Here is a 52536-nt window from a genome sequence, read left to right on the forward strand (position 1 = left end):
ATCCGGTCGGTGAGGATCTCGGCGTGATTCATCTCCTCGATGGACTCCGCCCGAGTCTTGTCCGCCAGTTTGGTAAAGCCCCAATTGGCCTGCATCTTGGAGTGCAGGAAATACTGGTTGATCGCAGTCAGCTCACTGGTCAACTGTTCGTTGAGAAGAGCAATTACTTCGTCGTCGCCGCGCATGACTTCTCCGTTCGCCCCGGTTGAGGCGAACGTACCACCGGCAATATCCCGCGATGTAGAGAATCGCGGGATTCAGTTGTGCTGCGGTTTCGTCACGCGGCCACGCTGTTCGCGGCCGACCGCTCCAGAATCTCCTTCAACCGATCGACGCAGGTCCCACATCCCCATCCGGCGCCGCAACGCTCACCGATGGCATCCGCGCTGTCAGCTCCGGCGGCGCAGTGCTCGTGCACTTCGTCTTCCGTCACTGCCTTGCAGATGCACACGAACATGTGGAGCTCCTTACCAACTCGATTAGGTAAGGGTTACATCATTTCGTCGTTCGCGCAAGGGTAGCCTTCCCAAAAATCCTGGGCCTGCTTTTATGGCTTCAGGACATCCGTACCGACGAACGGCACGAGGGCCTCGGGCACCCGCACGGTGCCGTCGGACTGCTGGTGGTTCTCCAGGATGGCGACGATCCACCGGGTGGTGGCGAGGGTGCCGTTGAGGGTCGCGGCCGTCTGCGGCTTCCCGTTCTCGTCGCGGTACCGCACACCGAGACGACGCGCCTGGAACGTCGTGCAGTTGGACGTCGAGGTGAGCTCGCGGTACGCCTGCTGCGTGGGCACCCAGGCCTCGCAGTCGAACTTGCGGGCGGCCGACGACCCCAGGTCGCCGCCGGCCACGTCGATCACCCGGTACGGCACGTCGATCGCGGCGAGCATGTCGCGCTCCCACGCGAGCAGGCGCTGGTGCTCCGCGTCGGCGTCCTCGGGCTTGCAGTAGGTGAACATCTCCACCTTGTCGAACTGGTGGACCCGGATGATGCCGCGGGTGTCCTTGCCGTAGCTGCCGGCCTCGCGCCGGAAGCACGTCGACCAGCCCGCGTACCGCTTGGGGCCGTCGGCGAGGTCGAGGATCTCGCCCGAGTGGTACCCGGCGAGCGGGACCTCGGACGTGCCGACGAGGTACAGGTCGTCGTCGGCGAGGTGGTAGATCTCGTCCGCGTGGGCGCCGAGGAACCCGGTTCCCGCCATGATCTCCGGCCGCACCAGCACCGGCGGGATCATCATCTGGAAGCCGTTGGCCATCGCCTTCTGCGCGGCCAGCTGCAGCATTCCCAGCTGCAGCATCGCGCCGAAGCCGGTGAGGAAGTAGAAGCGGGCGCCGGAAACCTTCGCGCCGCGCTCCATGTCGATCAGCCCCAGCGACTCACCCAGCTCGAGGTGGTCCTTGGGTTCGAAGTCGAACGCGGGAATGTCGCCCACCGTCTCGAGGGTGACGAAGTCGTCCTCGCCGCCCGCGGGGGCGCCCTCCTGGACGACGTTGGAGATCGCCCGGTGCGCGGCGTCGAGCGCGGCCTGCGCCTCGTGCTGCTCGGCCTCGGCCTGCTTGACCTTGGCCGCGAGTTCCTTGGAGCCCTCGAGCAGCGCCGGACGCTCCTCCGGGGACGCCTGCCCGACCTTCTTGCCGAACGCCTTCTGCTCGGCACGCAGATTGTCGCCGGCGAGAACGGCGGCGCGCCGGGACGCGTCGGCCTCGAGCAATGCGTCGACCAGGGCGGGATCTTCGCCACGGGTGCGCTGCGACTCGCGGACGGCGTCGGGGTTCTCGCGGAGGAACTTCAGGTCAATCACGGCTTCAAACCCTACCGGGCGCCGCTGAGCGGCTCACTCCGGTTTCGGTTCCAGCAGGCTCAGAAGGTCCTCACGGCCGAACATGCGGGCGGCGTCGACGGCGGTCGGGTGGCCTGCCGTGGCGTCGGCACCGCCGGCGACGAGGGTCCGCACAACGGCGTCCTCACCCTTGAACAGCGCCCCTGCCAGCGGAGACTGTCCCTTGTCGTTGAGGCGGTCGACGTCGGCGCCGCGGTCGATCAGGACCTGAACGGCCACGGCGTGACCGTGGTAGGCGGCCAGCATCACCAGGGTGTCGCCGTTCTGATTGGCCAGGTTCACCGGGACACCCGCGTCGAGGTACGTGGCCAAGGACACGGCGTCACCGGATCGTGCCGTGTCGAACACGCGCCCGGCGAGCTCTTGCAGTTCAGGATCCACCGGCTCGGCGGACTGCTGAGGATCGTCACTCATGGTCGTCGAAGTTACGCCAGGTTCGAGCCGATTGCGGGAGTTGTTCTGCTTCCACGATCGGAACAGGCATTATGGAAATCGATGTCCTCAGATCAGTCGAACGGCGCCGAACCCCAGCCGAAGAATGCCGGGCAACCGGACAAGGCGCCCCGCAGCATGTCCGCGACCACGACGCGTCGCGCGCTCGCGGCCGTCGCGGCAGGTGCCGTGGTGGCGGCGATCGCCACGTTCGCGATCGCCGGCGGTTTCAACCGCAGCGAGAATCTCCCCGCGCACTCCACCGGTTCCGGACCGCAGGCGACGGGTTCGGTGGAGGGTGACGCGTTCGCTTCGGCGGCGGCAGGCGACTGCCTCGACTGGACGCCGTCGAACGATCCGCAGGAGGACCGGAAGGACGTCGCGAAGGTCGACTGCTCGGAGGAACACCGGTTCGAGGTGGCGGCGCCGCTGGATCTCAGCGTGTACCCGGGCGCCGAGTTCGGTCCGGGTTCGCGTTACCCGGGTGCGCTGCGGTTCGCCGCGTTGCGCGACGAACACTGTGTGCCCGCCGTCGACACCTACCTCGGCGCGAAGTTCGATCCGTACGGCAAGTTCAGCGTGGGTCTCATGTTCCCCAGCGAGTCCGGTTGGGCGGCGGGCGAGCGGACACTGCGGTGCGGTCTCCAATTCTCCAGCACCGCAGGGACGTTGCTGCCGTTCACCGGCAAGGTGGCCGAGCAGGACCAATCCAACATCTGGGATCCGGGCACCTGCATCGGCATCAACCAGAACGTGCCCACCGATCCCGTCGACTGCGCGCAACCCCACGCCTTCGAAGTGATCTCCGTCGTCGACCTGGCCACCCAGTTCCCCGCGTCGATGCCGACCGTCGAAGACCAGGACAAGTACCTCGAGGGTGTGTGCACGCAGGCCGCCAACGAGTACCTCGGTTCCGCCGACGCGTTGCGGAACAAGACGCTCACGCTGTTCTGGGACAACCTGGAACTCGACAGCTGGCTCGCGGGCAGCAGGCGGGTGAACTGCTCGGTAGGCAAGGAGACCGACGCCGGCGGCTTCTCGACCATCACCGGTTCGGCGAAGGGCGAGATCCTCATCAACGGCGCGGCACCCGTGCCGCCGCCGCCGATCCCGGAGGGCAGGTCGATACCGACGCCGCTTCCCGGCGCCGCTCCGGTCCCCGGGAACTGATGTGGCGGTGAGCATGACGCCCGACCGATTCGAGGAATTGGTGGGCGACGCACTCGATCTGATCCCACCCCAGCTCGCGGCCGCGATCGACAACGTCGTCGTCCTCGTCGACGACCGCAACGACGAGGACCCGTATCTTCTGGGCCTCTACCACGGGATCGCGCTGACGGAACGGGACAGCCATTACGGCGGATCGCTGCCCGATACGATTACCGTCTATCGCGACGCCCTCCTCGAAATCTGCAGTTCGGAGGAGGAAGTCGTCCACGAGGTAGCCGTCACCGTGATACACGAGGTTGCGCACTACTTCGGGATAGAAGAAGATCGCTTGCACGAGCTCGGCTGGGGATGAACGGTTTTCCCGAGAAGAAATTCTCGGGATCGGGGGGAACCGAAGAGCGCGTTGCAGCGTCCAAGTGTGTAGGGACAGCTGCACATGCAGTTCGTTTGCCGGGGGGCAACTGCCTTCCGCCTGCCTAGGTCAAGAAGGAGTTCGACGCCATGCCAGCTCTGCACGTCGCACCTGAAGCTCTTGTCGCCGCCGCCGTGGAACTCGACGCGCTCGCCGCGCGTCTCGAGACCGCGGTCGCTCTCAACTCCGCGGCCATCCGCGTGCTGCCCTCCGGGAGCGAAGAGGTGTCTCTGCACGCGGCCGGTTACTTCAACACCGTTGCCAACACGTTCACTCCCGCTGTCGCCCAGGGCATTCTCGAGATGCGCGAGACCGCGAACACGCTCCGCACCCAGGCCGCGCTGTACGTCGCCGAGGACCTCGCGCTCGGCGCGTCCCTCGCTGCGGGCATGTGACGGCCGGCGCCTCGAGACCACTAGGAGATCAAGCATGACCATGGGACTGACAGGTGTCATCTGGTTGCCCCGAGGGGCGACCGTCAACTCGACCACCCTCGCCGCCGGCGCGGGCCCGGTGCCGCTGAGCGTGGCGAGCGCGGCGTGGACGGCGCTGTCCACGAGCTTCGTCGACGCCAACCTCACACTGGTCCGCGTGATGGCCGAACTCGCGGCCGGCTGGCAGGGTGTCTCGGCGGTCGCGGCGCTCGCGAAGATCACGCCGTTCACGGTGTGGACGGCCGAATGCGCCGAACTCGCCGCGGACACCGCAGCGAAAGCGGGGCTCGAAGCCGGCGCCTACACCACTGCCGCGCTCATCATGCCCAGCATCCCCGAGATCGTCGCCGTGAAGACCGCGAAGGCCACCGCGTATTCGACGGGTGGCGCGCTCAACGGCACCGCCGCGGCCGCGGAAGCCGCGGACCGCGCGATGGACATTCGCGCCGGTCTCGTGATGGAGGGTTACGAGGCCGCGTCGAACATCCTGGCGCTCAAACGCACGTACAGGCAGCCCCCTCGGATCGTCACGAAGGCCGATTCGAAGGAGGTCGGGACGTTCGACGAAATCCCGTCCGACGGTGAATTCGATCCGACCCGTGCCGCAGCCGCCGCACTGATGGCCGCTGGCCAGAACCCGGCCGTCACCACGGCCGCGTCGCAGGTCGGCAGCATCGCGGGCACCACGGTCTCCACCGCCACGTCGGCGGCGAGCAACATCGGTGGCGCGGCGTTGTCCGCGGTCACCGGTGGCGGCGTCACCCCGATGGTGGGCGGTGCGCCGATGATGTCCGGTGGCGCGTACGGCGGCGGCTCTGCCTCGACCAGCGCTGCGGCAGCCCGCACCTCGGTCGGTGCGATCGGCGCCGGCGCCGTAGGCGGGGCGACCCTGCCGGAAGGCTGGGGTAAGACGGACGGCGGCCAGGGCGCGCGGCCCGGCGCACCGGCAACCGCACCCGGCGGGGTGATCGGAGACGTTCGCGCCGAAGTGAACCCGGCCGCGACGGCGCGCGGCGCCACCGGTAGCGGACCGATGACGGTCGGGCGCGGCGCGGCCGGGGCGGGTTCACAGGACGAGGACGAGCGGGAGACCCCCGACTACCTGAAGAACTTCGAGCACTTCTCCGACGGGCGCACCGTCATACCATCGGTCATCGGTGCGAACCCCGACCACCGGGAGTCCGGACGGTGATCGATCTGGGCACCCAGCCGGGCGTACCGACCCTCCCGGCGGTGACCCTGAGCCTCGACGAAATGGACTATCTCGTCGACACGCTCGCACTCGACGTGCTGCCGGTGGTGCTCGACGCCACCCCGCGGTACGACACGTACGACGCCAGGGACGCAGCGTTCCGCGGCGCCGTCGACACCCTCGCCGCCCGGGATCTGCTCCCGGTCGGCGGGGTTCACCCCGAACTCGCAGACCGCCTCCGGGTTCTCGCCCGACCGCTGTGGGAGATCGCCCTGCGCTGGTACGTCGACGGCAGCATCTCGAGGCTGTGCATCTCCCAGGGCGAAACCCTCTCGGTCCTGGCCCTGCGCGCCGGCGACACGTACGTCGTGCAGGATGCGGGCGCCGACATCTTCGCCCCCGTCATCGGAGCGCTGGGGGCCGCCGACCCGATGATCGTCGGCGTCGTCAACGCACCCACGGTGCAGCTCGGCGAAGCCTTCGATCAGGGCGGGGACGGCAAGTCGCTCGCCGCCGCCCTCACCGCACTCGGGGTGAGCGCGGTCGACGCGACCGTCCTCGGCAACGCGATGGCAGCCTGCACCACCTACGCCGAGATCGTCGGAATCGTCTACGGCGACGGACGGTACGACCCCGTGGGTGGGCCCGTCACAGTCTTCGACACGTCGGCGGGACGCATCGTCGGCACGTCCAGTGTCTCCGCGCACGGGGTGGCGTGGTCGTCGCTCAGCCCCGGCACCCCGCAGCGCCTGCGGCAGGCGCTGGAGTCGCTGGCCGACCGGCTCCACTGACCTACACCGGTTGCCGCTTCCACCACGCGCCGGTCTCGCGGCGCTCCTTCCAGGTGGTGAATTCGTACCGGTACATGCGCGCACGCACGTGTTTCGGCGGTTCCTCCGGGAACGGGTTGTACTGCAACAGCTTCAGGGTGTCGCGATCGTTCCGCAGCAGCCTCTCGACGAAACCCCGGAACCACGGTTCGGCGTAGCCGGGCGAGATCGCCGTGAACCAGAACAACCAGTCGAGCCGCAGGTGATACGGCGCGAACTGCCGCGGTCGCCGGCGAACGTCTCCCGGTTTCCCCTTGAACCCGTACTCCTTCCACTCGGAACGCACACTGGCGTGTGTGTCCGACGTGCCCTCCACGATCACCTCGTAACGCACCCGGGTGATGCTGCCGAACGCGCCGTACGTGTTGACGAAATGCCACTTGTTGAACGACGCATTCATGCGCTGCCCGTGGGAGATCAAGTTGCGGATCGGCCAGTAGCTCAACACGACGACGAGAGCCGTCACCGCGATCTCCAGCACGACGAAGGGCATGGGCGCCGAGTCGCCGGCGGCCGGGACGTCGACGGGCAGCACCTTCTCGTACACGCTGTCCGGGATGACGGACAGTCCCAGCACGATGGTCGTCCAGTTCAGCCACGAGAAGTTACCGCTCCCCACCAGCCACAGCTGGGTGACGATCATGATCGTCGCGGCGACGGCGGCGACCGGTTGCGGCGCGAACAGCCCGAACGGCACCACCAACTGGGCGAAGTGGTTGCCGAGCACCTCCACCTTGTGCAGCGGCTTCGGCAGCTGGTGGAAATACCAGCTGAACGGTCCGGGCATCGGCTGGGTTTCGTGGTGGTAGTACAGGCAGGTGAGGTCCTTCCAGCATCGGTCGCCGCGCATCTTGATCAGCCCGGCGCCGAACTCGAGGCGGAACAGCAACCACCTCAGCACGAGCAGCACGAGAATCGGCGGACCGACCGACGCATTGCCCAGGAAGATCGCGAGGAAACCCGCTTCGAGCAGCAACGACTCCCAGCCGAAGCTGTACCAGATCTGGGAGACGTTGACGATCGAGAGGTACAGCACCCACAGGGCGAACCACACGAGCATGCACGCCGCGAGCGGGATGACCTGCGTCAGACCGAGCAGCGCGGCGAGGGACAGTCCGGCGCCGGTCCAGCAGACCGTCTCGAAGAATCGGTCCGAGTAGTGGAAATGGAAGATGCTCGGTGAACGTCCGAATGTGACGGCGTGGAGGAAGTTCGGGATGGGCAGCATCCCGTTGCTGCCGACGAGCGGCCTGAACTGGTTTCTCGCGGCCACGAACGCGACGAGATAGATCGCGGCGAGCCCCTCGGTGACGAGCAGCCGACCGAGCGAATAGTCATCGCCAACGAACCAATCCACCGCCGTCACTCCTCGAGGACGGTTTCCTCCATGGTCGCGCAACCCCAGGGTGCGCGCAACGACGTCACCCCATCGGGTCGTCGGCGCCGGGGATCACCCGGTGCTCGAACGGTGGTTCGACGGTTCCCCAGCGCACGCACTCCCAGCCACCGTCCGCGAGTGGTGTCAGCTCTACCGACTGCGTGTTGGCCAGATGATTGTTGGCGGCGAACAACCCGGGCACCCCGGCGAGTTGCGCTGCCACGAGCCGGATGGCGGCGCCGTGGCTGACCAGCACGACGTCTCCCGATTCCGCCGGGTCGTCGAGGTATTGCTCACGCAGGGAGTCCACGACCGGCACATACCGCTCGAGGATGTCGTGGGCGGATTCCCCGCCGGGGACCCGGGCGTCCAGTTCGCCGGTGTGCCACAGGTGGAACGTCTTCATGAACAGCTTGTGCGACTCCTCGTCGCTGCGGTCCTCGAGTTCACCGGCCTGTGCCTCGTGCAGGCCCTCCCGCACCTGGACGGCGATGCCCGACGCGAGTTCGACGAAGCGCGCCGTCTGCCGGGCGCGCAGAGCCTGCGAGGACACGAGGGCGGCCGTCGTCGCCTTCGCGGCGAGGTCGGTGCCCAGCCGTTCGGCCTGGGAGAGCCCTTCGGGTGTCAGCCGGGCACCGGGCAGCCGGGTGTCGAGCCTGCGCTCGACGTTGGCCTCGGTCTGCCCGTGCCGGACCAGGATCAGCTTGCCGCTCACGATTCCCTCTCTCCCTGACGGATTCGTTCGATCCAGTCCGCTGCGTCTCCGTCGGACGGCGGCGGCGGGCCGCTGGGGTTCGCCGCGGGCCAGGACCCGAGGAACCGCACGTGCGACTTGCGGTGCAGCGCACGGAACGCCTCGGCGACGAGCGGGTCGTCGATGTGCCCGATGCAGTCGACGAAGAAGCGGTACAAGCCGGGGGTGGTGCGCACCGGGCGCGATTCGATCCGGATGAGATCGATTCCGCGGGTCGCGAACTCGGAGAGCACACCGACGAGGGAGCCGGGGGTGTTGTGGGGTTCGAGCACGGCCGAGGTGCGGTCGCCGCCGGTGCGTGCGGGCACCTGGGTCGGCGCGGTGATGAGAACGAACCGGGTGCGGGCGCTCTTCTCGTCCGCCACCCCGTCGGCGAGGCTGCGCAGCCCGAGCCGTTCGCCGGCGAGGGCGGTGGACACGGCGGCGTCGGCGAGGCCGTTCGCCACGTCCTCGGCGGCGCCCGCGTTGGAGGACGCCGTCTGGAGTTCGGCGCCGGGGCAGTTCTCCTCCAGCCAGATTCGCACCTGGCCGGCCGCCACCGGGTACGCCCGCACGGTGCGCACCTGATCGAGCCGCTCGATGCCGGCCCCGCCGAGGATCGTGAACGCCACGTCGAGCTCGGTCTCGGCCACGATCTGCAGGCGGTCGCCCAGCGCGAGCGAGTCGAGGGTGGGCACCACGGCCCCCTCCACGGAGCTCTCGATGGGAACGACGGCGCCGTCGACGACGCCGTCGCGCACCTTGGCCAGGCTGGCGGGCGGACTCGTCGCGGCTACCCGCTCGACCGGGCCGTCGAAGGCACCCGCGGCCTCGAGCTGGGCGAGCGCCATCTCCGTGAAGGTTCCCGAGGGTCCGAAATACGCGATCTTTGGCACGCCTACGAGATTACGCACCGAGCGTTGACGGACCGGCGCATTGGCGGTGAATGTTTTACCGCAGACCCGCGTCCGCCAGCTCACGGGCGACGAGCGCCGGGTCGTGTACCTCGACCCCCAGCAGGACCTCGCGGACGGCCTCCGCGGCCTCGGGGATCAGAGAGGTGAGCCTCGTCGGATCCGGTGCCGCGAGCGCCGCCCGCACATCGTCGCCGCGAAGGGACGCGACCGTCCCGGACAGGAGCGCGAGCACCTCGGCCGTGCCGCGTGCCCTCGCCACATACCCGACGTCCGCATGCGCGAGGACGGCCAGGAAGTCGGCGACCTCGCCGATGCCGCGCCCGCTCGCGAGGCCCGGGATGCGGCCGGCGTCCGCGAGTTGCTGCGCAGTCTCGGCGAGACCGGGGTCGTCGCTGCCGTCGGCGGTGACGAACACCGCGAGCGGAGACGGCAGCCGGAGCGCGACCGCGTCGCCGAGCTGGCCCGCGGGGCAGTCGAGGTGGAACCGGACCGCCTCGTAGGAGGCCTGCTCGCTGGTGCGGAGAACGGCGGGGTCGACGTCGAGACCCACGATGATGCGGCCGGCGTCGGTCCCGGCGGCGTCGAGCAGTGCGGACGCCGGAACGACCCGCGGTCCGAGCGCGCCGCCTGCGGCCGGGCCGGTGTCCTGGGATCCGCTGAGAAGTTCGGCGAGCAACGACTGCGGTCCACGGGAGCGCGGGACACCGAGGGAGAGAGGTATAGCCACCTCCCCACCGTAATGCCCACCTCGTGGACCGGATTCGTCTCGGGGTCTTGCCATCGCCGACCGGCTGACATTAGGTTAGGGTTACCTCAGTATCGCGGAACCCTGAAGGAGGCTCCATGCCCGTCACGACCACCGGTCCGTCCACCGCCGAGCGTGTGCGTAGCTCGTGCGCACGGACCCAGGACGCGGTACTCGCCGTCGAAGGCAGCGCACCGACCGTCACGTCGGTACACCACCTGCGGTCCAGCGGCGACGTCGTGGTCGCCGTGCCCACCGAATCGGCGGCCGCCACGCTGTCCTGGCTCGCCGGTGGCGGCGGGATCCCCGCTGTGCTCGAGCTGACCGACAACTCACCACTCGCGCTGCGTGAGCCCGTGCGGTCACTCGTCTGGCTGCGCGGCAACCTCCACGCGCTCTGCGAGGCACACACCCGGACGCTGGCCGACGAGGTGGCCTCCGAGTACCCGCACCCCGGACTTCTCGACGTCGGGCACGATGCGACGCTGCTGCAACTCCGCCTCGAATCGGCGGTGGTCGCCGATTCCAGTGGCGCCGAACCCGTCGCCCTCGACGACCTACTCGCCGCCCGGCCCGACCCGTTCTGGGAAATGGAGACCGCCTGGCTCCAGCACCTCGACGAGGACCACCGAGACCTCATCGACATGCTGTCCCGCAAACTGCCGCCCCACATGCGACGCGGACGCGTCCGCCCGCTGGGCATCGACCGGTACGGACTGCGACTGCGCGTCGAGAACGATCACGGCGACCGCGACATCTGGATGCCGTTCTCCGCGCCGGTCGACGACGCCGTCGCGCTGAGCAGGGCGATCCGGCTGCTGGTGGGATGCCCGTTCGTGAACGGACTCCGCGCGCGCGGCTGATCGGCATTCCGGTTCGGCGCGCGCTAGCGTGTGCCGCGTGATCTCGCGTGCAACGCTCGCCTCCTGGATACGGCCCGCCTCACCCGAACCGGCCGCTCCGCCGGCCACCAGGAGTGAGCGGCGGGCCCTGTGGATCGAGATCACGATCGTCCTGCTCGTCACGTTCGGGACGAGCGGACTGTCGGGACTCCTGTCGCTGTCCGAATCGCTGCTGACCCCGGGCAACCTTGCCGATCAGGCCGTCGCCCTCAATGTCTCCCGCGCGGAGAACCAGATCATCGACGTCGCCCGGCAATTGCTCGGCGTCGTGAAACTTCTCGCCTGGGGTGCGCTGGGTCTGTACCTCCTGTGGCGCAGCGGCCTCGGCCCGCGCGCCGTCGGGCTCGGCCGGCCCCGGTGGCGTCCCGACGCGACGCAGGGTGTCGGGCTCGCCGCACTGATCGGTCTGCCCGGGCTCGGCTTCTACCTGCTAGCCCGCGCAATCGGCGCCAACCTCACCGTCGTGCCCAGCACGATCGGGGATCACTGGTGGCGGCTGCCGGCCCTGATCCTGTGGGCGATCGCGAACTCCGGCGCGGAGGAAGTGCTCGTCGTCGCATATCTGATCACCCGACTGCGGCAACTCGGGTGGAGCGAGAACTCGTCGCTGCTCGCGTCGGCGGTGCTCCGCGGGACGTACCACCTCTACCAGGGTTTCGGTGGCGGGCTGGGAAACGTCGCCATGGGTCTGGTGTTCGGCCGGTACTGGCAGAAGACTGGACGGTTGTGGCCTCTCGTGATCGCCCACGCCACCATCGATTCGGTCGCGTTCGTCGGCTACGCCGCCCTGCGCGGGCACGTCGGCTGGATTCCGTAATCCGGCGGGACCAGTAAAGTCGCGTGGGTGACCGGCGACGCCCCCTATCCTCCGCTGCCGCCCCGTCCGCCCCGGCGGACGCAGGGCGGGCAGCAGGTGCCGCCGCCCCCGAACCGCCGAATGCCGCCGCCTGACCAGCGGATTCCTCCGCAGACGCGGCGGGTGCCACCGCAAGGTCCCCCGCAACAGGGACCTCCTGCGCCCCGCCCGCGCCACCCCGCTCCCCGGCAGGGCCCCCCGGCGCCGCCGCCGGAGGGCACCCAGGTGATCCGCCGCGACGGTCGGGGCGCCCCGCCGCCGCCCCAGCAGGCGTGGTCGCAGGCCCCCGAACCGCAGTTGTCCCGGTCGGCACCGCCGCAGGGACCGCGCGGCTACGCGCCCACCCAGACGCCGCAGCCGTACCGGGACGCGCCGCCCCCGCCGCCTCGGGTGCCCGACCGGCGTCCCCCTCGCACGCCACCACCACCCCCGCCGCTCGCACCGCCACGGACCCCGGAGCCCCCGGGGCAGCGACGTCCCAAGCGCACGCGGAACTGGGGCCGGCRCATCGGCATCCTGTTCCTGGTGCTGGTCCTGGCGCTCGCGGGCATGACGTACTACCTCGACAGTTCGCTGAACCGGATCGACGCCGTGGCCGACTACCCCGGCCGGATCGACGACACCCCCGGCACGAACTGGCTGCTCGTCGGTTCGGACAGCCGCACCGGGCTGACCCCCGAGCAGGAACAGGAGTTGTCGACCGGCGGCAACAGCGGCCCCGACCGCACCGACACCATCATCGTGGTGCACGTCCCCAGCGGCGGCGGCCCGGCGACGATGGTGAGCATCCCGCGCGACTCGTACGTGTCGATCCCCGGCTACGGCGAGGACAAGATCAACGCGTCGTTCGCGTTCGGCGGTCCGCAACTGCTGACCCAGACGGTCGAGGAGGCGTCCGGTCTGCACATCGACCACTACGCCGAGATCGGATTCGGTGGTTTCGCCGGCATCGTCGACGCGATCGGCGGCGTCGACATGTGCCTGGACACCGCCATCGACGATCCGCTCGCGGGGATCAACCTCGCACCCGGCTGCCAGGAACTGACGGGGGCGCAGGCCCTCGGCTTCGTCCGCAGCCGCGCGACCGCGCTCGCCGACATCGACCGGATGAACCATCAGCGGATGTTCATGGCGGCGTTGATGTCGAAGGCCACCAGCCCCGCGACGTGGCTCAACCCGTTCCGCGTCTGGCCGCTCGTCACCGACACCGCCGCATCGCTGCGTGTCGACGAGAGCGACCACATCTGGCACCTCGCCGCACTCGCCTGGGCGGTACGCGGCGACATGGTCACCACCACCGTCCCCGTGGGCGGTTTCGAGGACGTCGACGGTGCCGGGAACGTGCTGCTCTGGGATCACGACCGGGCGTCGCAGTTCTTCGACGCGCTGGCGAACGACCGTCAGGTCCCGGCCGAACTGGTCACCACCGGACCGTGACCGACGCCCGTAAACTGACACTCATGTCTCAATCGGCGACGAAGACCCCCACCGAGTTCCACGCCCTCCTGCTGCAGCAGATCCGCAACGAGTTCACCGCGTCCCAGCAGTACATCGCGGTAGCCGTCTATTTCGACTCGCACGATCTGCCGCAACTGGCTCGCCGGTTCTATTCGCAGGCCGCCGAGGAGCGCGGCCACGCGCTGATGATGATCCAGTACCTGATCGACAACAACCTCCACGTGACCGTCCCCGGCATCGACGACGTGGTCACCGATTTCGATTCGGTGCGCGCCCCCGTCGCTCTGGCGGTGGAACGGGAACGCGTCGTCACGGAACAGATCACGAAGCTCGCCCGTACGGCCCGCGACACCGGCGACTACCTCGGCGAGCGGTTCATCCAGTGGTTCCTGGAGGAACAGGTCGAGGAGGTCGCGAGCATGCACACCCTGCTCACCATCGTCGAGCGTGCCGGCGACAACCTGTTCGACATCGAGGATTTCATCGCCCGCGAGATGAGCGGGAACTCACCGATCCGGCCGGGTGCGCCGAAGCGGGCGGGCGGCGGCGTCTGACCCTGTCGGGTCAGCAGCGGGTGGGCGCCGGTTCGCCGCGGAACCGCGCGGCCACGTATTCGTACGCGTCCGGAAAGCCCACCACTGCCGTCGTCATGTGCTCGGATATCTCGTACGGGACGAACGTCAGTCTGGCACCGGCGGCGCAGTAGCGGTGCGCGGTCTCGGCAATCGAATCGAACGGCGTCAGCCCGTCGAGGGTGCCGTGCCACAGGTAGAGGGGTGCGGTCGGGACACCTTCGAAGTACCGCAGACTGTTGTCGCGCAGCACCTGATGCGCGCCCGAACTCGCCATGAGGCTGGTCGATGCGGCCAGCTGTCCGGCGCTGCGGAAGGCGCCGTGAAACAGGAGGAACCGGCGGCATTCGTTCGACATCCACTCGCGCAGCCACAGTCCGGTCGCGTTCAGCTGCGACGAAATCGGTAGCTGTTCCGGGTATTCCCTTTCCAAGCCGATCGCGGCAGCGAACGCGAGCCCGAACCCCGGGTGCGGATTGAATCCCAGGCCCTGGGCCATCTGCTCGAGGTCCGCGGGAATCCCACCCGCCACCACCGCGTCGAGTTTCAGCTCCGGCGCATAACTCGGGGCCAGCGCCGCGGCCCACGCGCTGGCCATTCCCCCACCCGAATACCCGGCCAGCGCCACCGGGCTGTGCGACAACCCCAGTTCGGCCACCCGCTGCACCGCCCGGACACTGTCGAGGGTGATCATGCCGCCGAGTTTCGCGGCACCGTAGGCGCCGGTCGGGCCGAGATGGTCGGGCACCGAGACCGCCCAGCCGCGTTGCAGGCCCAGATACAGGCCCGGCGACTCCTGCAGTTCCAGATTGAACAACGACCGCGACGGGGCGCACTTGGTTCCGAGCGAATTCACGATCGCCTGATACGACACGAGCGGAGGATTCGCAACACCGCGAGGAAGCAGAACCGTGGTGACGGCCAGGATCGGATGTCCCGTCGAGTTCGTCGACCGGAACGCGATCTGCCACCCGTCCGAGTTCGCGTACATCCAGGTGTCGATTCGCCGCGTCCGCACGACGTCGCCGGGACGAAGGACCCCGAGGTCGGCCGGAGCGAGATAGAACGGGTCGGGATCCGGCCACGGATACAACGGTTCGGCCTGCGCCGGGGCCGGAATCGCCGCCCCCAGGAAAAGGGCACCGAGAATCAACGCTAGCCACGCACCGGATCGACTCACCATGTGTCTGCCCCTCCGGGCCGCGCCGTCAGAACGCTGTGAATTTTATACACGGGCGAGGCCCCGCCGACGTGGTTTGCCTCGTTCCCGTCGGGGATCCGCCGCCAGCTGAGGTTAGGAAAATGACATCAGAATGGTCCCGAAATTAGGTTGACTTTAGTTTGGGCAAGCTTCCCAAAATTAGGTTCAACTTGGATGACACCCGGTCTGACCAGCGATATTATCCATTTCATGACTTCGACTGACGCGCACAAGACGAAATTCCACGCTCTGCTCCACGACCAGATTCGCAACGAATTCAACGCGTCACACCAGTACATCGCGACTGCCGTCTATTTCGACAATGCGGACCTGCCGCAGTTGGCCAAGCACTTCTACAAGCAGGCCGTCGAAGAGCGCAACCACGCCATGATGATCGTCCAGTACTTCCTCGACCGCGACATCTCCGTGGAACTGTCGGGTGTCGACGCGGCGAAGGGCCAGTTCGAGAACGCACGCGAGCCGATCGCCCTCGCCCTGACGCAGGAGCAGACGGTCACCGAGCAGATCGTGCAGCTGGCCAGCACCGCCCGCGAGGAGGGCGACTACCTCGGCGAGCAGTTCATGCAGTGGTTCCTCAAGGAGCAGGTCGAGGAGGTCGCGAGCATGACGACGCTGCTGACCATCGCCGACCGCGCGGGCAGCAACCTGTTCGACCTGGAGGAGTTCGTCGCACGTGAGATGAGCGGCCCCGCAGACACGTCCGGGGCACCGCACGCAGCCGGCGGTTCCATCTAGGCGGCTCCGCCACCCGTGCGCCTTTCTGGTTGTGGTTGCTACCAGAAAGGCGCACGGGCCCGAAGGGCCTATCGCAACGTGACCTGACGGCCGCGCAGTCCGTCGCGGGCGCGACGCTCCTCGGTGGTGAGCGGCGCGTCGACGGCGAGCGCTTCGGCCAGTCGCTGGCCGAGTTCGACGGTCGCGGCGGCCCACTCGTTCGCGTGCTTTTCGCGGTCCAGGTCGAACACCGGGACCAGCAGTCCGTGTGTCCGGAACGACCCGGCGTAGCGCGAACCCTCACCGAGGTGGAGGCCGCCGGTCGCGTGCACGCGCGCCAGGGCCAGCATCAGATCGTCCTCGTTCTCCGGGCGCACCCAGCGGATGTGCGCCTTCTCGCCCGCATCGACCCACCACGCCGCGACGACACCCTCGGCCTCGACGCGCGCAGACGGCATGATCGCCGCATTCGCGTGCTGCACGGTGGTCGCGACCTCGGGGGCCGGCTCCACGCCTTCGGGAATCCACCAGTTGAAATCCTGGTGCACGGTGATGTCGAGCGGTGCGTCCGCGTCGATCACGTCGGCCAGTGCCGGGGTGTCGGATCCGGGGTTGGCGGAGGCCAGCGATTCACCGGCCGCGGCGTCACGGACCCAGGCGACGGACGCGGCCAGATCGGCGCCGAGATCCGCGGAATGCGCCTGGACCTGCACACCGACGAACCCGGTTGCACTGTCGCCCTCGTCGCGGACCAGCGCCGCGACAGCACCGGGCAGCACGGTCGCGAGGGTCACCGGGCGGGACGAATCCTTGACGGGCAGCGGGGCGGTCGCCGACGGGACGAACTCGCGCAGCGCCACCAGATCGCATTCGGCGGCGAGGCCTTCGAACGGCCGGGTCACGGCCGCTGCGGCGCTCTCCCGTTCCGCCTGCCGCTGCGCGAGCTTCTCGGCGCGGGCACTACCGGGCTTCGGACCACTGTTTCTCTTGCTCTTCTTTGCCACGACGCCAAAACCTACACGCCGACGCCGGTCCGGTCAGGACGCCAGCCACTTCTTGGTGCGGCCGGGGTGGTTTGTGGCCACCCAGCTGACCCCGAGTTCGCGGCACAGTTCGACGTCGCTGCGGTTGTCGACGGTCCAGCAGTAGGTGGCTCGTCCTGCGGCGGCGGCCTTGTCGACGATGTCCGGGTGTTCGTGCAGCGTCTTCACCGACGGACCGACCGCGGTGGCGCCGACGGTGGTCGCGGCTCCCCCGCCGAGGTACCGGGCGGATTCGCCGAGCAGGACGGTCGGGAGCATCGGCGCCGACCGGCGGATCCGCCACACCGCTCCGGCGGAAAACGACATCACGACGGCTCGGGAGTGGTCGGCGGACGGCGGCGCGGCGATGCCGAAGCGTTGCAGTTCGGCGAGCACCTTGCTCTCGACGAGGCCGCCGAAACGCACGGGGTGCTTGGTTTCGATGAAGAGTTTCACCGGGCGCGCCGACCAGTCCAGGGTGAGTGCGATCAGCGCACTCAGCTCGAGGAGTTCAGCCGGCTCGTCTTCCGTGCCGTAATTGAATTCCGCGAGCTCTTCGAGGGTCATCTCGCTGACGACGCCGGTTCCGGTGGACGTCCGGTCGACGGTGCGGTCGTGGACGCACACGAGGTGGCCGTCGCGGGTGAGCCGCACGTCGCATTCCAGTCCGTCCGCGCCCTCTTCCAGCGCCAGCTCGTACGCGGCGAGCGTGTGTTCCGGCATGGCCGCGGATGCGCCGCGGTGCGCCACGACCAGGGGTCCGCGCCGGTCGGGGCTCACGACGCGACGGCTTCCCGGTCGCCGGCCGCGGGAGTCTTCTCGGCGGCCTTCTCGGCAGCCTTCTCCGCGTCCTTCTGCGGCGGCGGGTCGGTGGCGATCACCCAGCGGGTGACGGGTTCCTTCGCCCCCTTCAGCGTCCGGCCCTCGAGTCGTCGGAGCACCATCAGTGCGAGTACGGCCGTCGCGGAGGCGACCAGCGCCGTGAAGGCGGCCAGCAGGACACCGTCCGCCATGGCCTGCAGTCCGGGCCTGGACCGCCAGAACCAGTTGAAGACGACGAGCACGGCCCCGAAAATCCACAGACTCCACCAGGCCCGGACCAGCAGGACGGCGCGGGGATCGCGGCGAATCACCTCGAGCAGGTACACACCAGGCATCACCAGGTTCAGGCCCGGCACCGCGCAACCGAYGATCACCTCGGTGGGGGTGCGCGGGTCGGACGTCTTGGCACGGGCGAACGTGCGGCGACGCATCCGCAGCAACCAGCACACACCGCCGATGCCCGACAGCAGCGCGAGGAGCATCCCGCCGGCCTGGCCGAGGAACACCGCGATGTCGGACACGACGAGCAGGGTGGGATCGATCAGCCGGGTCCGGTTGCGAAGGAGCACGGCGTATCGGCCCAGTTCGGCGAACACGGCGAACGCGTACAGACCGGCGGTGAGGGTGAGGAAGAAGGCCGCCTTGCCGGCGAGCAGTTCCGGCCAGTCGCGGCGCGCGGAGGGTGATTCGACGTGATCGTGGAGTCCCCAGCGGGGGATCTCGGTGTAGTGCGGGGTGGAGCTCGGCGCCGACGGCTCGGCCGCGAGGCCGCTCCGCCGCAGCGGGGATCGCGCGATCCAGCGGAATCCCCGGCTCGCGGGTGGCTGGTGCTGGTCGGTGCGGACGGGGGCGAGCAGCACACCGTGGCAGCGGGGGCACCACTGCGCCGGGGAGCCGAGGACCGGCCACCGAGCCGCGCATCGCGCGCACACCTGAACGACGACGCTCATCCCCTCCGCACCCACTTCACATTGCCGATTCTGTCACGACCCGCGAATGCGGGCAGCCCACGACCGAATCGTCCTTTTTGGGGAGAATGTGTGAGCTGCACCACGGAAAATGCCGAGTTATCCACAGTTTCCACAGGTTCATACACAGTTATGGACAGTGTGAGGAGTGCTCATACACAGGTCAGAGCGCATGCGAATCCGTGATTGTTGACAGCTTCGGATGAACGGTCCACAACGGTGGATGAATTTGACATCGCAGCTCGGTGAACAATCACCACTCGGTGGCCGACGGCTCGGCCCGGAATTACCCCTCCAGTTCGGATCGCCCGCGAAGCGACCCGAGAACTCCGGACCGGCCGTCGTCTCCCCCACCTGTGCCGGGGCGAAAATGCCCCGACACTTGATCTGACGCAGCCCGGCGCGGTTTGGTTCCACCTGATCTGTAATCTCGGAAAACGATGACGGACGACGTCGGATCGCGGTGGCACCTCGGGCCCGCCCGTGTCCTCCAGGTGGCCGCCGCCCTTGTCGTGGTGCAACTTCTCGTGCGGACGTGGGTGGCCGCGAACAGCGACTTCTACTGGGACGATCTGATCCTCGCCGGGCGCGGCGGAAGCCTCCCGCTGCTCTCCGCCGACCTGCTGCTCTACGACCACGACGGTCACCTCATGCCCGGGGCCTTCCTGGTGGCGGGTATCGCGACGCGGTTGGCGCCGTACGAGTGGATCCTGCCGATGCTGACGACGATCGCGCTGCAGGCGGTGGCGTCGTATGCGGTCTTCCGGCTGCTTCGCACGATCCTCGGGCCACGTCCGGTCCTGCTGGTTCCGCTGGCGATCTATCTGTTCTCTCCGCTGACCGTGCCGGCGTTCGCGTGGTGGGCGGCGGCGCTCAACGCACTGCCGCTGCAGATCGCGCTGGCGTGGGTGGCGCGCGACGCCCTCGAGTTGTGCCGCACCGGGCGGCGGCGGTACGCGGTGTCGGGCACGCTCGTGCTGATCGCGTCGCTGCTGTTCTTCGAGAAGTCGGTCGTGGTCCCGTTCGTCGCGTTCGCGACCGTGGCGCTGCTCGCGTACGTCGGGGAGCGGGAGCGGCCGGTGCGGTCGACGCTGCGGCGAGGTGCGGCCCTCTGGGTCTCGTCGGCGGCGGTGCTGGCGGTGTGGGCGGCGTTCTATTTCTCGACCGTCGCGTCGCAGTGGGAATGGGCGGGCGCGTCGCGTGCGTTCGAACTGTTCCACCACGGCACGTCGCTCGGGTTGTTGCCCACGTTCGTGGGTGGGCCGTGGACGTGGGACCGGTGGATTCCGAGTCCCCCGTGGGCGTCCCCGTCGACGGCGCTGGAGGTGGTCGGCTGGGTGGTCCTCGTCGCGGCGGTGGTCACGACGGTCCGGCTGAAGCGCCGCATCGGCTGGGTGTGGATCCTCACGGCCGCGTACTTTCTGCTGTCGGTGACGGCGATGGTCGTCACCCGGTGGGGCGCGGACACCACCTACGAACTCGCGCAGACGCTGCGCTACTTCACGGACACCGCCGTGATCCTCGCGATCGCCGTCGCGCTGATCGCCCGCGCACCCCGCCGACGCGCCGACCCTGTCCGGGTGCGGCCGCTGGTGGCCGTCACCGCCGTGGTCGCGTTCGTCGCGAGCAGCCTGTGGTCGACGTACACGTTCACCCGCAGCTGGGAGGAGAACCCGACCACGGCCTACCTCGCGACCGCGCGTGCGTCGCTCGCCGAACGGGACGACGCGCCGATCCTCCAGCAGCCCGCGTCCATCTGGGTGCTGTTGCCGGTGGCGTACCCGAACAATCTGGTGAGCCGGGTGTTCGCCCCGCTGCGGGACCGCCCCGAGTTCTCCGACAGCACCCCCGACCTCCGGATGATCGACGACGACGGTTCGGTGGTCGACGCCCAGGTCACGTGGGTGCGCGCGATCGAGCCCGGACCCGTCCCGGACTGCGGGAACCTGGTGGATCAGCGCAGTTTCGTGTCCCTCCCCCTCGACGGACCGCTGACCGGCTGGGAGTGGACTGCGCAGCTCAACTACATGGCCACCGCGGACGGTGAGATCGCCGTCGCGATGGAGGTCGGCAGCCCGGTGCGGGTGCCGGTGCAGCGCGGCCCGAATTCGGTGTTCGTGCGGCTCACCGGTGGCGGTCAGAGCGTGCGGGTGAGCACCCTGACCCCGGACCTGTCGCTGTGCATCGGCGCGGGCCCGGTCGGGGTCGTCGTGCCGAAGTAGTTACCGCCCGTACCGCGACCACGCGACGCGGGCGCTGGCCGCACCGACGATCGCGGCGGCCACCTCGTCCCAGCTCGCGGCGGGCAGCCCGAGCTTCGCGAACAACGAGCGGCGCGGCCCGGTCATCTCGAGGGTGGCGTCGGGGAACCGCTTCTCCACCACCTCGCGCAGCGTGCCGATCCCGTCGACGATGCCGAGCTCGACGGCGCGGCGCCCCAGCCAGACGTCGCCGTTGAACAGCTCGGCCCCGTCCGCCTTCAGCTTGTCCCCACGGCGGCCGACCACCCAGTCGCGGAATTCGTCGTGGATACCTTCCTGGATCTGTTCGAGCCACTGCACGTCCTCGGACTTCTCCGCGAAGAACGGGTCGAGGCGGGCCTTCGCCTCGCCGGCCGAGTGCAGCCGCCGTTCGATGCCCAGGCGGTCGATCAGTTCGGAGAACCCGAAGCCCGCCGAGATGACACCGACGGAGCCGACCACCGACGTGGCGGTCGCGTAGATCTCGTCGGCCGCGCAGGCCAGCCAGTAGCCGCCGGACGCGACGACGTCTTCGCAGAACGCGAGCACGGGCAGTTCGTGTTCGGTGGCGAGCTGACGGATGCGGGCGGCGATGTATTCGCTCTGCGTCGGCGACCCGCCGGGACTGTTGATCAGCAGCGCCACCGCTTTCGCACCGTGCGTGGTGAACGCGCGGCGCAGCGGTTCCTCGACGGATTCCGCGCTCAGCACGCGCCCGAAACCTGCTCCGCCGGACGCGATCATGCCCTGCAGCCGGACCACCGGCACCACGCCGGCGCTGCTGCCCCCGAACGCGTCGGGCAGCTTGTCGGCCAGCGGTTTCGGCAGGTTCAGTGGGATCTTGGCCATGAAATCAGCGTACCGATCACGGATCGGGCAGAGTGGTTCACATGGAGTTGCGAATCTTTACCGAACCCCAGCAGGGTGCCACCTACGACGATCTTCTGGCGGTGGCGCAGGCCGCCGAACGTTTCGGATACGGCGCGTTCTTCCGGTCGGATCACTACCTGGCCATGAACACCGAGGGCCTTCCCGGACCGACCGATGCGTGGATCACGCTGGCGGGTCTCGCACGCGAGACGTCCACGATCCGTCTCGGCACCCTCGTCACGTCCGCGACGTTCCGGCATCCCGGACCGCTGGCGATCTCGGTGGCGCAGGTCGATCAGATGAGCGGCGGCCGCGTCGACCTCGGTATCGGCGCCGGCTGGTACGAGGAGGAGCACCAGGCGTACGGCATCCCGTTCCCGCCGCTGAAGGAGCGGTTCGAGCGGCTCGAGGAATCCCTCGCCGTGATCACGGGGCTGTGGCGCACTCCGCTCGGTGAGACCTTCTCCTACGACGGGACGCACCTGACGGTCAAGGATTCGCCCGCGCTCCCGAAGCCGCGGCAGCCGCAGGGTCCGCCCGTCCTGATCGGCGGCACCGGCAAGAAGAAGACGCCCGCCCTGGCCGCGAAGTACGCGGACGAATTCAACGTCCCGTTCCAGTCCGTCGACGAGACGCGGGACGTGTTCGAACGGGTCCGGCTCGCGTGCAAGTCCATCGATCGCGACCCCACCGAGTTGGTGTATTCCAACGCGCTCGTCCTGTGCTGCGGGCGCACCGAGGAGGAGATCGCGACACGCGCCATGAACATCGGACGCGAAGTGAGCGAGCTGCGGGAGAACGGACTCGCCGGGTCGCCCGCCGAGCTCGTCGACAAGATCGGCCGCTACGCCGAGGCCGGGTCACAGCGGATCTACCTGCAGACCCTCGATCTCAGCGACCTCGACCACCTGGAACTGGTCGCCAGTGAGGTCGTTCCGCAACTGAGCTAGGCGAGCTCGAGTTCGGCGGCCACGACGACGGGAAGATTCAGGGGCAGCGCGGCCACCCCGATCGCCGTCCGGGCGTGGTCGCCGACGTCCGGGCCGAATACGTCGAGCACTACCTCGGAGAACCCGTTGAGCACCGCGGTCGTCTGGTCGTAGCCCGGTTCGGCGTTGACGAACCCCGTGACGGTGAGCCACGCACCGATGCGGTCGAGATCGCCCACCGCGCGGCGAACCCCTGCCAGCACCGCGAGGGCGGTGAGCCGGGCGGAGTGCGTGGCGTCGGCGGCCGACACGTCGGCGGGAACGGAGCCGAACGGTCCGGCGGGTGTGCCGTCCTCGGCGAGCGGCCCGTGTCCGGACACGAGCACTCTGCGGCCGTGCACGCGTACCCAGCTGAACGGCAACTCCACCCCCGGCGGCAGCTGGACGGCGCGGGGCAGCACCAGCCCCAGATCACGTAGTCGGGACTCCGCGCCCATCACCCCTCCGCTCGACGACTGCCCGGGTCATTCGGCGTGCTCAGCAACGTTCCGTTCCCTTTCCACCGGTGGAAAGCTCGAAGTACGGCCGGAACGGCCGTGTCACTCGAGTGCTCCGGAGGTTGTCATGGGTTCTGCGGAAGAAGCGGTAGTGCGTCGATTCTACGAGGAGATGAACGCGATCTCGATCCATCGTCTGGCCGACGGCAAGATCGCCGAGACCTGGCAGGTGTGGGACACACTCGGATTCCTTCAGCAGCTCGGCGCGGTCCCTGCGAGCTGAACCCGGCACGCCCTCGGGAGGGTGCAATGAAGTACGTGATTACCTGGACGCTGCGTGACGGTGGGTCCGCTGCCGAGAACGAGGCAGCTGCGCGGCGGAGCCTGGAAGTGTTCGCAAGATGGACGCCGGCGGAAGGGGCGACCTTCCATCATTTCCTCGGTCGCCTGGACGGAACCGGGGGATTCGCCTTCGTCGAGGCGGATGACCCGAACGACATCTTGGACGGTCCGACGAAATTCGGACCTTTCTTCGAGTTCCACGTCTACCCGGTCGCCGACATCGCCGTCACCACGCAGGCTGCGCAGCAGGCGGTCGAGTTCAGGGGCTCGATCAGCTGAGCGGGCTCAGTGCCGGGTGGTCGAATCCAAGAACTGTCGGAGGTCGCGGTCCCACTGCGCGTCGCGGGCGCGGTTCAGGGAGGCGCGGCAGATGAGGAAGCCGGACAGCGCGATCATCATCACCGCGAACCAGGTGAACAGGCCGGCGATCACACCGGCGACTCGTGCCGCGGACGGCGACATCGGTTCGGTGGTGAGGTTGCCGTCGGCGTTGACCCAGATGTCTTCCTTCGTTCCCGAAGGCGTGGCGGGGTCGACGGTGATGTCGGCGTGGCGGGTTTCGTTGCCCCACGTCCACTTGGCGGGGGCGGTGTCGACGCCCGACGGTGCGACGTCGGAGGTGACGGACACGCCGGTGGAGTCGGCGAGCAAGGTGGCGGAGACGGTGCGGTAGTCCGCGACCTGCTTCTCCGCCAGCGTCAGCTGACTGTCGATGGTCCGGGCACCCACGAGGATGGCCAGGGGGAGCATCGCGAACGCGAGCACCACGACCGCGAGGGTGAGCATGTTCTCGATCCGGTCCGAGCGCCGGAGTAGCGGGTTGTGCCGCTGAYGGGCCGACCGCTTACGCAGCCCCCGTGCTTGAGAGTTGTTCCACATTCCGGATCCGGTCCTCTCGCCRACAATTCCCTACCATCCAGGGTCGTACGCAAGGCAAACAAGATCAAGTCAATCCGGTGTGTCTTTCGGCACTGTGCCGTAATACACTCATCTGCTCCCCGCCATCTCACGATGCTCCTTGGGGCTCACTCCGCGCACGCGTTTGAACGCCGCACTCAGCGCGAATCCGCTCCCGTACCCCACGCGCTGGGCCACGGACGCCACCGTGGCGTCCGGTTCGCGGAGCAGATCCGCGGCCAGGGACAGCCGCCAGCCGGCGAGGAATGTCATGGGCGGTTCGCCGACGAGGTCCGTGAATCGTCGCGCGAGGGCTGCCCGCGACATGCCGGTTTCCGCGGCGAGCGACTCCACCGTCCACTGGCGGGAGGGGTTGTTCTGCAGGATGCGCATCGCCTTGCCCACCACCGGGTCGCTCTGCGCCCGCACCCACGACGGCGCCTCGCCCGCCGGCCGCGCGAACCAGGCGCGCAGCACCGCGATCAGCAGCAGGTCGAGCAGACGGTCGAGCACCGCTTCCTGTCCGGGTTCGTCCCGCACCACTTCGTCGTGCATGAGGGTGACCAGCCGCGAGTCCCAGTCGGCGCGGCGCTGCACGACGAGTTCCGGGAGCGCGGTCAGCAGTCGCATGCTGATCTCGCCCGGGGTCTGGTACGTCCCGGTCAGCATGACCGTGCGGCCGTCCGCACTGTTTCCCCAGGTGCGCACGCCGAGGTCCATGGCCTCGGCGAGCGGTTCCCCGCGGAGCGTCGTGCAGCTCTGGTCGGGGTTGATGATCACGTGCGGCGGGGTGTCCGGATGGTCGGCGACGACGTAGCGCTCGGGTCCGCGAACGATCGCGACGTCACCCTCGGTGAGCTGCACCGGGTCGCCGGTGTGCGGCAGGATCCACGCCTCGCCCCGGCCCATCGCGACGAGGCTGAGCGGCGCGTGGTCGTCGATCTGCAGCGACCACGGCGGTTCCATGATCGAGCGGAGCACGAACGCGCCTGCGGCGCGGGGACCACTGATGAGACCGGCGAGGGGATCCACACATCCACCGTAGACGCTCGCGTATGGATCAGCGGGTTTCAACCATGGAAAGTCTCGGCGTCGCCGTCTTGACTGAAAGACATGACAACGACACCGCACACACTCGTCCTCACCGGCACCGGCAAGATCGGCAGCCGCGTCCTCGCCCGGCTCGCCGCCGCGGAAGTACCTTCCCGGGGCGGTTCCCGCTCCGGCCGTCCCCCGTTCGACTGGGAGAACAGGGACACGTGGCGGCCTGCGCTGGAAGGAACCACCTCGGTGTACATCGCCTACTACCCGGATCTCGCGGTGCCGGGAGCGGCGGAGGTCGTCGAGGAGTTCGCGGGCCTGGCCGTCGCGAACGGCGCCCGGCGACTCGTCCTGCTCTCCGGTCGCGGCGAAGCCGAGGCGGAGCGCAGCGAACTCGCGATCCGCAAGGCGGGAGCCGAGTGGACGATCCTCCGGTCCAGTTGGTTCAGCCAGAATTTCAGCGAGAGCTTCATGCTCGACTCACTGCTTGCGGGCGACCTCGCACTGCCCGTCGACGGGCACGTGCTCGAACCCTTCGTCGACGCGGACGATCTCGCCGAGATCGCCGTCGCCGCTCTGACCGGGGACGGCCACGCCGGCGAACTGTACGAACTGACCGGGCCGCGGTTGTTGTCGTTCGGTGACGCCGTCGCCGAGATCGCGAAGGCAACGGGTCGTGAAATCCGGTACACCCCAGTCACTTCGGAAGAGTATTCGACGGCGCTGGCCGGGCAGGGGGTACCGTCCGACGCGATCGGCCTGCTCACCTACCTGTTCGACGAAGTGCTGGACGGGCGCAACGCATCACTCACCGACGGGGTGGAACGCGCACTGGGGCGCGCGCCCCGCGACTTCACCGACTACGTCCGCGCCGCTGCAGCGGCCGGTGTCTGGAGGGTCTGACCAATGGAGCGTTATCTGACGATCGTCACGGCGGTGGGCGCCGGCGTGGTGGGCGGCGTGATGTTCGCGTTCTCCACGTTCATCATGACCGGGCTCGGTCGCCTGGAACCGGCTCAGGGCATCACGGCGATGCAGGCGATCAACCGCGAGGCGCCGAACTTCTGGTTCATGACGGCGCTGTTCGGCACCGCACTGACGTCGATCGTGCTCGCGGTCGTCAGTGTGGTGCGGCACGACGGTTCGGCCGTCTACGCGGTGATCGCGTGCGCGCTGTATCTCGTCGGGATCATCCTGACCATCGTCTACCACGTGCCGCACAACAACGCGCTGGACGCAATCGACCCCACCGCGGCCGACTCGGCGGCGTACTGGCGCGACTACGTGTCGGGATGGACAGGGTGGAACCACGTGCGCACCGTCAGCGCCATCGCGGCGTCCGCGGTGCTCACATGGTCCGCGACCCGCGGTTGAGACCCGGGGGGGATTACGAGGGCGGCAGGATGTCGGTCTGCGCCGGGACCTCGTCCTGCTTCAGCAGACCGACCGGGCAGCTGACGCCGGTGGCGTGCACGGGGCAGTAACCGCCGGGGTTCTTCGCGAGGTACTGCTGGTGGTAGTCCTCGGCGTAGTAGAACTGCGTGAGCGGGGCGATTTCCGTGGTGATCGCCCCGTATCCAGCGTCGGCGAGCCTCTTCTCGAAGGCCTCACCGGTGGCCTCGGCGATCTCCACCTGCTGTTCGTCGATCGTGTAGATGGCCGAACGGTATTGCGTTCCCTGGTCGTTGCCTTGCCGCATGCCCTGTGTGGGGTCGTGGTTCTCCCAGAACTCCTTGAGGATCTCGGCGTACGAGATCACCTTCGGATCGAAGACCACGAGCACGACCTCGGTGTGACCGGTGCGACCGGAGCAGGTCTCCTCGTAGGTGGGGTTGGGCGTGTAGCCGCCGGCGTATCCCACCGCGGTGGTGTAGACGCCGTCGAGTTGCCAGAACTCCTTCTCGGCGCCCCAGAAACATCCCATGCCCAGCACGGCGGTCTGCATGCCCTCGGGGAACGGGGGTTGCAGGGGGTGACCGTTGACGAAGTGCGTCGCCGGAACGGGAATCGGTTGACTGCGGCCGGGGAGGGCGTCCTCGGCGGTGACCATCACGGACTTAGCGGCTGCTCGACCCAGAAGCTCGTCGTACCAAGACATGATTCGATGCTACGCGCGGTGCCGGAGTGGTCTCCCGCGCGAGCGCCGACTGTCTGCGCATCCGCTCGACGCGAGCGGTCACCCACCCCGTGGCGGGGACCTCCACCCACCGGTACATCGCCTCCGACACCAGTGCCGTCACCACGAGGAATGCGATCACCGCCCCGGTCTCGCCGAACGAGCCGACCGTGTGCTCGTACACGCGGTACAGGATCAGGGTGTGGACGAGGTAGATCGCGTAGCTGCGCGTCGCGGTCCACCGCACGACGGCCCAGTGCGCCGCGGGACCGTCGTACCGGCCCACCAGCACGACGCACGCGGTGACGACAGCGAACGTCCAGAGGTAGTGATCGCCCGCCCAGTACACGCGGAAGTCGGTGGCGAGGCGGATGACCTCGACCTGGGCCAGCCCGGCGACGATGATCCACCGGCAGTCCGCGAGCCGGGCCCAGCCGAGGTAGATGATCTGCCCGAGGAACACGGCAGGCAGCGTCGCGGCGATCTTGGACAGCATCGGGACCGTGTACGGCTGCGGCGCGTACAGGTTGTAGAGCAGGATCAGTGCGCAGACCGCGGCGCCGGCCATCGGCATCGCGATGGGCAGGGTGCGCAGCACGGGGCGCGCGGCCACGCAGGCGAGGTAGACGAAGATCTGCACGGCGAGGGTCCAGGTGACCCCGAGAACCGCCACCTCGGGTTTGAGGAAGAAGCCGCCGAGCACGAAACTCAGGGCCGCGTCGACATTCGACACCCCGTCCTGGCCGCTGAACATGCCGTTGATGCCGAGGCGGACGAGCACGATCGCGGCGAGAACGGCCACCCAGAATGCGGGCAGGATTCGTCCGAGCCGGTTGAACAGAAATTGCCCGGGCTCGTGACGAATGGCCGAACGGGTGATCAACACCCCGGTCAGCATCATGAAGACGGCGACCCCGAGAAAGGACAGATGCTGGTTGAGACCGCCCCTCTCGATGAAGATTTGATAGACGACGTCGATGAACCACCATCCGGTTCCGAGGTCGTCGATCAGATAGAACGAGATGTGCGAGTAGATCACGGCCAGAACTGCGAAGAAGCGGAGCAGATTCGCGCCCGTGAGCTCCACACGCGGCGCGGCCGCATGCGAATCTGCAACAGGTATCAGCGAAGGCATCGCGTCAGCTTAAGGTTCCGTTCACCGGTCGGACGAATTCTCACGACATCCAGTGTCACCTCGTCAGCATTTTTTCGGGTGTCCGAACTTTCCTGTGAGGGAATCGCTCGGTGACCCCAACTGTTGCGCAGGGTGTACCAATGAGATTGGGTATATACCCGAGAACGATTCGCCAAAGGCGGGTGTCAGACGCGTGCCCACGTGTCGTCGGCACCCGGAAACACAAGGGCTCACACGCCCATAGATGAAGGGACCCTCGTGTCTGTTTACACGCTGCCGGAACTCCCGTACGACTACGCAGCTCTCGAGCCGCACATCTCCGGCAAGATCATGGAACTGCATCACGACAAGCATCACGCCGCGTACGTGACCGGTGCCAACACGGCCCTCGACAAGCTGGCCGAGCTCCGCGAGTCGGACACCCTGCCCGCCGTGGTCAACCTGCACGAGAAGAACCTCGCCTTCCACTTGGGCGGCCACACCAACCACACGGTCTTCTGGAACAACCTCTCGCCCGACGGTGGCGACAAGCCGACCGGTGAGCTCGCTGCCGCGATCGACGACCAGTTCGGCGGCTTCGACGCGTTCCGCAACCACTTCTCGGCCAACGCCAACGCCATCCAGGGCTCCGGCTGGTCCATCCTGGCCTGGGACTCCATCGGCCAGCGCCTGCTCATCGTCCAGCTGTACGACCAGCAGGGCAACATCCCGATCGGCCTCACGCCGCTGCTGCTCCTCGACATGTGGGAGCACGCCTTCTACCTCGACTACCAGAACGTCAAGGGCGACTACGTCAAGGCCTTCTGGAACATCGTGAACTGGGCGGACGTTGCCGCTCGTTTCGAGAAGGCACGCACGCAGACCGCGGGCCTGATCGTCTAGTTTCCTCTCCGCAGCCACGGGCGCACGGACCACTCTCGGGTGTGTCCGTGCGCCCGTGCTCGTTTCGGGTCCGGAATTCCTTCCGAGCAGGCCGAGCGTCCAATAGGCTTCGGAAGTGACCGAGTTCAGCAACCCCGCCCGGGACGACACCGTCGTCCACGCCTTCCGCGACGACGCGCTCGGCGACCTCGACGCCACCGGCCTCGCGGCACGGATCGCCGCGGGAGAGGTGTCGATTCGCGAGGTGACGGAGGCGGCGATCGCGCGCGCCGAGTCGGTCGGACCCGCCCTGAACGCCCTGGCATTCGCCGACTTCGACCGTGCACTGACGGAAGCGGACCGCCCACACGAGGGCGCCTTCGCGGGGGTGCCGACCGTCGTCAAGGACAACGTCGACGTCGCGGGCCTGCCCACGCAGCACGGCAGCGTCGCCTTCGCCGCACAGCCCGCCCGGGTCGACAGCGACTTCGTCACGCAATATCTGTCCACAGGTGTGCTCTCGCTGGGGAAGAGCCGGCTCCCCGAGTTCGGGTTCAGCGCGTCCACCGAGTTCATGGACGCCGAGGCCGTGCACAATCCGTGGAATCCCGCCTTCTCGCCGGGAGCGTCCTCGGGTGGTTCGGCCGCACTCGTCGCTGCGGGTGTCGTGCCGATCGCGCACGCCAACGACGGCGGCGGCTCCATCCGCATACCCGCGGCCGCGTGTGGGCTCGTCGGCCTGAAACCGTCCCGCGGGCGGACGGTCCCCGACGCCATGGACAAGACGTTGCCGATCCGGATCATCGCGCAGGGCGCCGTCACCCGCTCGGTGCGGGACACCGCACGGTGGATGGCGTCCGCCGAACGCTACTACCGCAATCCGGCGCTGCCACCCATCCGGTTGGTCGAGGGGCCGAGCAGCACCCGGCTGAAGGTCGGGTTGGTGGTCGATTCGGTCACCGCCTCCCGCACGGACGACGAGACGCGCAAGTCGGTCCACGCGACCGCCGATCTGCTGGCCGACCTCGGGCACCACGTCGAGGAGTGCCCGATGCCGGTGAACTCCTCGTTCGTCGAAGACTTCTGCATCTACTGGGGATTCCTGTCGTTCGTCATCTCCAGCAACGGCAAGCGGATGCTCGGACCGGACTTCGACCGCGACGCCACCGACAACCTGACGCGCGGACTCGCCGCGATGTACCGCAGGAACATCGCGAAGACTCCGCGGGTGCTCTACCGGTTGCGGCGCACGTACCGTGAGTACGCGCAGATCTTCCAGAAGTACGACGTGATCCTGTCGCCCACCTTGGCTCACACGACGCCGGAGCTCGGATACCTCTCGCCGACACAGAGTTTCGAGGAGTTGTTCGACAAGCTGATCGCCTACACGGCGTTCACGCCGCTCAACAACGCGTCGGGCGGACCGGCCATCTCGCTGCCGCTGCACGAGACGTCCCGCGGCCTGCCGCTGGCGTCGCACTTCTCCGCCGACCACGGCGACGAGCGGACACTGCTCGAGTTGGCGTTCGAGCTCGAGCAGGCCACACCGTGGCGTCGTATCCAAGACGCCCGCTGACGGTCAAGCCCTGCGCCGCAGGCCCATCCACACGACGGCACCCGCCAGCAGCACGGTGGTGATCCCGAAGCCGACGGCGAGGTGCTCGGCGGTGAGGATCGGTGACGGCGCGGACAGTGTGCGGGTCACCGCGACCGGTTCGGCGAGCACCGTCGCCAACTGGTTCTGCTGAGCCGCCGTGCGCACCGGCATCGCCGCGACACCGTTGTTGAGGTCGGTGGACAGCTGCCCCGACAACGTCTTCAGCTTCGCGAACCCGTCGACGATCTGCGAGGTGGCACCTTCGAGCATCTCCGGTGCCTGATCGGCGATCGGGACGATACCGTCGTTCAGTTGCCGTGCCCCGCTGCTCAGCTGATTGCTGGCGTCGGTGAGCTGACCCATCGCAACGCGCACGAGTTCGCCCAGGTCCGTGTCGGGACCGACTCCTCCGCCCAGCAGACCGGGCACCGAACCCAGCTGTGCGGAGAACAGATCGAGGTCGGCACTGACCTGCCGGAGCGACGGGACCACGTCCGATGCAACGGGAGTGGCGTCGAGAACGCGGATCGCCTCGTCGATTCCGGTGCGCATCCGGGTGGCGCTGTCGTTCGCTCCGCCCAGCGTCAGCCCCAGCGCGCTCAACCGGTCCGCGAGGTCGTCGGCCGTTCCCGACGTCTGGTCGACCACGCCCGCCACCTGGTCGGCGACGCCCAGCAGTTGCACCGAGCCGGAGCGTGCCTTCTCGAGATATGGGAGCAGAGTGTCGGCGCCCTCTGTGAGCTGTTGTGCCGCATCGTCCGCCGCCGCCGTGCCGGCTGCGAGGAACCCGGCTGTCATTCCCGCCTGCTGGAACCGCGTCCGCGACGAGGACATGTCCGCCAGCAGATCCGTGATGCCGTCCGCGCCGATCTGGGACGACACCACTCCGGAGAGTTCCTCGGAGGCACCGGTGTCGGAACCCGCGACGTCGAGGTCGAGGGTCGCCTGCCGTGGCTTCGCGCCCCACACCGAGGACACCGCCTCGCTGAAGTCTTCGGGCACGGTCACCGTGGCGAACCAGTCGCCGTCCGCCGCCGCGTCCGCGTCGACCACCTTCCAGTCGAAGGCCTCGTTCGCCTCGAGCTTCTCGATGAGGGTGTCGCTCGCACGCACCGGTTTTCCGTCCACGGTGGCGCCGGCGTCGGTGTTGACGATGGCCACGGTCCGGCTGTCTGCCGCGCTGTCACCGAGGAACACGTACCCGAGTCCCCCCGCGGACGCCAGGACCAGACCGGCCATGGTGGCCGCGGCGACGCGCCGCGTAGTGAGGACCTTTCGCGTCGACTCGGTTCGGGCGTGATTCGCGGAATTCCGTGCGCGCTCAGAGGTCATTCCGGTGAGGGTAGGTGGCTTTCGTAGCGGCACATTGTGACCATTCTGAGGATTCTCTGAGATGTTCGCCCGCGTGAAGACCCGTTAGCACTCCCCTGCTCTTGTGTGCCAGGCACTGTCGGGCGCATTCTTCAAGTACCCAACGAGGTGTGCAGAACGAATCATGTTCGAAGCGTGTCATCACACCGAGGAGGCAGAGATGAACAGGGACGGCTACATCGGCATCTCGCCCTTCCAGGCCGCGGGTACTTTGCGGGGATTCGTCATTTCCGGGCGCTGGCCCGACACCACCAAGGAATGGGCCCAGTTGCTCGCGCTCGCCGTGCGGGTGGCGTGCGTTCCGGGGCTGCTCCACACCACGACCGTCTTCGGCGCGCACGAGGACCTGCCCGAGGAGCCCGAACCCGAGACCGTCGGCCTCGTGGTGGCCGAGGGCACAGTTCTCGGGGAGTTCGCGCTCGCTCCCGGCCGCTTCGCGGATCATCAGCCGCCGGCGCTGATGATGCTGCACCCGCCGTCCGAGACGACCCCGTCGCTCCCGGAGTGCGCGGGCGCCGCGTCGGGCTGTGTCCTGCTCCCCGGCCTCCCCCACCTGGGGCTGGAACACCGGGCGGCGTGGGTGGAGGCAGAAGCGGACGGGACGGTGACGTCCATGGTCAGCCGGGTCGGCATCGACCCGATCAGCGATCCCGACACTGCCGTTTTGGCCATGCTGCTGGCCTCGTGAGGGTACCCGAAGTTTCTGCGGTCGGTGCCCCAAACTTATTGCCGCCTTTGCCTTTTCAAATAAGTCACGCTAACGTTACGGACATCGAAGGGGAGTAGCCCCCAATCGCCTGTGTCGACATACCGGCTCGTTGCTTCACCGCACCGGACCCGGCCTGGCGAACCGCCGCCGGATCACTCGGCGCCGGTGGGCGAGACCTTCGGCCGGACAGACGTACCCGCGTCTGCCAGGCCGGAGGAATCCACCCGTCATCCTCCGACCGACCACAGGAGGAGGATGCCCGTGCTGACCGCCGCACTACTGAGCTTCGGCGTGATCTTCGTCGCCGAACTGGGAGACAAATCCCAGCTGATGGCGATGACGTTCGCGCTGCGCTACCGCTGGTGGGTCGTGATCGCCGGCATCACCGTCGCGACCACCGTGGTCCACCTGGTGTCCGTCGCCGTCGGCCACTACCTCGGTGTCGCGCTCCCGACCGCGGCGATCAGCATCGTCGGCGGTGCGGCCTTCCTGATCTTCGGTGCGTGGACGCTGCGCGGCGACGACCTCAGCGAGGACGAGCAGCTCAAGGCAGGGCGGGCCACCCGCTCGGCGTTCCTGGCCGTCACGTCCGCCTTCTTCCTCGCCGAACTCGGCGACAAGACCATGCTCGCCACCATCACCCTCGCCACCGACCACGACACCATCGGCGTATGGATCGGCTCGACCGTCGGCATGGTCGCGGCCGACGCCCTCGCCATCGTCGTCGGCGCCGTGCTGGGTAAGCATCTGCCCGAGAGTGTCATCCGCATCGGCGCGGCCGTTCTGTTCTTCGCGTTCGGCATCTGGTTGCTGCTCGAGGGCCTGCTCCCCGGCAACGTGGCCGGCCCGATCGCCGGCACCGCCGTCGTCGTTCTGGCGCTGGCCGGTGCGGCCGGTCGCGCCGTGTGGTCACGGCGCCGCCGCGGTGCCGCGGCTGAGCCCGAACAGATGCAGCACCAGGACTGAACCCGGTCGACAAAGCCGCGCCCTCGGGCAATACTCGGAAGCCTTGGAGTACCTCGCAGTTCTCACGGACGAGAGGGCGTGTGTGAACCATCCCGTAGCGAGCGGCAAGCCTGCGATTCTCACCGTCGACGACGATCCCGGGGTCTCGCGCGCCGTCGCCCGCGATCTCCGGCGCCGATACGGCGAGAAGTACCGGATCATCCGCGCCGAATCCGGCGAGTCCGCACTCGACGCGATGAAGCAGATGAAGCTGCGCGGGGATCCCGTCGCGGCGATCCTCGCGGACTACCGGATGCCGTCGATGAGCGGGATCGAGTTCCTCGAGAAGGCCATGGACCTGTATCCGGTCGCGCGGCGAGTGCTGCTCACGGCCTACGCCGACACCGACGCGGCCATCGAGGCGATCAACGTCATCGACCTCGACCACTACCTGCTCAAACCGTGGGACCCGCCCGAGGAGAAGCTGTACCCGGTGGTCGACGCCCTGCTCGAGGCGTGGGCGTCGTCGGATCATCACCCCGCCGAGGAGACGAAGGTCGTGGGTCATCGCTGGGCGCCGCGGTCCTCGGAAGTGCGCGAGTTCCTGGCCCGCAACCAGCTGTCGTACCGCTGGTACATGTCGGACGAGCCGGAGGGCGGGCGGCTGCTCACCGCCGCAGGCGAGGACGGCCGGCGCCTGCCCGTGGTGATCTGCTCCGACGGCGAATGCCTGGTGGAGCCGTCGGACACCGAACTGGGACGGCATCTCGGACTCCGGACCGACCCGTCGGAGAACTTCTACGACCTCGTCGTCGTCGGCGGCGGACCGGCCGGCCTGGGCGCCGCCGTCTACGGCGCCTCGGAGGGTCTGCGCACCGCCCTGATCGAACGGACCGCAACCGGCGGGCAGGCGGGTCAGAGTTCCCGCATCGAGAACTACCTCGGTTTCCCCGACGGCGTGTCCGGCGCGCAGCTCGCCGAACGGGCCCGCAGGCAGGCCACCCGATTCGGGGCCGAACTGATCACCACCCGCGACGTGGTGGCGCTCGAGGTCAACGGATCGGCGCGGACCGTCCGGTTCGCGGACGGCGACACCATCGACGCGCACACGGTGATCCTGGCGACCGGCGTCTCCTACCGGCGTCACCCCGCTCCCGGAGTCGACGACCTCACCGGTCGCGGCGTCTACTACGGATCCGCCGTCACCGAGGCCGCCCGCTGCACCGACCAGGACGTCTACATCGTCGGCGGGGCCAACTCCGCCGGACAGGCGGCGGTCTACCTGTCGCGGGGTGCCCGGTCGGTCACCATCGTCGTCCGGGCGCAGTCGCTCGAGGATTCGATGTCGTACTACCTCGTCCAGCAGATCGAACGGAACCCGCGCATCCGCGTCCGGCCGTGCACGGAGGTGATCGGCGTCGAGGGCGAGGGTCACCTCGAGAAGGTCCGGCTGCGCAACAACGCGACCGGCGACGAGGAGACCGTCGACGCCGGGTTCCTGTTCCTGTTCATCGGCGCCGCCCCGCGGACCGAATGGCTCGAGGGTGTCGTCGCGCGGGACGAGAACGGGTTCGTCGTGTCCGGACCCGACCTCGTCGTCGACGGGAAACCACCGAGCGGCTGGCCCCTCGACCGTCTCCCCCATCACCTCGAGACGAGCGTCCCGGGGATCTTCGCGGCGGGCGACGTGCGCTCCGAATCGGCGAAGCGGGTGGCGTCGGCGGTCGGGGAAGGCGCCATGGCCGTGATGCTCGTCCACCGCTACATCGGCCAACCGTGACCAGGGGCAGACCATGACCCAACTCCCGTGCAATCCCCCCGAGCTGAGGACGTTGTTCCTCTTCGAGAAGCTCACCGACCACCAGCTCGAGCAGCTCTGCGAGAAAGGGCACGTCGAACTGATCGAACCCGGCCCCGTGTTCGCGGAGGGTGAGGTCGCGACGTGCTTCTACGTGCTGATCGAAGGCGAGCTCGTGCTGAGCAAACTGTCGGGCGGCGAGGAGATCGAGTTCAGCCGGACGTCCCAGCGCGGCGTGTACTCCGGGGCGTGGCAGTCGTATCTCGGTGACCGTGCACCCCAGACGTACACCGCGTCGATGCGCGTCACCGCCCCGTCGAAGTTCTTCGTCCTCGACGCCGACCGCTTCGGGCAGCTGATGCGCGAATGGTTCCCGATGGCCGTGCACCTGCTGGAGGGGCTGTTCTTCGGCAACCAGAACGCGAAGCAGGTCGTCGATCAGCGGGAACGCCTCCTCGCGCTGGGGTCGCTGTCGGCGGGGCTCACGCACGAGCTCAACAACCCGGCGGCCGCCGCGGTCCGGGCGACGGCGTCGCTGCGCGACCGGGTGTCGCACATGCGGCAGAAACTGAGCGTGATCGCCTCGGGCGTGTACGACCGGCAGGCGCTGGCCACGTTGATCCGGTTGCAGGAGGAAACAGCCGAACTGGTCGCGAAGGCGCCGACGCTGACCCCGCTCGAAGCGTCCGACCGCGAGGACGAACTCGGCGACTGGTTCGACGACCACGGCGTCTCCGGGGGCTGGGACCTGGCGCCCACGTTCGTGCAGGCAGGTCTCGACGTGCCGTGGCTCGAGCGGATCGTCGCCAGCGTCGACGACGAATCGATGGTCGAGAGCGCGATCCGCTGGCTCAACTACACCATCGAGACCGAACTGCTGATGAACGAGATCGCCGACTCGACCGCCCGGGTCTCCACCCTGGTGAACGCAGCGAAACAGTACTCGCAGATGGACCGTGCCCCCTACCAGCGCGTCGATCTGCGGGAACTGCTCGACAGCTCGCTGGTGATGCTCGGCCGCAAGATCGGCGACTCCGTCACGGTGGTGAAGGAGTACGACCCGACGCTGCCGCAGATCCCGGCGTACGCCGCGGAACTCAACCAGGTGTGGACGAACCTCATCGACAACGCCGTCGCCGCCATGGACGGCCACGGCACCCTCACCGTCCGCACCCGCCGCGACGGCGACATGGCCCTCATCGAGATCGGCGACACCGGACCGGGTGTGCCCGAGGAGATCCGGTCGCGCATCTTCGAACCGTTCTTCACGACGAAACCCGTGGGTGAGGGAACCGGACTCGGCCTCGACATCTCGTGGCGGATCGTCGTGAAGAAACATCGCGGCGACCTGCGCGTGGAGTCCGAACCGGGCGACACCCGGTTTCAGGTCCGCATTCCGATCGAACCCGAAGTCGCAGCAGCGGAAGGAGCCTCAGATGGGTGAGCTGGAGGGAATCGACCCGAGCGTGCCGCCGAGCGGAGAGGGGTGCGCGGAGTGCGACAGCGACGGCGGGTGGTGGGTGCACCTGCGCCGGTGCGCGCAGTGCGGCCATGTCGGTTGCTGCGACTCCTCCCCGGAACAGCACGCCACCAAGCACGCCGCCGGCACCGGGCACCCCGTCGTGCGGAGTTTCGAACCGGGCGAGAACTGGTTCTGGAACTACGCCACCGAGATTGCCTTCGAAGGCCCCGATCTTGCTCCGCCGCAACATCATCCGATCGACCAGACCGTCCCCGGTCCCGCCCCTCGGGTTCCGACGGACTGGCAGGAGCACATTCACTGACGCGAGTGGTCAGAGTTGCTCGAGGCGGTGTGCCGTCGCCGCATCCTGCTCGTCGTACCGGGCGAGCGCCGCTTCGAACGTCGCCTTCAGATCCAGCGCGTAACGCTCGTGCGCCGCGAACGTCCCGACCGCCGAGTTCTCGACAGCGACGCCCGGGCCGCCGATCGCCGTCGCCCGGAACCGGGCTGCCAGGTCTGCCGCCGACCGCAGGTGGGTTTCGCCGAGACCGAAGCTCTCGGGCGCGAGTTCGCGATGCGCTCGMTCTCGCAGGTCCTGCATGTCGGCAGCCAACACCTCGCACGCGGCGATGCACCGCACCAACGCGTCGCGATCCACTTCGAGCCGGTCCTCGCTCATCCGTCCCCCTACGGTCCTGCGCGTGCCCTGATCCGCGCGAGAAGACAAACTACCCGGTCCCCCGCCCACCACGTTTCCCTCGCTGCTGCCGTCACACCGAGCGGGCGTTATGGTGCAGGTCACCAGGGTCGGCCAACGGAGGCCGCCGGGAAAGTAAGGATGCGAACTGTGGAAATTCAGGGAACCGCCGCACTGGTCACCGGAGCRGCCTCGGGCCTCGGCGCCGCCACCGCCAAGCGTCTCGCCGACGCCGGAGCCACCGTGTTCGGACTCGACCTGCAGCAGTCSATCGAGCGCGCCGGCGACAACGTCCCCGACGGCGTGACCCTCCTCGCCACCGACGTCACCAGCGGTGACGAGGTCCAGGCCGCGATCGAGAAGATCGTCGAATCGGGTCTGCCGCTGCGCATCGTCGTCAACTGTGCCGGCGTCGGCTGGGCCGGGCGCATCCTGTCGAAGAAGGGCCCCCACGACCTCGAACTGTTCCGCACCGTCATCACGGTCAACCTGCTCGGCACGTTCAACGTCATGCGSCTCGCCGCCGACGCCATCGCCAAGACCGACACCGTCGACGAGTCCGGGCAGCGCGGCGTCATCATCAACACCGCCTCCGTCGCCGCGTTCGAGGGCCAGATCGGGCAGATCGCGTACTCCGCGTCCAAGGGYGGCGTGCACGGCATGACCGTCCCCGCCGCCCGCGACCTCGCGCAGTTCGGCATCCGCGTCAACACCATCGCCCCCGGCATCATCGACACCCCGATGCTCGCCGGCGTCACCGACGAATACCGCAAGGGCCTCGAAGCGGGCGTCCCGTTCCCCTCCCGCCTCGGTCAGCCCGCCGAATACGCCCAGCTCGCCCAGATGATCGTCGAACACGACTACCTCAACGGTGAGACCTTCCGTATGGACGGCGCCCTTCGCATGTCGCCGCGCTAATTCGTCAAGACATTTCTCGTTGTGGAAAGGGAGCATTCGTGAGAAGAGGGGTCGCAAGCGCTGTGCGCCCGGATGCCGATCTCCAAGAGATTCGTCGCCGTCTGATTGAGTCAGGTGATCTTGACGAATGTGCCACCCTAAGCCTACGAAGCACGATGGATTCTCGGCTCGGTCGGGGTTACTCGGTAGACGGTGGAGGACGGCACTGGGTCCTCCACCGGGCTGTCGACGATCACGACGGCATCGAGACAGAGCTCGCAGTACAAGCAGCACTCGGTGGTGCGGCGGTCGTACCAGTACCGGACATCGTTCAGCGTGGTACAGGAGCATCTCGCTACTACCTTGCTCGGAGAGTCGCCGGGACAGTACTTCGAACGGACATTGATCTGGATGCGGTTCCAGTACCACTACGGAACGCACTGGGGTATCAATTCGTTGACTCATTGACCTCGGTTCACGGTGTCGACCTAACCGGGACCGGCCTTGATCGACTACGCGCTGACGAATCGAGTCTGGAAGTTCACTTGGCGCAGGTGCACGAAAGCCTTGAAAGAGCAGGTATTACTGCTCGCCCCGATCTCCGGGAACTGTTCGACTCCCTCGCGGCGACCATCCCAAGATCTGGCCGATCCGTCCTTCGCCATGGCGACTACCAACTCCGTAATGTCGTCTGGCAGCTCGCGGATGCCGTTCGAGTTTCCGCCGTTTTAGATTGGAGATATGCGACGGTGGGCGACCCGTTCGTCGACCTTGGTGTCGCGCAGGTCTTCTGGTCAGGCCTACATGGCGTGAGAAATCGGCTGTTCGGGTGCCCCAGCGCTCACCGCGGTTATCCGTCGTTCGAGCAGCTTGTTGAGCGATACAGCGAACGAAGCGGTTTCCGGATTAGTTCCACTGAGATGTCGTGGTACTACGCTTTCGGATTCCTCGTGGTGGCCGCTCGAATCTGCGGCTCCGGTAGGCCATCGTCACCCACTGGCACACTTGGTCACGTGGGGATGGAAGCAGTGATCACACCATTGGTGACACGTGGAATCGCAGCAATCGAGGGAAACATTCTCTCCACTGCGAGCTGTAGGTGAAGCACGCCGGGCATGAGAAAGTACAGGTTGACGCGATGAACGCAATGGATCAAAGGCCAAGCGCGGATGGCCGGAAACTGCTCCGCATCGAGGTCCGCAATGCGGAGACTCCGATCGAACGCAAACCGAACTGGATCAAGACGAGAGCGAAGATGGGCACGGAATACTCCGAGCTCGAGAGCCTCGTCAAGCGCGAGGGTTTGCACACCGTCTGCGAAGAAGCCGGCTGCCCCAACATCTACGAATGCTGGGAAGACCGCGAAGCGACCTTCCTCATCGGCGGTGAACAATGCACCCGCCGCTGCGACTTCTGCCAGATCGACACCGGCAAACCCGACGACCTCGACCGCGACGAACCCCGCCGCGTCGCCGARTCCGTCCAGGCGATGGGACTGCGCTACTCCACCATCACCGGCGTCGCCCGCGACGACCTCCCCGACGGCGGCGCCTGGCTCTACGCCGAAACCGTCCGCCTGATCCACCAGCTCAAYCCCGGCACCGGCGTCGAACTGCTCATCCCCGACTTCAACGCCAAGCCCGATCAGCTCGCCGAGGTGTTCTCCACCCGCCCCGAGGTGCTCGCCCACAACGTCGAAACCGTCCCSCGCATCTTCAAGCGGATCCGGCCCGCGTTCCGCTACCAGCGCAGCCTCGACGTGATCACCGCCGCCCGCGAAGACAACCTCGTCACCAAGTCCAACCTCATCCTCGGGATGGGCGAAACCCCCGACGAGGTCACCCAGGCGTTGCACGACCTGCACGACGCCGGCTGCGACATCATCACCATCACGCAGTACCTGCGCCCGTCGCCCCGCCACCACCCCGTCGAGCGGTGGGTCAAGCCCGAGGAATTCGTCGAGCACTCCAAGACCGCCGAGGAGATCGGCTTCGCCGGCGTCATGACCGGACCGCTCGTCCGATCCTCCTACCGCGCCGGCCGTCTCTACGCGCAAGCGAAAGAAATTCGTACAAAGCTAATTTCGCCAGTCAGGGAGGCCTCCCAATGATGAACGATTCCATCATCGAGGACGCCCAGATCCTTGAATTCGCCCGCCGATGGCTTCCCTACGGGGGAGGAAACAGCGGGGATCTCCTGGTCGAGTTCGGGATGACGCCCGCATGCTACGTGGCTAGACTCGGCAAGATTCTCGACGGACCGACGGCACGCCACCTGGAGCCCCACGTCCGCGTCCGGCTGCGTGAATTCATTACGAACCACGCACGCCGCGCACGCTGACGAGAATGCCTGCTCACGGCACCCAGGAAGGCCTGCGTGGACTCCACGCAGGAGCTGAGTGAAGTGGCAGGGGCTGGAAGGCCGTGCGGTCCCGGCGGCAACCGCACGGCCTTTCCGCCTAATGCCCCTACATCTGTTGTTGCACTCTCCTCCACGTCTCTGACAGACAAAATGATCTCGTGGTGCTGCACTCGTGGACCCAGCGGTACACATCTGGCGAACGATTCTCTCTACGCAATGCCTCGTGCTGATGTTGTCGCGCAACTGCAAACGTGGCTGAGTGGCCGAAGCGAGTGACATCAGTCCTGCGCTCGGTAACACGAACTCCGAGAGGCTGGAAAGGGTGCGAGGAGAGTGGCAATTTCGGTCAGTGCACCGTTGTTGAACCCTCGACCACCCGACCGCGTCTGACGCCGACCGAAATTGCAGCTCCAAGCAGCGAGATGATCGCACCGACCCACATGGTTGTGTGCATGCCGTGCATAAATGTCGTCTCCGTCGCGTTGTGCAGGGCTGCGAGTATCTCGGGAGTGACGTGTGTTGGCAGGGGAGTGGCGCCTTGCGCCACCGAACGCACGGCTTCGCCCGACAGTTCTTCGGAGATCGTGGATGGAATGCCATTGTCGCCCATGGCGGGTCCGAATTTGGCCCCGACTGCGGATGCCATCACTGCGCCGAGGACGGCCGTTCCTAGGATGCCGCCGATTTGGAGCGATGTTTGGTGCACCCCGGCTGCGGGGCCGGCATCAGTGACGTCGGCGTTGCCGAGGATGGCCTGCACAGATGAAGTCATGACCAGTCCGACTCCGAGCCCGAGGACGGTGAAGGGAATGGCAAGTGCGAGGTACCCAGTACGCGGTTCAACGCCGGTGAAGAGCGCAAACCCTATTGCACTGAACAGCATTCCCACAAATAGTGGAGGGCGGGGACCATAGTTCTTGATGACCCAACCGCAGCTGCTCGACGCGACGACATTCGCGATGCTCATCGGCAAGATATGCAGGCCGGCGGCCATCGGTGAGTCTCCGTTGATCTGCTGCAGAAACAGGAGCACGAAGAATAGTGAACCCACAAGGGAGAAGAACGAGATGACGGTCAGCAGGACACCGAGGGATATCGAGCGATCGGCGAACAACCGCATCGGGATAAGCGGATCGACAGCTCGACGTTCAGCGAAGACGAATGCGACTCCCGAGAAGATGCCCGCAAGCAAGAGTCCGATGACCAGCCAGTTGGTCCAGCCGATCTCCGGTGCCTGGATCAGGCCATAAGTGATCGGAAGCAACGCCGCCGCGAGTAGCGCAGTACCCGCCAGGTCGAAGGGAGCGGAGTTGGCGCCTGTCGAGTCCCGAGCGGGAAGCACCCTCAACCCGACAGCGAGAGAGACCACCGCGATGGGAACATTGATCAGAAAGGCCCACCGCCAACTTGTGTGCTCGATGAGCAAGCCGCCAATGAGAGGGCCTGCAGCGGAGGAAGCGCCGATCAACGACGCAAACAACGCTAAAGCTTTCGGCAGAGATTCCGCGCGGAAAAGTGTGCGAAGGAGGGCGAGCGCGTTGGTGACGATCAAGGCGCCGAAGAGTCCCTGCCCCAGCCGTGACGTGATCACCATTCCGACGCTTTGTGACACCGCAATGCCCGCGGATGCGATTCCGAATCCCACAATGCCGGTCAGGAAGACGGTGCGTCGGCCGAAACGATCGCCGAGCTTTCCGGAGAGGACCAGAGTTGCTGCCATCGCCAGTAGGTAGATGTTGGTGATCCACTGTAGGCCAGACAGGCTGGCACCCAGGTCGAGTGCCAGAATGGGGTTCGCGACCGCAGTAATGGTGCCGTCGAGTGAGACGATGAGGACTCCGAGTGCGATGGCAACCATGGCGATCCATGGATTCGATCGCGCAGACAGCTCGGAGACGGCTGGCGATGGGAGCTTACTTCCCGTGGTAGTCACGCGGGGCGTTTCCTTCTGAGGGTGGTTGGTTAGCGCACGTGTGGGGGCTCGCCCGCAGACTGCAGTGCCGGCAGCAGCGAGGCGATGCACGTGTCGAGGGTGTTGATCAACATTGGGACGGTGCCGGCGGTCCGGCGCCACGTCGTGACCGCGACTCGCGAGGCGCCGGCGAAGGCTGCAACGACCAATCGCGGCCCGAGGTCGCCGCTGGACCGGAAGACCGGCCTCGTTTCTAGGGTTGCGACCAGGAGTTCTTCTTGGCTGTAGCCGCGCTGGAGGTTCGCGGCCATCAGTCCTGGGTGGGACTCGACGAAAGCCTGCAGTGCAAGATAAGTCTCGGATTGGCCGGACGATTCCAGCCATGCCCAGGCTTCGGCCAACGCATGCCGAAGACTCTCCAGAGGCGCTTCGTCGTGGGGCCGGGCTTGGACGCTCTGGAGGAAATGGTTGTCCAGGTCCGTGAGAAGCGCCAATGCCAGTCCTTCCTTTGTGTGGAAGTAGCGATAGGTGGTGCGGGGCGACACATTTGCAGCTGCGGCGACCTGCTCGACCGTGACCGCATCGAACCCGTCCTCGAGGAAAAGTTCGACAGCGGTCTGGGCAAGAACTTCCCGCGTTCTCATCGCGTTTCGAGCGCGCTGTCCGGTTGAAGGCACGAACGAATTTTGGCAGTCACTGCCAAATAGTGCAAGTCGACGAGACTGGATGGACGGGGTGCCCGGTAGGTGATGCGTTGACAGTGAGCATGTGAGCGCATACATTTCCTGACCAAGCACTTGTTCAAGTAAGGAGTGGGGTGGATACTCTCGTCGCGCTGTCATTCAGCGCCGCCGCATACGGCGCGGTCCTTGCTTTGGCCGCACTGGGATTTCTGGTCCTGTACAAGGCAACCGGGGTAGTCAACTTCGCTCACGGGGACCTGATCACCTTGAGCGGCTACATTGCGCTCTGGTTCATCACCGACCTCGACTCAACTCCGGTCGTCGGATACGTGCTCGCGGTTGGCATCATGTTCCTCATCGGCATGGGCCTCGAGCGACTGGCGTATGCCCCTCTGCGACGCCGACCACATCTCACCGTCCTGATCGCCACCTTGGCGGCAGCCCTGGTGATCCGTGCGTTCATCTCACTGTGGCAGGGCAGCACGCCGCAGCGACTACCCTCCCCGGCGGACGGCCAGGTCGTAACGGTGTTGGGGGCACCCATTGCCGGACAACGGATTCTCATACTCGTCGTGGCGCTGCTGTGCATCGCTGCAGTAATGTACATATTCGGTTACAGCAGTTTCGGTCGTCAGCTGAGGGCCCTGGCGAGCGACCCTGAGACCGCGGAAATGTATGGAGTCCGCACCGGCCGGATCAGCCTTGTCGCGTGGGGCTTGTCTGCGGGGCTTGCAGCGCTGGCCGGGATATTGGTCGCGCCCCTGTCGAGTCTCGACCTGAATTTCGGGTTCACGATCATGCTGGCGGCGTTCGCGGCCGCTGTTCTCGGCGGCTTCGGCAACTTGTGGGGCGTGCTCCTCGGGTCGTTGCTCATCGGGACGATCCAGTATCTCGTCGGCGGCTATGTCCTTCAGGACTACGCGTCGATCCTGCCGTACGTTGCGATGCTTGCCATTCTCGGCCTGCGGCCTCAGGGCCTTCTCGGTCGAACGGTGGTGCGCTTGTGACGACAGATCGATTGATGCGAAGGGCAAGCAGCGTGCGTCAGCGAGGCCAGTACACAACTCTTGCCGTGGTGATACTGCTGGTACTGTCTGTGTCGCAAGCTGTCACAACAGGGAGTTCGACCAATCTTGTGAACTTGTGGCTCGTGTACTCGATTGCTGCACTGGGTTTCTACTGGATCTTCGCGCTGGGGGGAAGGTTCGCATTCTCCCAGACATTCATGATGGCACTGGGTGGATACACCACCGCCTTCTTCGACCGTAATGGCGTTGGTTTTCTCGGGTGCGTGCTGGGCGCGATGGTCGTGACAGCGGTGGCCGCCTTTGCCGTGGGAGTAGTTCTCTGGCGTGCCGAGCATTTCTACTTCGCGCTCGGCACACTGGCCGTCACCGAGATCGGGGTAGTGCTGTTCGGCAAGACATCGACGTTCACCGGTACTAATGGGAACATCACCGGAATCGGCTACCCGGTCGTCTTCGGGCAGGAACTGAGAACCGACGGTCAAGTGTTTTGGCTGCTTGCGGCAGTGTTGGCGCTGCTCCTTCTCCTCGCTGTGTGGCTCAAACGATCCCCGGTTACCCGTGATCTCACAGCAGTTCGTGAGATGCCCACGGTATCGAAAACCCTTGGTGTTCCCGTTGATGCGCTGCGTATGACGACCTTCGTTGCCGGCTCAGCCGTGGGTGGACTCGCAGGAGCATTGATTACGCACTGGCAAGGATTCATCGGAGTCGATTCGTTCGGCCTGAACCTCGGAATCGGGCTGTTCCTCATGGTCATCCTCGGGGGACTGGCGTCACATTGGGGGGTCCTCATCGGTGCGGCCTTTTACGTGGCCGTCCCAGAGTTGCTCGCCGGACTTCAGCAGTACATGTCCATCCTCTACGGAGCCCTGCTACTGGTCGTCATCCTAGTCTTCCCGAGCGGGCTCATCGGAATCTTCGACTCCCTCAAGTCTCACCGTGTGCGCACCATCAGCAGATCGACCGAATCATGACTGCGAAAGCCACGGAGCTGAGTGTTCGTAATCTGTCCGTTCGCTTCGGCGGCGTGGTCGCCGTCGACGATGTGTCGTTCGAGGTTGCCCAGAACGAGATCGTAGGCCTGGTTGGGCCGAACGGCAGTGGCAAGACCACCCTGTTGAATGCTCTCAGCGGGGTGGTCCGAGCTGGCGGTCGCCTGAGTGTCGCAGGTAACGAGATCACCCTTGGGCGCCCGGTACAACCCCGGCGCGCGAAGTTGATACGGGTGTTCCAATCTCCGCAGCTGTGCCCGGAACTGAGCTGTCTGGATAACGTGATGCTCGGAGCCGACGACGCCAACGGTCGGACTCTCTTTGCGGCATGGTTCCTCCGGTCACGGATGTGGCGCGCCGAAACAAGTCGTATGAACGATGCCCTTCACCATCTTGGCCGTGTCGGGCTGGCTGGATCCGAGGATCGAGCCGCGCGCGAGCTCACCTACGGTGAGCAGCGACTACTGGAATTGGCGCGCGCACTTGCTGCCGGTCCCCGTGTGCTCATGCTCGACGAACCGAGCGCCGGGCTCAACGACGCAGAGACTCTGATTCTGCGCGATCTTCTGATGCAGATCAGGCAGGAGGGTACGACCATCATCGTCGTCGACCACAAGATCGACTTCATCGACGCCCTCTGTGACCGAGTGCTGGTACTCGAGATCGGCCGGCTTATCGCACAGGGCAGTCCAGCTGAAGTATGGGCCGACAGCCGGGTCATCGACGCGTATCTTGGAGCGGCGCCAGATGCTTGAAATCTCGAACCTCAATGTTCATTACACGGCCACCCACGCCATCCGCGGTGTCGACATGAGCATCGCGGAGAACGAAGTGGTTTGCCTGCTCGGACCAAACGGTGCAGGAAAATCCTCGTTGCTGCGCAGCATCTCTCAACTGGTTCCGTACGAGGGAACAATCGAATTCGATGGTGAGACGATTGATAATCGGCCGCCGGCGTTCCTCAGCCGCGTCGGACTGATCCACGTACCGGAGGGGCGACACGTCTTCCCCACGCTTTCCGTGCACGAGAACCTGCAGATCGGTGCCCATGCACGGGGGAGTAGACCGGCGCTGTACAGCTACGACGACGTCTATGACCTCTTTCCCGCGTTGACCCGCATGCGGAAGCGGCAAGGTTTTGCACTGTCGGGGGGCGAACAACAAATGGTCGCATTAGGACGCGCCCTCGTGGCCGCTCCTCGCCTGCTTCTTCTCGACGAACCATCCTTGGGCCTGGCGCCGTCGGTTGTAGCGACCGTCTACCGGGCATTGAGCGAGATTGCCGGCCGGACCACGATTCTGGTTGTCGAGCAGAACACCTCCGATGCCTTGGCATTGGCGCGGCGAGGGTACGTCCTAGCCGAAGGTCGCGTCGTGATGAACGGTGAGTCCAGCGCGCTGACTGATCGAAAAGCTGTTCTCGCCAGCTATCTAGGACAAACAGACATAGACGTCGGCGATGTTGGTGAGGACCGACTGCCGCCGATGACCGAGAAGTAGGAAGATCTGCCAATGAATACAGATAGAGTCCGCCGAATCGCCCTATGCAGTTGGATCCTCACCCCCGCGGTTGCTGTGACGATGGCTTTGGCCTCGTGCGGCGCCGACACCTCGGACGCCGGAAGCTCGGATCAGGCCTCCATCGTGGGACTCATCGAGATCAAGGGAGACTCACCGAACGCGCTCAACGACTACAACAACGGCGCCCAGTTGGCAGTCGACAACGTCAACGCATCGGGCGGCGTACTGGGAAAACCTCTGAAATATGAACGGATTCCCGCATCCGTCACGGACCCGCAAGCTGCCCGCACTGCCTACCTCAAGGCAGTCGACGAGAACCCCAGTGCCATTATCGGGTTTCCCGGCGGCGGATCACTGGAGGCCCTCACACGTGATGTCGATGCGGCTGCAATCCCCATGGTTCACATCAGCAGCGACGGCAAACTTGCTCGCGGGGCGGAGTCGGGAAGCGAATGGCTATTTTCCATTAATCCCGATGACACGGCGCGAGCTACCAACGCAGTTGCCCTTGCCCGCAAACTCGGCGGAAAGCGAATCGGAATCGTCGCCACAGACGAAACATTCGGCCGCGTCTCGACAACGAACTCGATCGATGCCATTGAAGCGGCGGGCCTGGAACTCGGCGCCGTCCGCTACGTGCCGCCGACAGCCACAGACCTCACAGGAACAATCCTCGATATGCGTGACTCGGATGTCATCCTCTCGTGGACCTTTCCCAATGTCCTGGCACTGCAACTCAATCAAATGAACCAGAACGGAATTCAGACCCCCGTAATTTCTGGTAACTCCGGTCCGCTCGTCGTGGCCGGCAACCTCGTGGACGACACCGCACGACGCCCGCTGAACGCGGTCACACCATGTGCGCCATCGATTGGAGACAGCGCAATCGGACGGACGTTCGCGTCCGAGTACCAGGCAAGGTACGGCATGACCCCCACAGCGTCCGCAACCCTGGTGTACGACGCCGTTCGCCTACTCGCCGCAGCAATGGAGGAGGCGGGAACGGTCTCCAACCACGAAGCCATCGCCGAGAGTTTGCGAAGTATCGAGTGGGACCAAGGTGCCTGCGCGAGTGTGTACAAGTCCGATGACGCCCAGTTCCTTGGCCACCAGATGGTCGCCGAAGCGTTTGCCGGTGACGGATCGATCATCGACCGCTACGAGGTGGCCCCCACCAGTGAACGTTGATCCGGCGTTCGACCATTTGGGCATGGCGCTGAGCTAATCCTGCGCACTTGCAGCGGACCGGGCTGGTCAGCGCAAACACGCCACACGCTCGTCGAGTCAAACGTCCGCGGTAGTCCGACTGAGTTCTGACCCTGTAGTTGACAAAGGAGTTATTGATGCCCGAGGCAGTAATCGTCTCTGCAGTACGTTCACCGATCGGTCGGGCCATGAAGGGCTCGCTCAAGTCGATCCGCCCGGATGATCTGACGACGCAGATGGTGGCCGCGGCTCTGGCGAAGGTCCCCGAACTCGATCCCACCGAGATCGACGACCTGCTCCTCGGCTGCGGCCAGCCCGCAGGCCAGTCGGGGTTCAACATCGCCCGCGTCGTCGCGGTGGAACTGGGCTACGACTTCCTGCCCGGCGTCACCGTCAACCGCTACTGTTCCTCCTCGCTGCAGACCACCCGCATGGCACTGCACGCGATCAAGGCCGGCGAGGGCGACGTGTTCGTCTCCGCCGGCGTCGAGTCGGTGTCCAGCTTCGTCACCGGCAACGCCGATGGGCTGCCGAACACGAAGAACCCGAAGTTCGCCGACGCCCAGGCGCGGACCGGCAAGCTCGCCGAGGGCGGCGTCGCCTGGACCGATCCGCGTGGGGACGGCATGCTGCCCGACGTCTACATCGCGATGGGTCAGACCGCCGAGAACGTCGCCTCGGCCACCGGCATAAGCCGTGAGGAGCAGGACCGCTGGGGTGTCCGGTCCCATAACCGYGCGGAGGAAGCGATCAAGAACGGCTTCTTCGAGCGGGAGATCACCCCGGTCACCCTSCCCGACGGCACCGTCGTSTCCGCCGACGACGGCCCGCGCGCCGGCACCACCTACGAGGGCATCAGCCAGCTCAAGCCGGTGTTCCGGCCSGACGGCACCGTCACCGCCGGCAACGCGTGCCCCCTCAACGACGGCGCCGCCGCGCTCGTCATCATGTCCGACACSAAGGCCAAGGCCCTCGGCCTGACGCCGCTGGCCCGCATCGTGTCCACCGGGGTGTCCGGACTGTCCCCCGAGATCATGGGTCTCGGCCCGATCGAGGCCGTCAAGAAGGCGCTCGCCATCGCGGGCAAGTCCATCTCCGACATCGACCTGTTCGAGATCAACGAGGCCTTCGCGGTCCAGGTCCTCGGGTCGGCCCGTGAGCTGAAGATCGACGAGGACAAGCTGAACATCTCCGGTGGTGCCATCGCCCTCGGCCACCCGTTCGGTATGACCGGTGCCCGCATCACCAACACCCTGCTCAACAACCTGCGTGAGGAGGACAAGACGTTCGGCGTCGAGACCATGTGCGTCGGCGGCGGGCAGGGAATGGCAATGGTCCTGGAGCGCCTGAGCTAGGCCCTCCGGGCCCGTGAGTGGTTGACGAGTGCAGAGACTCGTTAACCACTCACGGGGGGTTGCGCCGTGGTTGTAGCAGACGTGTGCGGGTCCACGACATCGACGAGAACGACGAAGGAAGACGGCTGTTGCGGACGCACACGCCGGCCGATGTGCATTTCGGACCGGCTCGAGCATCCCGAACGGTCGGCACGACCCGGAAACCTCGAGCCCTCGCTCGCGGATAATCCCGCGCACATCAGATCCTGATCGGGACCCGCAAACGCGAACATGTTTCGTTCCAGCGCCACCCGGGTCCCTACCGGGCGCACTGGTTCGAATCTACATGAGCCCGACTCACTCATCGTCGCCAGACGCACCCCCGGCCTGCCGACGACGCATCTCACACATTCGGCGATCCGCTCTGCCCACAAATAGGCTGGCTCGCGGCAGATTAGACCGGACCTATATCGAGTCCCGCTCGCTGTGCGTACGGAAGGCATGCATCGTAGGCAATCTGTGCCACGTAGTTGACCGGCGAGAGGCGGTGATCAGCAGAGATTACTTCTGGCCCGATCAAAGTCGAATCAGCGAGCCTTCCGGCCAGTGCGTCGATCGACTCTTCGATACCAAACGACCCCTCACCGGGTAGTAGGCGTTCCGTCGACGCCTCCTCCCACAAGTCCTCGGCTTCCGACCTGCGACCGTCATTGAGCTGTATCGACGTGACGATTCCCCGGGGCAGCGCACCCAGCTGGTCTGGAGTACCTCCACTACGGTCGAAGTGCCAGCTGTCGAACACTATTCCTGCGTTCTTTGCAGAGGAGTCGGCAACTATGCGGTGTGCCGTTGCGAGGTCGAAGATCGAACTGAATGGCATCGGCTCTAGCTGGATGGTAAGGCCACGGTCAGCGGCACTCTCGCACAGTGCGGAAAACGAGTCGACGACAATCTGATGGCCGAAGCCGACTCCGTACGGTTCAATGGCGGAGATTGTTGTTGAACCCAGCCTTTCCGCCAGCCTGAGGCATTTGCTCACCGAATACCGGCCGAAGAGATCCCCGTAACACCGCTGCGCCGAGTTCGCTGTGGGGATTGATCCCGCCTGTACGGGGGGCGGCAGCCACGACGTCACCGGATCAACGCAGGCAACGAATATGTTGAGTCTGTTCGCTAACTTCGCAACGGAGTCCGCCCGCTGCAGCATACGGTCCGGAGGCCCGAAATCCATCGGTGCTACCGACATCGCGTGGAAGCCTGCGCGCGCCGCGGCGAACAGACGGTGCTCGACCGGTGCCGGGGAAAGGGTGCCTCCCCAAAGAATCATCGGGCAGGAAATAGCGTCATCTTATCGATTCCAGTAATTCGCTCGACGATACGGCGCCTGACAGTGTATGGCGCCCAACGTGATAGTGCTGCCATGACTTTGTCGTCGTTGCCGAGTCGAACTCTCAGTTGACGCGAATCCGATTCCAATGCGTCGCAGATTTCAACCGCAGCCTTCTCCGTCGGCCGAGCTCTACTTCCGAGTTTGCTCATCCTTGGCAGGGCCGTTGCTGCTAGCGGCGCGTATGGGCTGTCCTCCGGCAACACTGGCTGTACATTGCGCCCAAATGGGGTGTCGTGATTGCCCGGCTGCAGAATCTTCACGTCGAGGCCGAACGGTGCCAGTTCAATGTCGATGGCTTCAGCCCAGCCCTCTAGCGCCCACTTTGCTGCGGCATAGATGGAGTACATCGGATGGGCAATGTTGACAGCGTTCGAGGAGATAACTGCGATGGTTCCGTGTCCCTGTGAGCGCATTGCTGGAAGGAGTCTCTGCGTAACGTCGACTGCACCAATGAAGTTGGCTTCCAATAGATCTCGAATCGTCTGCGGGGCGAGGTGTTCGAAGAAGCCCGCGGTTGTGTAGCCCGCGCAGTGGAGAACGGCTGTCAAGCCATGTGGAGTTGAGTCGAGTACGTAGTCCACGGCCGAGGCGCGGGACTCGTCGCAGGCGACATCCAGGCGAATAATCTCGAGGAGTGCCGTGTTCGTGCCAGCGCCTCCCATGAGCTCGTCAAGTTGTGTCGTCTTCGTCGTGTCGCGCATCGACGCGATCACCCGCCACCCACGCGCCGCCAGCTTGGCGGCTACATGCGCCCCGAACCCACTGCTTGCCCCTGTTATCAAAATAGTCTGCACGATCCACCCCTCTGACCAAACGCTTGCTTGTTTGTCAGAGTAGCATTGACATTCCGGGCTGTGCCGGCAAATGAAGGTGCCCACAGCAGGCCGGTAGCTGACTGAAGATCGAGATTCTGGCTAGGGTGTGTCTCCCAATGATTTGTGGTGTTGTGCTGCAGAATCTTCGGTGTGGCAGACGTTGTTGATCGGTTTGAGGTGTTGACGGACAAGCAGTGGGAGTTGCTCGCGCTGCTCTTGCCCAGTTCCGATGGGCTCCGGGGGCGGAAGTTCCGGAACAATCGTGTGG

General features: G+C 66.5%; 57 protein-coding genes (1 of these 57 cut by a window edge). 33 read left to right on the forward strand and 24 right to left on the reverse strand.

Annotation, left to right across the window (positions count from 1 at the left end; genetic code table 11):
• The 4 genes from bfr to AC1D1G_RS02110 form a co-directional block, all read right to left on the reverse strand.
• Positions 1–185, reverse strand: partial view of a bacterioferritin gene (gene bfr, locus AC1D1G_RS02095; RefSeq protein ID WP_280781890.1) — the start only. It extends 301 nt beyond the left edge of the window; 185 of the gene's 486 nt are visible here — the first part of the coding sequence; its start codon is at positions 183–185; the stop codon falls past the left edge of the window.
• 92 nt (positions 186–277) lie between these two features.
• On the reverse strand, positions 278–457 hold the full coding sequence (locus tag AC1D1G_RS02100; protein ID WP_009477119.1) for a (2Fe-2S)-binding protein: 180 nt from the start codon (positions 455–457) through the stop codon (positions 278–280).
• Between the two features lie 90 nt (positions 458–547).
• Positions 548–1804: a serine--tRNA ligase gene (gene serS / locus AC1D1G_RS02105; RefSeq protein WP_105414036.1), complete on the reverse strand. Its 1257-nt coding sequence runs from the start codon at positions 1802–1804 to the stop codon at positions 548–550.
• A 33-nt stretch (positions 1805–1837) separates the two neighbouring features.
• Positions 1838–2257: an ankyrin repeat domain-containing protein gene (locus AC1D1G_RS02110; protein WP_280781891.1), complete on the reverse strand. Its 420-nt coding sequence runs from the start codon at positions 2255–2257 to the stop codon at positions 1838–1840.
• Positions 2258–2338: 81 nt separating this feature from the next.
• Between AC1D1G_RS02110 and AC1D1G_RS02115 the strand changes: the two genes are divergently transcribed.
• The 5 genes from AC1D1G_RS02115 to AC1D1G_RS02135 all read left to right on the forward strand — a co-directional run bounded on the left by AC1D1G_RS02115 (position 2339) and on the right by AC1D1G_RS02135 (position 6274).
• Positions 2339–3445 carry a septum formation family protein gene (locus AC1D1G_RS02115; RefSeq protein ID WP_280781892.1) on the forward strand — a complete coding sequence of 369 codons (1107 nt, stop codon included), beginning with the start codon at positions 2339–2341 and terminating at the stop codon, positions 3443–3445.
• Between the two features lies 1 nt (position 3446).
• Positions 3447–3797: a metallopeptidase family protein gene (locus tag AC1D1G_RS02120; RefSeq protein ID WP_009477115.1), complete on the forward strand. Its 351-nt coding sequence runs from the start codon at positions 3447–3449 to the stop codon at positions 3795–3797.
• A 149-nt stretch (positions 3798–3946) separates the two neighbouring features.
• Entirely contained in the window at positions 3947–4252 is a 306-nt protein-coding gene (locus AC1D1G_RS02125) for a PE family protein (protein ID WP_144284647.1), read from the forward strand.
• Positions 4253–4286: 34 nt separating this feature from the next.
• A complete protein-coding gene (locus AC1D1G_RS02130; RefSeq protein ID WP_477950792.1) occupies positions 4287–5483 on the forward strand; it encodes a PPE domain-containing protein in 1197 nt (398 codons plus the stop codon).
• Entirely contained in the window at positions 5480–6274 is a 795-nt protein-coding gene (locus AC1D1G_RS02135) for an ESX secretion-associated protein EspG (protein ID WP_477950794.1), read from the forward strand. Before AC1D1G_RS02130 ends, AC1D1G_RS02135 begins: the two co-directional genes overlap by 4 nt.
• A gap of 1 nt (position 6275) precedes the next feature.
• Here the strand turns inward: AC1D1G_RS02135 and AC1D1G_RS02140 are convergent, their stop codons facing one another.
• The 4 genes from AC1D1G_RS02140 to AC1D1G_RS02155 are packed head-to-tail and all read right to left on the reverse strand — an operon-like array spanning position 6276 to position 10068.
• The gene (locus tag AC1D1G_RS02140) at positions 6276–7679 is read right to left on the reverse strand and encodes a lipase maturation factor family protein (RefSeq protein ID WP_477950796.1); all 1404 of its coding nucleotides are present in this window, start codon (positions 7677–7679) and stop codon (positions 6276–6278) included.
• A gap of 55 nt (positions 7680–7734) precedes the next feature.
• Entirely contained in the window at positions 7735–8406 is a 672-nt protein-coding gene (locus tag AC1D1G_RS02145) for a histidine phosphatase family protein (protein WP_283332625.1), read from the reverse strand.
• Positions 8403–9320: a prephenate dehydratase gene (gene pheA, locus AC1D1G_RS02150; protein WP_283332624.1), complete on the reverse strand. Its 918-nt coding sequence runs from the start codon at positions 9318–9320 to the stop codon at positions 8403–8405. Before pheA ends, AC1D1G_RS02145 begins: the two co-directional genes overlap by 4 nt.
• A 55-nt stretch (positions 9321–9375) precedes the next feature.
• A complete protein-coding gene (locus AC1D1G_RS02155; protein ID WP_477950799.1) occupies positions 9376–10068 on the reverse strand; it encodes a hypothetical protein in 693 nt (230 codons plus the stop codon).
• Between the two features lie 116 nt (positions 10069–10184).
• On the opposite strand from AC1D1G_RS02155, the gene AC1D1G_RS02160 reads away from it, so the two are divergent.
• The 4 genes from AC1D1G_RS02160 to AC1D1G_RS02175 all read left to right on the forward strand — a co-directional run bounded on the left by AC1D1G_RS02160 (position 10185) and on the right by AC1D1G_RS02175 (position 13856).
• Entirely contained in the window at positions 10185–10949 is a 765-nt protein-coding gene (locus tag AC1D1G_RS02160) for a DUF2470 domain-containing protein (protein WP_007298301.1), read from the forward strand.
• Between the two features lie 37 nt (positions 10950–10986).
• Positions 10987–11805 (forward strand): CPBP family intramembrane glutamic endopeptidase, encoded by an 819-nt coding sequence (locus tag AC1D1G_RS02165; protein WP_477950801.1) that lies wholly within the window; start codon positions 10987–10989, stop codon positions 11803–11805.
• Positions 11806–12069: 264 nt separating this feature from the next.
• Positions 12070–13281, forward strand: a complete 1212-nt coding sequence (locus tag AC1D1G_RS02170; protein WP_477950803.1) for an LCP family protein — start codon at positions 12070–12072, stop codon at positions 13279–13281.
• 23 nt (positions 13282–13304) lie between these two features.
• Entirely contained in the window at positions 13305–13856 is a 552-nt protein-coding gene (locus AC1D1G_RS02175) for a ferritin (RefSeq protein ID WP_477950804.1), read from the forward strand.
• A gap of 10 nt (positions 13857–13866) precedes the next feature.
• Here the strand turns inward: AC1D1G_RS02175 and AC1D1G_RS02180 are convergent, their stop codons facing one another.
• On the reverse strand, positions 13867–15057 hold the full coding sequence (locus AC1D1G_RS02180; protein ID WP_283332620.1) for a lipase family protein: 1191 nt from the start codon (positions 15055–15057) through the stop codon (positions 13867–13869).
• Positions 15058–15285: 228 nt separating this feature from the next.
• On the opposite strand from AC1D1G_RS02180, the gene AC1D1G_RS02185 reads away from it, so the two are divergent.
• A complete protein-coding gene (locus AC1D1G_RS02185) occupies positions 15286–15831 on the forward strand; it encodes a ferritin (RefSeq protein WP_280781901.1) in 546 nt (181 codons plus the stop codon).
• A gap of 68 nt (positions 15832–15899) precedes the next feature.
• Here the strand turns inward: AC1D1G_RS02185 and AC1D1G_RS02190 are convergent, their stop codons facing one another.
• Genes AC1D1G_RS02190 through AC1D1G_RS02200 form a run of 3 tightly spaced genes read right to left on the reverse strand, consistent with a single transcriptional unit; the run spans position 15900 to position 18604 of the window.
• On the reverse strand, positions 15900–16814 hold the full coding sequence (locus AC1D1G_RS02190) for a DUF5926 family protein (protein ID WP_120659927.1): 915 nt from the start codon (positions 16812–16814) through the stop codon (positions 15900–15902).
• Between the two features lie 33 nt (positions 16815–16847).
• Entirely contained in the window at positions 16848–17612 is a 765-nt protein-coding gene (locus tag AC1D1G_RS02195; protein WP_037228268.1) for a glycerophosphodiester phosphodiesterase, read from the reverse strand.
• A complete protein-coding gene (locus AC1D1G_RS02200) occupies positions 17609–18604 on the reverse strand; it encodes a DUF4328 domain-containing protein (RefSeq protein ID WP_477950808.1) in 996 nt (331 codons plus the stop codon). The genes AC1D1G_RS02195 and AC1D1G_RS02200 overlap by 4 nt, the downstream gene beginning before the upstream one ends.
• Positions 18605–19062: 458 nt before the next feature.
• Here AC1D1G_RS02200 and AC1D1G_RS02205 point away from each other — a divergent pair, with 458 nt between their 5' ends.
• Complete coding sequence (locus AC1D1G_RS02205) at positions 19063–20844, forward strand: hypothetical protein (protein WP_477950810.1); 1782 nt, start codon at positions 19063–19065, stop codon at positions 20842–20844.
• On the opposite strand, the gene AC1D1G_RS02210 is transcribed toward AC1D1G_RS02205, so the two are convergent.
• Positions 20845–21711 carry a S49 family peptidase gene (locus tag AC1D1G_RS02210; protein WP_105414054.1) on the reverse strand — a complete coding sequence of 289 codons (867 nt, stop codon included), beginning with the start codon at positions 21709–21711 and terminating at the stop codon, positions 20845–20847. It lies immediately after the preceding gene.
• A gap of 41 nt (positions 21712–21752) precedes the next feature.
• Between AC1D1G_RS02210 and AC1D1G_RS02215 the strand changes: the two genes are divergently transcribed.
• Entirely contained in the window at positions 21753–22682 is a 930-nt protein-coding gene (locus AC1D1G_RS02215; protein WP_105414055.1) for an LLM class F420-dependent oxidoreductase, read from the forward strand.
• Here the strand turns inward: AC1D1G_RS02215 and AC1D1G_RS02220 are convergent.
• A complete protein-coding gene (locus AC1D1G_RS02220) occupies positions 22679–23158 on the reverse strand; it encodes a RidA family protein (RefSeq protein ID WP_280781906.1) in 480 nt (159 codons plus the stop codon). The two genes, AC1D1G_RS02215 and AC1D1G_RS02220, sit on opposite strands and share 4 nt — an antisense overlap.
• A 127-nt stretch (positions 23159–23285) precedes the next feature.
• Here AC1D1G_RS02220 and AC1D1G_RS02225 point away from each other — a divergent pair, with 127 nt between their 5' ends.
• Entirely contained in the window at positions 23286–23441 is a 156-nt protein-coding gene (locus AC1D1G_RS02225) for a nuclear transport factor 2 family protein (RefSeq protein WP_283332616.1), read from the forward strand.
• 26 nt (positions 23442–23467) lie between these two features.
• Entirely contained in the window at positions 23468–23779 is a 312-nt protein-coding gene (locus tag AC1D1G_RS02230) for a DUF3303 domain-containing protein (protein ID WP_005562556.1), read from the forward strand.
• A 6-nt stretch (positions 23780–23785) separates the two neighbouring features.
• Here the strand turns inward: AC1D1G_RS02230 and AC1D1G_RS02235 are convergent, their stop codons facing one another.
• Together AC1D1G_RS02235 and AC1D1G_RS02240 are read right to left on the reverse strand one after the other, a co-directional pair.
• Complete coding sequence (locus AC1D1G_RS02235) at positions 23786–24379, reverse strand: Rv1733c family protein (protein ID WP_477950814.1); 594 nt, start codon at positions 24377–24379, stop codon at positions 23786–23788.
• Positions 24380–24487: 108 nt separating this feature from the next.
• A complete protein-coding gene (locus AC1D1G_RS02240; protein ID WP_477950816.1) occupies positions 24488–25429 on the reverse strand; it encodes an AraC family transcriptional regulator in 942 nt (313 codons plus the stop codon).
• A gap of 81 nt (positions 25430–25510) precedes the next feature.
• Here AC1D1G_RS02240 and AC1D1G_RS02245 point away from each other — a divergent pair, with 81 nt between their 5' ends.
• Positions 25511–26341, forward strand: coding sequence for a Rossmann-fold NAD(P)-binding domain-containing protein (locus tag AC1D1G_RS02245; RefSeq protein ID WP_477950818.1), 831 nt, complete (start codon positions 25511–25513; stop codon positions 26339–26341).
• Between the two features lie 3 nt (positions 26342–26344).
• Positions 26345–26812 (forward strand): anthrone oxygenase family protein, encoded by a 468-nt coding sequence (locus tag AC1D1G_RS02250; RefSeq protein ID WP_477950820.1) that lies wholly within the window; start codon positions 26345–26347, stop codon positions 26810–26812.
• A 13-nt stretch (positions 26813–26825) separates the two neighbouring features.
• Here the strand turns inward: AC1D1G_RS02250 and msrA are convergent, their stop codons facing one another.
• Both msrA and AC1D1G_RS02260 read right to left on the reverse strand, forming a co-directional pair.
• Complete coding sequence (msrA, locus tag AC1D1G_RS02255; protein WP_105414062.1) at positions 26826–27536, reverse strand: peptide-methionine (S)-S-oxide reductase MsrA; 711 nt, start codon at positions 27534–27536, stop codon at positions 26826–26828.
• Positions 27496–28689 carry an acyltransferase family protein gene (locus AC1D1G_RS02260; RefSeq protein WP_477950822.1) on the reverse strand — a complete coding sequence of 398 codons (1194 nt, stop codon included), beginning with the start codon at positions 28687–28689 and terminating at the stop codon, positions 27496–27498. The genes msrA and AC1D1G_RS02260 overlap by 41 nt, the downstream gene beginning before the upstream one ends.
• Positions 28690–28947: 258 nt before the next feature.
• Here AC1D1G_RS02260 and AC1D1G_RS02265 point away from each other — a divergent pair, with 258 nt between their 5' ends.
• A complete protein-coding gene (locus AC1D1G_RS02265; RefSeq protein WP_012691075.1) occupies positions 28948–29571 on the forward strand; it encodes a superoxide dismutase in 624 nt (207 codons plus the stop codon).
• Positions 29572–29686: 115 nt separating this feature from the next.
• Positions 29687–31126, forward strand: coding sequence for an amidase (locus AC1D1G_RS02270; RefSeq protein WP_477950824.1), 1440 nt, complete (start codon positions 29687–29689; stop codon positions 31124–31126).
• Positions 31127–31129: 3 nt separating this feature from the next.
• Here AC1D1G_RS02270 and AC1D1G_RS02275 read toward each other — a convergent pair whose 3' ends face one another.
• Positions 31130–32479, reverse strand: coding sequence for a YhgE/Pip domain-containing protein (locus AC1D1G_RS02275; protein ID WP_477950826.1), 1350 nt, complete (start codon positions 32477–32479; stop codon positions 31130–31132).
• A gap of 199 nt (positions 32480–32678) precedes the next feature.
• On the opposite strand from AC1D1G_RS02275, the gene AC1D1G_RS02280 reads away from it, so the two are divergent.
• The 5 genes from AC1D1G_RS02280 to AC1D1G_RS02300 all read left to right on the forward strand — a co-directional run bounded on the left by AC1D1G_RS02280 (position 32679) and on the right by AC1D1G_RS02300 (position 37754).
• Positions 32679–33206, forward strand: a complete 528-nt coding sequence (locus AC1D1G_RS02280) for a hypothetical protein (RefSeq protein ID WP_005248897.1) — start codon at positions 32679–32681, stop codon at positions 33204–33206.
• Positions 33207–33482: 276 nt separating this feature from the next.
• A complete protein-coding gene (locus AC1D1G_RS02285) occupies positions 33483–34193 on the forward strand; it encodes a TMEM165/GDT1 family protein (RefSeq protein WP_280781915.1) in 711 nt (236 codons plus the stop codon).
• 82 nt (positions 34194–34275) lie between these two features.
• Positions 34276–35952, forward strand: a complete 1677-nt coding sequence (locus AC1D1G_RS02290; RefSeq protein WP_280781916.1) for an NAD(P)/FAD-dependent oxidoreductase — start codon at positions 34276–34278, stop codon at positions 35950–35952.
• A gap of 13 nt (positions 35953–35965) precedes the next feature.
• On the forward strand, positions 35966–37414 hold the full coding sequence (locus AC1D1G_RS02295) for an ATP-binding protein (RefSeq protein ID WP_283332606.1): 1449 nt from the start codon (positions 35966–35968) through the stop codon (positions 37412–37414).
• On the forward strand, positions 37407–37754 hold the full coding sequence (locus tag AC1D1G_RS02300) for a UBP-type zinc finger domain-containing protein (protein ID WP_283332605.1): 348 nt from the start codon (positions 37407–37409) through the stop codon (positions 37752–37754). Before AC1D1G_RS02295 ends, AC1D1G_RS02300 begins: the two co-directional genes overlap by 8 nt.
• Positions 37755–37763: 9 nt before the next feature.
• Here the strand turns inward: AC1D1G_RS02300 and AC1D1G_RS02305 are convergent, their stop codons facing one another.
• A complete protein-coding gene (locus AC1D1G_RS02305) occupies positions 37764–38111 on the reverse strand; it encodes a hypothetical protein (protein ID WP_477950830.1) in 348 nt (115 codons plus the stop codon).
• A gap of 168 nt (positions 38112–38279) precedes the next feature.
• Between AC1D1G_RS02305 and AC1D1G_RS02310 the strand changes: the two genes are divergently transcribed.
• From AC1D1G_RS02310 to AC1D1G_RS02325, 4 genes are all read left to right on the forward strand, one after another.
• Complete coding sequence (locus AC1D1G_RS02310) at positions 38280–39047, forward strand: SDR family NAD(P)-dependent oxidoreductase (RefSeq protein WP_477950832.1); 768 nt, start codon at positions 38280–38282, stop codon at positions 39045–39047.
• 155 nt (positions 39048–39202) lie between these two features.
• The gene (locus AC1D1G_RS02315) at positions 39203–40129 is read left to right on the forward strand and encodes a phosphotransferase family protein (protein WP_477950834.1); all 927 of its coding nucleotides are present in this window, start codon (positions 39203–39205) and stop codon (positions 40127–40129) included.
• A gap of 35 nt (positions 40130–40164) precedes the next feature.
• The gene (gene lipA / locus AC1D1G_RS02320; RefSeq protein WP_477950836.1) at positions 40165–41136 is read left to right on the forward strand and encodes a lipoyl synthase; all 972 of its coding nucleotides are present in this window, start codon (positions 40165–40167) and stop codon (positions 41134–41136) included.
• The gene (locus tag AC1D1G_RS02325) at positions 41133–41366 is read left to right on the forward strand and encodes a DUF3263 domain-containing protein (protein ID WP_477950838.1); all 234 of its coding nucleotides are present in this window, start codon (positions 41133–41135) and stop codon (positions 41364–41366) included. The genes lipA and AC1D1G_RS02325 overlap by 4 nt, the downstream gene beginning before the upstream one ends.
• A gap of 367 nt (positions 41367–41733) precedes the next feature.
• On the opposite strand, the gene AC1D1G_RS02330 is transcribed toward AC1D1G_RS02325, so the two are convergent.
• Together AC1D1G_RS02330 and AC1D1G_RS02335 are read right to left on the reverse strand one after the other, a co-directional pair.
• Positions 41734–43245 (reverse strand): MFS transporter, encoded by a 1512-nt coding sequence (locus AC1D1G_RS02330; protein WP_477950840.1) that lies wholly within the window; start codon positions 43243–43245, stop codon positions 41734–41736.
• A 104-nt stretch (positions 43246–43349) separates the two neighbouring features.
• Positions 43350–43943 carry a TetR/AcrR family transcriptional regulator gene (locus AC1D1G_RS02335; RefSeq protein ID WP_477950842.1) on the reverse strand — a complete coding sequence of 198 codons (594 nt, stop codon included), beginning with the start codon at positions 43941–43943 and terminating at the stop codon, positions 43350–43352.
• A 173-nt stretch (positions 43944–44116) separates the two neighbouring features.
• On the opposite strand from AC1D1G_RS02335, the gene AC1D1G_RS02340 reads away from it, so the two are divergent.
• The 6 genes from AC1D1G_RS02340 (at position 44117) to AC1D1G_RS02365 (ending at position 50084) form a co-directional block, all read left to right on the forward strand.
• The gene (locus tag AC1D1G_RS02340; protein ID WP_283332294.1) at positions 44117–44989 is read left to right on the forward strand and encodes a branched-chain amino acid ABC transporter permease; all 873 of its coding nucleotides are present in this window, start codon (positions 44117–44119) and stop codon (positions 44987–44989) included.
• A gap of 128 nt (positions 44990–45117) precedes the next feature.
• On the forward strand, positions 45118–45984 hold the full coding sequence (locus tag AC1D1G_RS02345; RefSeq protein WP_477950844.1) for a branched-chain amino acid ABC transporter permease: 867 nt from the start codon (positions 45118–45120) through the stop codon (positions 45982–45984).
• Entirely contained in the window at positions 45981–46757 is a 777-nt protein-coding gene (locus AC1D1G_RS02350) for an ABC transporter ATP-binding protein (protein WP_105423992.1), read from the forward strand. The genes AC1D1G_RS02345 and AC1D1G_RS02350 overlap by 4 nt, the downstream gene beginning before the upstream one ends.
• A complete protein-coding gene (locus AC1D1G_RS02355) occupies positions 46750–47502 on the forward strand; it encodes an ABC transporter ATP-binding protein (protein WP_283332292.1) in 753 nt (250 codons plus the stop codon). Before AC1D1G_RS02350 ends, AC1D1G_RS02355 begins: the two co-directional genes overlap by 8 nt.
• An 81-nt stretch (positions 47503–47583) precedes the next feature.
• Positions 47584–48711: an ABC transporter substrate-binding protein gene (locus AC1D1G_RS02360; protein WP_477950846.1), complete on the forward strand. Its 1128-nt coding sequence runs from the start codon at positions 47584–47586 to the stop codon at positions 48709–48711.
• A gap of 155 nt (positions 48712–48866) precedes the next feature.
• Positions 48867–50084: an acetyl-CoA C-acetyltransferase gene (locus AC1D1G_RS02365; RefSeq protein ID WP_477950848.1), complete on the forward strand. Its 1218-nt coding sequence runs from the start codon at positions 48867–48869 to the stop codon at positions 50082–50084.
• Positions 50085–50517: 433 nt separating this feature from the next.
• Here the strand turns inward: AC1D1G_RS02365 and AC1D1G_RS02370 are convergent, their stop codons facing one another.
• Entirely contained in the window at positions 50518–51390 is an 873-nt protein-coding gene (locus AC1D1G_RS02370) for a sugar phosphate isomerase/epimerase family protein (RefSeq protein WP_317568595.1), read from the reverse strand.
• Positions 51387–52247 (reverse strand): SDR family NAD(P)-dependent oxidoreductase, encoded by an 861-nt coding sequence (locus AC1D1G_RS02375; protein WP_477950850.1) that lies wholly within the window; start codon positions 52245–52247, stop codon positions 51387–51389. Before AC1D1G_RS02375 ends, AC1D1G_RS02370 begins: the two co-directional genes overlap by 4 nt.
• Positions 52248–52536: the final 289 nt, after the last annotated feature.

The organism is Rhodococcus sp. P3_B8 (genome assembly GCF_056402775.1).

Bases quoted from the DNA above. Each gene is read 5' to 3' on its own strand.
- AC1D1G_RS02100 (WP_009477119.1), bottom strand. From the start codon at position 457: ATGTTCGTGTGCATCTGCAAGGCAGTGACGGAAGACGAAGTGCACGAG.
- AC1D1G_RS02215 (WP_105414055.1), top strand. From the start codon at position 21,753: ATGGAGTTGCGAATCTTTACCGAACCCCAGCAGGGTGCCACCTACGAC.
- AC1D1G_RS02275 (WP_477950826.1), bottom strand. From the start codon at position 32,479: ATGACCTCTGAGCGCGCACGGAATTCCGCGAATCACGCCCGAACCGAG.
- AC1D1G_RS02250 (WP_477950820.1), top strand. From the start codon at position 26,345: ATGGAGCGTTATCTGACGATCGTCACGGCGGTGGGCGCCGGCGTGGTG.
- AC1D1G_RS02130 (WP_477950792.1), top strand. From the start codon at position 4,287: ATGACCATGGGACTGACAGGTGTCATCTGGTTGCCCCGAGGGGCGACC.
- AC1D1G_RS02355 (WP_283332292.1), top strand. From the start codon at position 46,750: ATGCTTGAAATCTCGAACCTCAATGTTCATTACACGGCCACCCACGCC.
- AC1D1G_RS02225 (WP_283332616.1), top strand. From the start codon at position 23,286: ATGGGTTCTGCGGAAGAAGCGGTAGTGCGTCGATTCTACGAGGAGATG.
- AC1D1G_RS02210 (WP_105414054.1), bottom strand. From the start codon at position 21,711: ATGGCCAAGATCCCACTGAACCTGCCGAAACCGCTGGCCGACAAGCTG.
- AC1D1G_RS02205 (WP_477950810.1), top strand. From the start codon at position 19,063: ATGACGGACGACGTCGGATCGCGGTGGCACCTCGGGCCCGCCCGTGTC.
- AC1D1G_RS02125 (WP_144284647.1), top strand. From the start codon at position 3,947: ATGCCAGCTCTGCACGTCGCACCTGAAGCTCTTGTCGCCGCCGCCGTG.
- msrA (WP_105414062.1), bottom strand. From the start codon at position 27,536: ATGTCTTGGTACGACGAGCTTCTGGGTCGAGCAGCCGCTAAGTCCGTG.
- AC1D1G_RS02315 (WP_477950834.1), top strand. From the start codon at position 39,203: ATGGATTCTCGGCTCGGTCGGGGTTACTCGGTAGACGGTGGAGGACGG.
- AC1D1G_RS02360 (WP_477950846.1), top strand. From the start codon at position 47,584: ATGGCTTTGGCCTCGTGCGGCGCCGACACCTCGGACGCCGGAAGCTCG.
- AC1D1G_RS02285 (WP_280781915.1), top strand. From the start codon at position 33,483: ATGCCCGTGCTGACCGCCGCACTACTGAGCTTCGGCGTGATCTTCGTC.
- AC1D1G_RS02185 (WP_280781901.1), top strand. From the start codon at position 15,286: ATGACTTCGACTGACGCGCACAAGACGAAATTCCACGCTCTGCTCCAC.
- AC1D1G_RS02230 (WP_005562556.1), top strand. From the start codon at position 23,468: ATGAAGTACGTGATTACCTGGACGCTGCGTGACGGTGGGTCCGCTGCC.
- AC1D1G_RS02245 (WP_477950818.1), top strand. From the start codon at position 25,511: ATGACAACGACACCGCACACACTCGTCCTCACCGGCACCGGCAAGATC.
- AC1D1G_RS02330 (WP_477950840.1), bottom strand. From the start codon at position 43,245: ATGGTTGCCATCGCACTCGGAGTCCTCATCGTCTCACTCGACGGCACC.
- AC1D1G_RS02325 (WP_477950838.1), top strand. From the start codon at position 41,133: ATGATGAACGATTCCATCATCGAGGACGCCCAGATCCTTGAATTCGCC.
- AC1D1G_RS02110 (WP_280781891.1), bottom strand. From the start codon at position 2,257: ATGAGTGACGATCCTCAGCAGTCCGCCGAGCCGGTGGATCCTGAACTG.
- AC1D1G_RS02300 (WP_283332605.1), top strand. From the start codon at position 37,407: ATGGGTGAGCTGGAGGGAATCGACCCGAGCGTGCCGCCGAGCGGAGAG.
- AC1D1G_RS02160 (WP_007298301.1), top strand. From the start codon at position 10,185: ATGCCCGTCACGACCACCGGTCCGTCCACCGCCGAGCGTGTGCGTAGC.
- AC1D1G_RS02280 (WP_005248897.1), top strand. From the start codon at position 32,679: ATGAACAGGGACGGCTACATCGGCATCTCGCCCTTCCAGGCCGCGGGT.
- AC1D1G_RS02370 (WP_317568595.1), bottom strand. From the start codon at position 51,390: ATGATTCTTTGGGGAGGCACCCTTTCCCCGGCACCGGTCGAGCACCGT.
- AC1D1G_RS02220 (WP_280781906.1), bottom strand. From the start codon at position 23,158: ATGGGCGCGGAGTCCCGACTACGTGATCTGGGGCTGGTGCTGCCCCGC.
- AC1D1G_RS02175 (WP_477950804.1), top strand. From the start codon at position 13,305: ATGTCTCAATCGGCGACGAAGACCCCCACCGAGTTCCACGCCCTCCTG.
- AC1D1G_RS02335 (WP_477950842.1), bottom strand. From the start codon at position 43,943: ATGAGAACGCGGGAAGTTCTTGCCCAGACCGCTGTCGAACTTTTCCTC.
- AC1D1G_RS02295 (WP_283332606.1), top strand. From the start codon at position 35,966: ATGACCCAACTCCCGTGCAATCCCCCCGAGCTGAGGACGTTGTTCCTC.
- AC1D1G_RS02180 (WP_283332620.1), bottom strand. From the start codon at position 15,057: ATGGTGAGTCGATCCGGTGCGTGGCTAGCGTTGATTCTCGGTGCCCTT.
- AC1D1G_RS02350 (WP_105423992.1), top strand. From the start codon at position 45,981: ATGACTGCGAAAGCCACGGAGCTGAGTGTTCGTAATCTGTCCGTTCGC.
- AC1D1G_RS02115 (WP_280781892.1), top strand. From the start codon at position 2,339: ATGTCCTCAGATCAGTCGAACGGCGCCGAACCCCAGCCGAAGAATGCC.
- AC1D1G_RS02260 (WP_477950822.1), bottom strand. From the start codon at position 28,689: ATGCCTTCGCTGATACCTGTTGCAGATTCGCATGCGGCCGCGCCGCGT.